The following is a 57,671-nucleotide window of genomic DNA, read 5'->3' as shown; positions in this document are numbered from 1 at the left end:
CGAATATTTTCATCGTCAATACCACCTTCAATTAAAGTTAGTAAATATCCTTGTACAGAGAATAGAGGTGTTTTCAATTCATGAGAAATATTTCCTAAAAATTCACGTCGATAGTTCTCACGCTCATTTAGGAAATCGATTTCTTTGGATTGCACTTCCGTGATATCTGAAATTTTTTGAGATAAACCTTCAAAATCAACTTCTTCGGAAGAGATTTGAGGTAGGTTTTTAGATAATTGAGTAAAATCTTTTCGGCGTTGGTGTCTAATAATTACAAAAAGAAATACATTTAAACCAACTAAAATCATTGTGATTAAAACAATGAAATAAGGAATATTTTCGATAATAAAATTAATATTACCAAACCAAAGGTAGGTGAATCCTGTAAAGCCGATTGCAATAAAAATGGTCGTGAATAAGGCGTAGAGGAAAAGATTATATATCTTAAAGTTAGAAGCCATGCCTTATTTAATCATTAATTTTATAACCTATTCCTTTGATGGTAGAGAATCGATCATTTCCAAATTTTTCGCGCAATTTACGCATATGAACATCAATAGTACGACCACCTACAACGACTTCATTTCCCCATACTTTTTCTAAAATTTCTTCTCGTTTAAACACGCGTTCAGGATTAGAAGCTAACAATGCAATCAATTCAAATTCTTTGCGAGGTAATAAGAATTCTTCATTTTGAAAAGTTACTTTATATGTTTCACGGTTGATTTCAAAATTATTCAATTGGATTAATTCATCAGGAGCAATCTCATGGGTGTTTTTTAACTTTAATAACGCATTTAATTTACTGATTAAGACTTTTGGTTTAATCGGTTTTAGAATATAATCATTTGCTCCCGCTTCGTATCCTGCTAATTGCGAAAAATCTTCCGCTCGTGCTGAAAGAAATACTACTAAAGTATCTTTAAACGAATCCAATTTGCGTAATTCTGTACACATTTCCATCCCATCCATAAGTGGCATCATCACATCCAATAGAATCAAATCCGGTTTAAAAATTTTTGCCATTTTCAATCCTTCAATGCCATTTGATGCAGTTTCAATTTCGAAACCTTCTTTTTTTAAGTTGTAACCAATAAATTCTAAAATATCTGGTTCGTCGTCAACTAAAAGTATTTTGATGTTTTTCATATTATGGTAGGATTAACATTGATTTAATCTGCAGGTAAAATTAAGGTAATATTCTGATGTATTTATTGATCATGAACTTCTTAACATTGATTTAAAGTTACTAAAATTTGATAACAATTCCGTAACGAAACCTTTACAATTAGGAAAAGTGTTTTTATTTGATAGTCAGCAATTTTGTGTCAAACAAACACGAAAAATGAAAAAGAATTTAACAATGCTATTGGCCTTATTAAGTGCTGGTGTATTTGCACAGAGCCATGTCGAAGTAAAAGGAGTTCTTTACAATGAACAGACAAAGGAGCGATTATCGGATACCAAATTTACCATTGATGATATCGGGATTGAAGCTCATACTGATCATGATGGAAATTTTACCATCGAGGTGCCTGAAGATGCATATGAAATTGAACTCTTAGTGGAAGGTTTTCAACGTACGAAGCAAACCATTAGTTCAGAACAAGGTATTCAATTTTATTTGATTCCAGAAAAGATAAAGTCAGAAGATATCGATCTTTCTACTGCTGTAGTTACCGTTCAACGCAATAAAGCGGCCGAAGCAAATCTGTTGAATTTGCAAAAAAAATCCACTCAGATGATAGAAAATATCGGAGAAGTGGAGATGAACCGCAAAGGGATTAGCGATGCAGCAGGTGCTGTGGCAAAAATGTCTGGTGTCGCCAAACAAGAGGGAACAGGAAATGTTTTTGTAAGAGGATTAGGAGACCGTTATAATTCGACATCATTAAATGGTTTACCGATTCCTTCAGAAAACCCAGCAAATAAAAATATCAAGTTGGATCTATTTTCAACAGATATCATCGAATATATCTCGATGTTTAAAACTTACAATAGTAGAATCAATGCTGATTTTGGTGGCGCTAATGTAGATATCACTTCAAAGAAATACGATGGAAAAGGTTTTATACAAATTGGTTTAGGAACTTCTGTTAATTCCAAGGCCATTGATAATAAAGCTTATCAATTACAAGACGGTCCAAATTATTGGGGATTCAAAAAGACTTCTATTCCATCAAATGTTTTAGGAGGTTATCATTTCCAAAATAGTTTAAATCCTGTGTTAAGACCATCAATTGGAGGTTCGATGAATGTAAAAGGAGGAAAAAGTTATCGATTCAATAATGGATCAAAATTCGGATTTTTTGCTTCAGTTTCATTCGATAGTAAGGGAGAACGTTTGGACCAAGGGGTAGCACGAACAGTGGATGCCCATGGAAATGGAATAAAAGATTTTCATCAATTCACAAGCAACCAATATAATACCAATACCACGGGATTAGTTAACCTATTCTATGATATTAATCCGCATCATCAACTTCGAGCAAATAGTATTTTCATCAATCATTCTTCTCAATCGTTCAATGAATACCGCGGTTATGTGCGTGATATCAATGAGAATGAAAATGGTTTGGTTCGTCGTGCTACGTTTGAACGAAATACTTTATTCATCAATCAATTATTGGGTGATCATAAAATCAGCGAACGATCGGAATTCAATTGGGGAATTTCTTTTAATACGATAAAAAGTGAAATGCCCGATCGTATTCAAAATACAATGCGATTTGCCGATGGTCAGTATTTCTTAGCAAGTCAGGATGCTTCATTAAGTCATCGTTATTTCCAAGAATTAATTGAAAATGAATGGGCAGCGAACTTAGCCTACAGCTTAAAATTTGGTGTAGATGGATCGGATTATAAAGCGAAATTATCGGTTGGTTATCAAGGACGTTTGAAGCAACGCGAATTGGAAGCAAATCAATTCAATTTAAAAATCAATCGAGGTGATATCGCTGTAAATCCAAATCAATTGGACGATTTCTTCAATCCAATAAATTATGGTTCTTATTTCTTGATTTCTACTTTCGACAGCTACAATGGAACCTATCGCCCACAAGAATATACAGGAGAACAAAACATTCAGGCAGGATTTGCGGAATTCGAATATCATTTTTCAGATCAATTAATGGCAATTGTTGGTTTACGAGGAGAATACATTCATCAATTGGTGGATTGGCGAACAGCTTTATCCGAAGGTAAAAATGAGTTTGATCAATTTGAAGTCTTACCAAGTTTAGCGGTGCGTTATAAGATGAATGATAAAAATAATCTACGTTTTGCCGCATCTAAAACTTATACGTTACCACAATTTAAGGAACGTGCCATGTTTGTGTATGAAGATGTAACAGAAATTGAACGAGGAAATCCAATGCTATATGCGTCGACGAATTACAATGCTGATTTAAAATGGGAGTGGTTCCCCAAACAAGGTGAAATTTTATCGGTAGCTGCTTTTGGAAAATATATTTTAGATCCGATCAATAAAGTAACCATCGCTTCATCAGCCAACGATCAATCCTATGCCAATACGGGAGATTGGGGATATGCCATCGGAGTTGAGGTCGAAGCAAGGAAAGCAATTATAGATCATAAAGGAGATCATCCAGAACAATTAACCCTTGGGTTGAATGCGGCTTATATGCACACTAAACAAGAATTAAACGATCATAAAGTCTTTGAAGAAACCTATTTCAATGGTGGGCGAATCAACACCAATTTCACATTTGCTGAAGATCGTTTTACAGGTGCTTCCGATTTAGTTTTAAATGCAGATGTTTCTTATTCAAAGAAATGGGAAAAAGGATGCAGCTTATTAGCAACAGTCGCTTACAACTATTTTTCTGACCGATTATATTCACTGGGAACAGAAACGAGAGGAAACCAAGTGGATAAAGGATTTGGAACTTTAGATTTCATTCTAAGAACAATGGTTAATGAAAATATCGGAATCAATTTCGCTGCAAAAAACCTATTGAATCCGGATATCCGTCGTGTTCAAGAAAACTTGAATGGAGCAGTAGATATTTTGAGCTATAAGCGAGGAATGAACTTCAGCTTAGGGATCAACTACAAATTTTAAAATCAAACAACAAACATAAAAAACAATGAAAAAATCAGTATTTAAAGTTTTAGCACTTTTAGCCGTATCATCCGTAACCTTTATAAGCTGTTCTAGTGATGACGATTCAAATGATGGAGGAACAAACCCTTTAGGATTCGTTGCGAATCCAGCCGATTTTAAAGGAGAATTAAAAGCAGGAGATAATGTAACGTTAGATCCATCAAAAGTATATTACTTAACAGGAAAATTACAAGTGAATGATGGAGCCAAATTAACGATACCAGCAGGTACTAAAATTGTAGCAAACGGAGGAACATCATCATTTGTAGCAGTAGCACAAGGAGGACAAATCTTTGTGAATGGAACAGCGACAAATCCCGTAGTGTTTACTTCAGAAAATCGCACACCAGGCGCTTGGGGAGGAGTTGTACTTTGTGGGAAAGCTCCAATCAATAAAGCTACAACTGCATCAGCAGAAGTATCTGAATTAACGTATGGTGGATCGGTTTCTAATGACAATTCAGGAGTGATCCAATATGCACGTATCGAATATGCTGGAGCAGCCTATAATTCTGAAAAAGAATTTAATGGATTGTCTTTATTTGGAGTGGGTTCGGGAACAAAGATTGAATATGTGCAATTGCACGAAGGAGCAGATGATGGAATTGAATTCTTTGGTGGAACAGTGAATACAAAATACATTGTGTCGACAGGAAATGAAGATGATCAATTCGATTGGACTGAAGGATGGAATGGGCAAAATGAGTTTTGGTTTGCAAAAGCGGGGTTAGGACGAGGAAATCGAGGTGTAGAAGCAGATAATAATTCCAATAATCATTCATTAGGACCAATTTCAAATCCAACGATTAAAAATATGACTCTAATCGGTTTAGGTGGCGATTATAATGGGGCAGAAAATCAAGCGTTAAAATTACGTGTTGGGACGAAAGGAAAATTAGAAAATGTTGTGTTGGCGAATTGGGCCAAAGGAATCGATATTGAACACGATGCAACTTTAGCGGGAATTCCTACCGATTTATATGTGAAAAACGTACATTTCATTAATGTAACGACGACAGCGTCGGGAAAAAAATCGGATGGAACTGTTGCAGATGTAACAGCTGCATTTACGATACAAGAAAATAATGGTGCAGGAAATGGAGTAAATGCACCCACTTGGACTCAAGGTTGGACCGTAGGATTATAATCTCAATTATAATAAAGTGCTAAAAGAATAGTACTTCGTGTTTGTAATCGCCTTTTTAGAAAAATTTATTTTAAGAAGGCGATTTTTTTTAAATAAACGTTAAATGAAGTCTTTGATTTAAAATTAGTTATTTAGAAAAAGTCCAAATTGCTTAAAGAGTTGTACATTTGTAGCTGCAAATAGAAATTCATTAATCACAAATGGCATTAACTGAGAAACAAATCGATGCTATTGGAGAACAATTGGTCGATAAGTTCAAAACGATTTTCGATCCTGAAATTCCAGTAGATATTTACGAATTAGGTTTAATCTACGACGCCCATATTAACGAGGAAGGAGAAGTAAAGGTTTTAATGACTTTAACTTCACCAAACTGTCCTGTTGCTGAATCTTTGCCTACAGAGGTAGAGCAGAAAGTAGAAGAAATCGAGGGTGTATCTAAAGCTTATGTTGAAATTACATTTGATCCACCTTGGGAAAGAGATATGATGAGCGAAGAAGCAAAATTTGAATTAGGGATGTTATAATAACATTCCTTTTTTTTGCAATCTAATAAACCTCCCATTTTATAATCTTGATGCAAGAATTGCAATAAATGATAATAATACATCTAAAAATTAATTTGTATTTTAATACAAAATTTTAAAAATCAATCTTTATGACAGCTATTTATATCATTCTAATTTTATCCGCAATTATAATTTATCTGGGAATTTTTACTGTAAAACAACAAACAGCAGCAGTCATCGAGCGTTTTGGAAAATTCCATAGTATTCGTAATTCTGGTTTACAATTTAAAATACCTGTTGTAGATAAAATAGCGGGCAAATTATCGCTTAAAATTCAACAATTGGATGTGGTGGTAGAGACAAAGACCAAAGATGATGTATTTGTTCGCATCAAAGTTTCAGTACAATATCAAGTAATAAAAAATCAAGTATATGATGCTTTTTATGAATTAGATAATCCATATACTCAGATTACATCTTTTGTTTTTGATGTAGTTCGAGCTGAGGTTCCAAAACTGCGATTGGATGATGTGTTTGAGAAGAAAGACGATATTGCAGTTGCTGTTAAAAGTGAATTACAAGAAGCCATGAATTCATATGGTTACGAAATTATAAAAACATTAGTTACGGATATTGATCCTGATGAACAAGTAAAGCATGCTATGAATCGTATTAATGCGTCGGAACGTGAAAAAATTGCTGCACAGTATGAAGGAGATGCCCAACGCATATTAATCGTAGAGAAAGCCAGAGCTGAAGCAGAATCAAAACGTTTGCAAGGACAAGGAATTGCCGATCAGCGTCGAGAAATTGCAAAAGGATTATTAGAATCTGTAGATGTATTAAATGGTGTAGGAATTTCGTCACAAGAAGCCTCAGCATTAATTGTTGTGACACAACATTATGATACGTTACAAGCCATTGGTGAAAAGTCTGGAAGTAAATTGGTTTTATTACCCAATTCTCCAACAGCTGCTTCTGAAATGCTAAATACCATGGTAACGTCATTTACTGCGGCACATGAATTAAATGATCCCAATCATAAATCCTAAAAAAAACCTCAACCAATTGGTTGAGGTTTTTTGCTTTTAAATATTCACAAAATGATTTTTCTTGTAGTTTACAACGGCCTGTGTGGATATCTTTTTAAAAGCATCATAGATATATATATTAACAAATCCTGAGTACAATAATGATATTCCAATCCAACTAATTTGTGATGTCTTAACTAATTCTAGTTTCCATACTAACATTCCTCCTAATCCAAATAAGATAAAACTACTGACTAAAGCAATGATGCCTTTGTGTGGTGCATGAGATAAAACATCTAAGCCTAAATTGAAAGAAATTGTTGATCTAAAAATTAATAAAATTCCAATATAAAACGATAAAATTTCCACATAATGTGTTTGTTCTGTTTGAATGATTAGCCCAATAGAAGCAGTGAAAATACCCAAAGCAATATTCCATTTCTTGTTCGAATTTTCCTTTTTCATTTGTAAGGCATATATAATTTCTAATGCTCCAATTCCAAAAAATACAAGGCTAAAGAAATGCAGTAAATCATTTATATCCTCAATAATATCGAGCATCGTAAAAATTCCTGTACATGCAAGAAAAAATGCGGTTAAAAATGGAAAAAATTCAAAGGGTAGAAAATTTTTAGAAAATAAACGTTTTACCATATGATAAGCTTTTGGGTTTCTAGATTATAAGGTATGGAAAATATTTAATATTTACCTAAACCAAATTATTTCAAACTATTGAACATCATATTTTAGATTAGAAATAAGCTGTAATTTTGAGTTTCTAAAATAAAATACACGATGAAAGTAGGTATAGAAACCTTATCAATATATGTTCCAAATATTTATTTATCAATTAGAGAATTAGCCGACAAACGTTCGATTGATCCCGATAAATTAGAGTTAGGTCTTGGCTTAAAGAAGATGGCCATTATGGATGCAGATGAAGATACTGCTACCATGGCTGCTAATGCAATTTTGAAATTAATAACAACAAATAACATTCATCCTTCAACAATTGGCCGCGTTTATATGGGGACTGAAAGTTCGTTGGATGGTGCTAAACCTACTGCGACTTATGCTGTTCAAATGGTTGAACAAGTGCTAGCAGAACAATACGGTGAGCGTGTGTTTAAACATACAGATGTTGTGGACATGACATTTGCTTGTATTGGAGGAGTGGATGCATTGCATAATGCATTAGATTTTGTACGTGTAAATCCAGATCAGAAAGCAATTGTTGTGGCATCAGATTACGCAAAATATGGTCTAGAAACCGGTGGGGAATATACACAAGGTGCAGGAGCTGTAGCTGTATTGATTTCGAATCAACCTAATTTAATTGAAATTGAAAATAAATGGGGTATTGGAATGGAATCTGTTTTTGATTTCTTCAAACCTCGTCAAACTTCGTCAGAAGAATCAATTTTATCAACGCTACATACAACCAAAAAAGAAATTGAAATTTTTTCAGATGAACCTGTTTTTGATGGACATTATTCAAATGAATGTTATAAAGCAAGAGTTCGAGAAGCTTATTTTAATTTCAAAGAAAAATACAATGTGACAGGTAAATTATATGAGAATTGGCGTTATATCGCTTTCCATCTACCATATGCTTTTCAAGGAAAACGAATGTTTAATGATGTATATGCATTAGAAAATGGAGAAGACAATTCAAATGAAAATTTAAAACTTGTTTCAAAATCAGACGGTTACAAATCGCTTGTTTCAGAAAAATTAGAACCTACGCAAAGAGCTTCTTCAGAAATAGGAAACATGTATACCGCTTCTATCTTTACTGCTTTAATTTCTGCATTACAAGTTAGTTTTGATCAGGATGAAGCATTAGCAGGTCAAAAGATAGGATTTATAGGATATGGATCTGGATCCAAATCTAAAGTATTTGAAGGTACTGTGGCTGCTCATTGGAAAGAGGTCATGAAGAATGTGAACTTATTTGAATACTTAAATCAAAGACAAGCCATTAGTTTTGAGCAATACGAAAATCTCCATAATAAAGGGGTAAAACAGCCGATTGCTTCAAGAAAAGGTTTTGCATTAGAACGAATTGAGAAAGAAATGATTAATTTAGAAGGCGCAAGATACTATACCTATAAATCATAAGAGAACATGAAGAAAAAAGCAATCATTTTATTCAACCTTGCATTAATGACAAGTTTAAGTGCTCAGAGCTATAAAAAAAGCTATCCGGAAACGAAGAAAGTTAATCACGTCGATAAATATTTCGATGCGGAAGTTAAAGATCCTTACCGTTGGTTAGAAGATGATTTATCTGCTGAAACAAAGAAATGGGTCATCGAACAAAATAAAGCGACTTATGCTTATTTGAACGAAATTCCATTACGCACGCAGTTAAAAAAATCATTAACTGAAATTTACAATTACGAAAAAGTATCTACTCCATTTGAGGAAGGAGACTATACTTATTATTACAAAAATGATGGTTTACAACAGCATTCTGTATTATACCGTAAATTAGGTGAAGATGGAAAAGAAGAAGTTTTTTTAGATCCAAATACTTTTTCAAAGGATGGTTCAACTTCTTTGTCTGATGTAGAATTTTCGAAAGACGGATCTTTAGTTGCTTACTCCATTTCAGAAGGTGGTTCGGATTGGCGTAAAATCATTGTTTTAAATGCAAAAGATAAAACGGTTGTAGGAGAAACTTTAGTAGATGTGAAATTTTCTGGAATCGCATGGAAAGGAAATGAAGGATTTTATTATTCGTCATATGACAAGCCAACTGGTTCTGAATTGTCTCAAAAAACAGATCAACACAAATTATATTTTCACAAATTAGGGACACCTCAAAAAAAGGATCAATTAATTTTTGGTGGAGGTGAAACAAAACGTCGTTATGTTGGAGCTTATTTAACAGATGACGAAAAATATTTGATTATTTCTGCAGCAAATACTACAACAGGTAATGAATTATATTACCAAGATTTAACGGTAGAAAATGCTCCAATTAAAACCATATTAGGAGATTTTAATTCAACAACAGGTGTGGTTGAAAATGAAGGTGATACCTTCTATCTTTTAACGAATCGTAATGCACCGAATAATAAGTTGGTAAAAGCCAAATTATCCGATATTGCTAACGAATCAAAATGGGAAACGGTTATTCCAGAAACAAAAAATGTATTATCGGTTTCTACTGCAGGAGGATATTTCTTTGCAAAATACATCAAAGATGCAATTTCGGTTGTAGAGCAATACAAATACGATGGAAGTAAAGTTCGTCAGATTGAATTACCAGGTGTGGGAAGTGCATCAGGATTTGGAGGAAAGAAAGATGATAAAGAAATTTTCTTTGGATTCTCAAATTATGTGACTCCTTCAACAAGTTATAAATACAACATCGAAAAAGGTACTTCAGAAGTTTACATTAAACCTAATGTAAAATTCAATTCAGAAGATTTCATTTCAGAACAGGTATTTTATACTTCTAAAGATGGAACAAAAGTACCTATGATTATCACCTATAAAAAAGGGTTAAAGAAAAATGGAAAAAATCCTACAATAGTCTACGGATATGGAGGATTCAATATTTCTTTAACGCCTTCCTTTAGTCCTTCTACTGCAGCATGGTTAGAAAATGGTGGAATTTATGCTGTAGCAAATTTACGTGGTGGAGGTGAATATGGTAAAGAATGGCATGATGGGGGTCGACAATTTAATAAATTAAATGTATTTAATGATTTCATCGCAGCTGCAGAATATTTACAAAACAACAAATATACTTCTCCAGATTTTACCGCTTTATCAGGAGGATCGAATGGAGGATTATTGGTTGGTGCAACCATGACAATCAATCCAAAAATTGCAAAAGTTGCTTTACCGGCAGTTGGAGTTTTAGATATGTTACGCTACCATACCTTTACTGCAGGTGCAGGTTGGGGATATGATTATGGAACAGCAAATGATTCAAAAGAAATGTTTGAGTACTTAAAAGCTTATTCTCCAGTACATAATGTAAAAGAAGGTGTGTGTTATCCTGCTACATTAGTAACAACAGGAGATCATGATGATCGTGTAGTTCCTGCTCACTCGTATAAGTTTGCTGCAGAATTACAAGCAAAACAAAGTTGTGATAATCCTGTACTAATTCGTATTGAGACGAAAGCAGGTCATGGTGCTGGACGTTCGACTGAAGTAATTATTAATGAAACAGTTGATAAATACGCTTTCACATTATGGAATATGGGAATCAAAAAATTAAAATAATTATCAACAAATAAACTCTAAATCCATCTGAATTTCTCGGATGGATTATTTTATTTTTATCAAAATATAATCAGATATGAGTACAAAAACATACGCAGCATTTAACGAAATAGATCCTTTAGGACCACATACTATAGAACGCCGTCATTTACATCCAAAAGACGTTTTTATTGACATTGATTACTGTGGAGTATGTCATAGCGATATCCATACCGCCAAAGGAGATTGGGGAGTTCCTAATTATCCTGTAGTACCAGGGCATGAAATTATCGGTCGTGTGAAAGAAGTAGGATCAGAGGTGACTAAATTTAAAGTTGGAGATTTAGTGGGAGTAGGATGTTTAGTAGAGTCTTGTCAACATTGCCATCCTTGTGAGGAAGGATTAGAGCAATATTGTGAGAATGGTTCAACAGGAACATACAATTCAAAAAACTCAAAATACGGAGGAATTACTTACGGAGGTTATTCGGAGAATATTGTAGTAGAAGAAGGATTCGTGCTACATGTACCAGAAAATATTGATGCCGCAGCTGCTGCACCTTTATTATGTGCTGGTATTACAACATGGTCGCCTTTACGCCACTGGAATGTGAAAGAAGGAGATAAAGTTGGAGTGATTGGACTAGGTGGTTTAGGACACATGGGGGTAAAATTTGCTAAAGCAATGGGAGCACATGTCGTGATGATTACTACATCTGAAGCAAAAGGAGAGGACGCGAAGAAATTAGGAGCCGATAAGGTTTTAATTTCAAAAGATGGAGAACAGATGAAAGCGCATCGTAATTCGTTTGATTTCTTATTGAATACTATTCCTGTCAAACATGATGTAAATCCTTATTTGCAATTGCTAAAATTGGATAAAACCATGTGTATGGTAGGGGCTATAGAACCTTTAGAATCCATCCACGGAGGATTATTAATTATGAAACGTAGAAACCTTGCAGGATCATTAATTGGAGGAATCAAAGAGACTCAAGAAATGTTAGATTTCTGTGGAGAACATAATATTGTTTCTGATGTAGAAATGATTGACATCCAAAATATCAATGAAGCCTACGAACGCATGATGAAATCAGATGTAAAATATCGTTTTGTAATTGATATTAAATCTTTGAAAGAATCATAAAAATGAAATATAAAAAAAGGCATTCCATAGGAAATGCCTTTTTTTTTGGTAATAAAGCTTCTATTATTGAGCAGCTTCTTCAGAAACAGCAGCAGAATCAGTAATTACATTTTCTACTGAATCAGCAGAAACTTCTGGAGTTTCAACAGCTGTTGAATCGATGGCAGCATTTAATGTGTCTACAACTTCTACTTCTTCAACAGGAGATTCAACTTCTTTGTTTCCATTACAAGAAATTGCTGTAAATGATAATGCTACGATTGCTACTAATGCTAAATTTTTCATCTGATTATTTTTTTTAATTATTTTAAAAATGATTCGATTGTTGTTTTAAATCGATGGGTCAAAGTTAGGGTGAGGTGATTATAAATCAAGGAAATATGGTTGTAATCACATTGAAATTAATTTGCTTTTATTTTACAAAACTATAGGATGATCTAAAATGTGAAATAAAGGTCATTTTGATACGATAAATCATTATTTTTGTTTTATTTGTAAAGCATAACATCTGATTTTATAAAAACAGAAATTATTTTACAAACCATTATATATCAACCGTATAATTAATTAAATTGAGCAAGTTTACAGATATAGAAATTTTTGAAATTCTGAAAAAATCGATCGCTGAACGGTTTTTAGAGGAAAATTCTGCTCAATCCACAGATTTATCGAAATGGAAAGGACAAGAAATTGTTGTTTTTCAAGAAGATTTGTTCAATAAAACCAAATCCACGGTGAGTGAAAAATGGTTTTATACCTACTTCAAATCCGATTTTAAAAAATTACCACGTATTGATATGCTAAACTTATTAGCTCAATATTGTGGCTATAAAAGTTGGGCACATTTTTTAAGGCAAAAAGAAATTGAAATATTTGGAAAATCGGATCAAGTAGTGGAACCATTTGTTCTGAATCGTCCAATAGAGCCTGCCGTTGAAGAAGTTGTCAACGAAACCGTTAAAGAAGAACATAAATCTGTTGAGCAAGAAACGAATACTACGCTTTCTGAGAAGGAAACACCAGAAGGAATAAAAGATAAAAGTTCATTAAAGAAGGTAGCCTTAATAACTTCTATAGTAAGTGTGATTTTGTTAGGGGCAATTGGTGTTTATTTGGCTTTTTTTCAAACCAAAAATTATGAATTCTGTTTTGTAGATTCTGATCGTCAAGCATTGGTTAAAAATTCGGTAGAAGTAACCATCCTTCGACAAGGATTTACTCCACTTTATTTAACATCGAAGACAGGATGTATTAATTTTGAATCAGGGAGCGATACAGTACGTATGGTTGTATCTACACCTTATCACAAATTGGATACCTTCCGAGTAAATCTTCATCACTACCGTCAACCTGAGAAAATTCTTTTAGAACCCGATGATTATAAAGTTATGCTTTATTATTATTCGAATTCAGCTAAAGATTTAAAACAACGTATGGCTAAATTAAATCAAATGATTGATGATAATGCATTGATTTATCAGGTCTATGATAATGATTTTTTTGGGGTTGAAATTTTAACCAAACAACAATACATAAATCTTGTTTCCTTACCGACCACTTCGTTGAAGAATTTTTCTTTAATCGAATCTGAAAGTAAAAATGGAAAAATCGTGAAACTTAAATTTAAAATTCAGCAAGATGAAGAAGATAATTAAACTGATGAATTTGTGTTTGTGCGCACTTTTATCGATTTGGATCATATATTCTTGTAAAAATGATACAACATACGATGGAGATTATAATCCTGAAGTGATTAAAGGATATAAGAACGAATCTTCTTCGGTTAATACGAAAATGGATTCGATTGAAGCCGTTAATTTTATTTCGAAACGTAAATTGCGTGAATTCTTCGAGCTTTCTGTTTTAGCTTCTAATAATAATGATAGTGTCGTTCAGCATGCTTTGATAGAACAATTACGCAGTTATTTCTCAGAAGACAATGTTTCGGAAGTAGATACGTTATTAGCCAATTTAAAACGTAATAAAATTCATTTTATATCGGTAGCAAAATTCAATATTATTCCCAATGATAGTATTACTCCAGATACGATAAAAAGTGCAGAATATGCGTTAAACCTTTTCAACAAAGACAAAAAATTAGTAAAAACGGTCGATCGAAAATCTGTTTTTGTTTTAAAACAAGAACCCATCAAATTTAAACGAGAGTTCAAATTTTATTTTAAAACATTAAATGAAGCCAAAGATTCGATTCAGAATGATACGATTTCTTCAGGAGTTACAAGATAATTTAAGGGTATATCGCCTTCATAGGCATCTTCAATAATATCAATAGGTCTAAAGTATGTTAGGCCTATTTTTTTTGTGGTTGGTCGACAACGTGATAAGAATTTATCATAATATCCCCCACCATAGCCTACACGATTTCCACGTTGATCGGCAACAAACATTGGAACAAAAACCACATCGATTTCTTTGGAATCAATTTCAGTATATGCGATGGGCTCAGGAATGTGCAAGGCATTTAATTCCGTCTTAAAATGAGGTTCTACTTTGCAGTTTATCATATCATCACCTATTACTAATGGAGTAACAACAGATTTTCCGAGTGAAAATAACCAATTGATTAGCGGATAGGTATTAATTTCATTGTTTTTTTCAATCGGTAAGAAAATGTGAAAGTTTTGATCTGAAGTAAAATCGAAATGCTTGATATGATGAAAAATTTGTTCACTTTTAGACGCTACATCTTCCGGCGTGTATTCTTTTCGTTTTGCTCTATACCATTTTCTTGCTTCCGCTTTTAACATGTTTCTTCGATTTATTCTAAGATATGAAATATATTCATAAAAAAAGCCATCAATTACTGATGGCTTTTTTATAGTGATGATATAACTAAAAATTAAATTTCTTTTACTGTAATGATGTTCACAGGACAAGCTTTTGCTGCGCGTTCGCAGTTATCTGCAATCCCGTGATCAGGATCTTTCAGGGTATGAAATCCTTTCTTATCCGTTGATTTTAATAACACCGATTTTCCATCTTTTTTAGACATACGAAAACGTTCTGGTGCTAATTCATAACAATAGTTACATCCAATACATTTATCGCGTTGTAGAGTAATTATGACCATTCTTCAAGCTAAATTTTAGTGAGAGTACGCACCTTCTTCCACAGCGTTTTGTTGTGTTCCAGGTTCTTCTACTTTTACTAATTTGTATAATTTATCTGAAGGACGGATACGGAAATCCATTGGGATTGTAATACTATCACCTTTTTTAGCGATTTCAGATTTTACATCTTCTACCATCATTTCAGTAACCACCATTTCTTTGGCACCTGTTGTGGGACCAGTAACTAAAATTGTATCCCCAATTTTTAAATCATAAGCGTCGATTACGAATTGACCAATGTTCGCTTTTGGGAAGAAGTGAACCCCTTTTCCGATGTACACTTTCTTTTGAGTGGCCATTGATCCTGGAACTGCAGACCATTCCCCTAATTTTTGACCTAAATAATATCCAGACCAGAAACCACGGTTATATACAGTTTGTAATAATCCCATCCAGTAATCTACTTTCTCTTTTGTGTAAGTTCCGTCAGCGATTGCGTCGATTGCCTCACGATAACAACGAATAACGGTAGCCACATACTCAGGAGCACGACCACGACCCTCGATTTTTAATACTTTGATTCCTGCATTTACCACTTGGTCTAAGAAATCCATTGTACATAAATCTTTAGGCGACATCATGTATTCGTTATCTAATTCGATTTCGAATCCAGTTTCCTGATCGATTACTGTATATTTTTTACGACAGTTTTGTTTACAAGCTCCACGATTTGCTGAAGAGTTGTGCGAGTGTAAGCTTAAGTAACATTTTCCAGAAACAGCCATACATAATGCACCGTGTCCAAAAATTTCGATTTCTACTAAGTTACCACTTGGTCCACGAACGTCATCTTTAACGATTAATTCGCAAATCTTTTCTACTTGTTTTAAACTCAACTCACGAGATAATACCATGGTATCAGCAAACATTGCATAGAATTTTACTGTTTCGATATTTGTCACGTTAATTTGAGTCGAAATGTGAACTTCCATTCCAATTTGTCTTGCATAGGCAATCACTGATTGATCCATAGCAATAACAGCTGTAATGTTAGCTTCTTTCGCTTTATCTAATAACACTTTGATCAACGATAAATCGTGATCATAAATGATTGTATTTAATGTAAGGTAAGAACGTACACCTTTCGCTTCACAACGCTCTACAATTTCTGGTAAATCACCCATTGTAAAGTTGATTGATGCTCTCGCACGCATATTCAGCTGATCAACACCGAAGTACACAGAATCAGCACCATTATCTAATGCAGCTTGTAACGATTCGAAGTTCCCAGCGGGAGCCATCAATTCTATTTTTCCATCTTTGGTCATACGAAAATTCTGATTTTAAGGTGCAAAGGTATAAAATTTTAAAGGAATTTTATAATGAATTAAAATTGAGAATGTTAATTTAAATCTAAGGTTTTGAATAATTTAATTCATTCGAAGTGATGGATTTATATCCATTCAAAAGCTAACTTGGCTTAAAAACATATCAAAATCGAACAAATTTTACCTTAATTTTGTAGCATGCAAATAGAAAGTCTTCAAAATCCTAAAATTAAAAACTTGCTGAAATTGCAAGAGAAATCGAGAGAACGTAAAAATCAAGGGTTATTTATTGTTGAGGGAACTCAAGAAAATGAATTAGCCATAAAAGGTGGATATGAAGCGGTTGAAATTTATATTTGTGAAGACATTTATGATTCTTCAATCAAATTTGGAAACCCAAGACGTTTTGAAATTACGCGTGCAATCTTTGAAAAGTTAGCTTATCGTAAATCAACAGGTGGAATAATTGGTGTGTATAAAACGAAAGCTTCAAAATTAGAAGATTTAAACTTACCAGAAAATCCATTGGTTGTTGTACTAGAAGCCGTAGAAAAACCAGGAAATCTTGGTGCAGTTTTAAGAACAGGTGATGGAGCAAAAGTAGATGCGGTGATTGTCTGTGATGAAACGGTGGATTTCTTTAATCCGAATGTCATACGTTCTTCCGTAGGGACGTTGTTTACCAATCAAATTGCATCGGCATCTAAAGAAGAAGTTTTAGCCTATTTAGAGGAACGAAATATTCAAGTTGTATCGACGTTTTTACGCGATGAAACAATCAGTTTATACGAAGCAGATTTCACATCAGGATCTGCGATTATATTAGGAACTGAAGCAACAGGTTTATCTGATTTTTGGGCGGATCATTCAGCGGCTTTAATCAAAATTCCAATGTTAGGATTTGTGGATTCATTAAATGTGAGTAATGCTGCGGCAATTTGTGTCTACGAAGCCGTAAGACAAAGAAGTAAATAATATTTATATTGTAATAAAAAAAGCCTCAAGATTTTCTTGAGGCTTTTCTTTTATGATTTAAAACGCTTAAATATTTTTTTATAAAAAGGAGTGTTTTCTGTATAATTATAACCGTAACCATAGCCATAACCGTAGCCATAACCGTAACGGTAACCATAACCGCGATTCATATCTAAATCGTTAACCACCATGCTCATGTTTTTAAGAATTTTCTCTTGATACATTTGCTTTGGAATATCCATTACATTTTTATCTGTATAATTCGCACGAGAGATATATAAAGTAACATCTGCATCATCTGCAATTAATACGGTGTCTGTTACAAGATTAATTGGAGCCGTATCTACAATTACATAATCATAATGCTGTCGCGCATATTCAATAATTTTAGAGAAACGACCATTCATCAATAACTCTGCTGGATTGGGTGGAATATCTCCTGAATTGATGAAATCAAATGCATAATTAGAAATATTTTTATGGATAATTTCTTCAACCAAAACATTATCATCTGCTAAGAAATTGGTAACACCAGGAGTTCTACGAGGAATAGAATCGATATTAAGGTATTCCATAATTTTTGGATTACGAATATCGGCACCAATCAATAATACGCGATCATTTGAGAATGTCATAATTTGACTCAAGTTTGTTGCGATATAGGTTTTTCCTTCTCCAGAAATTGAGGATGTCACATAAATGATTTTACCAGTATCTCTTTGACTTTTGGTCATGAAATTAATATTGGTTCTTAACATTCGGAATGATTCTGCAGTCACCGAGTTATCATTATTCTTTACAATTTTAATGCGGCTGTTAGGAATTTGACCGACAATTGGAGCTCCTACTAATTTTTCTAAATCTTCTTTGGTATGGATTTTATTATTCAATAATTGACGTAAAAAGACAAAACCAAAAGGTACTGCTAAACCTAAAGCCAATGCACCAAGATAAATCATCTTAGAGTTTGGAGATACCAAACCAGTACCAATGGCACTATCTACTATTTTGATGTGCTCTGGACTAGCTGCTGCTTTAATTTCAGATTCTTCACGCTTTTGTAATAAGAACAAATAAAGTGCTTCAACAATTTGTTGCTGTCTTGAAATATCTTTGAATACACGTTCTTGAGATGGAATCTTTGATAAGCGCGTATTAATTCCTGATTTCTGAGTTTGTAATGAATTTATAGATGTTTGAACATTATTACGATACAATTTAAAACTTGATCGCAAATTGATTTTCAAATCATTAATTTGTTTTTGAATTGTCTTTACATCATCATGTTGTTCAGTTACGTTTTTTAGCTTTTCTTCTTTTGCGAGTACTAAATTATTGTATTGGTTGATGGTGTTGGTTATTGTACCATCAGTTAATCCAATATTTGTAGGTAATAAATTATCTCTGTTGTTTTGTAACGCACTATTCATAAAATCAACCAACGACAACTGATTGTGATAATCTAAAATCGCCTTTTCGGTTTGTGTCGCATTATTTAAATATAATCCAGATTCAGCTTCAAGATTGGTGATATTATTTGAAGATTTATAGGATTCTAAACTACGATCGACTCCCTGTAATTCTGCTGTTACAATTCCTAGACGTTCGTTGATAAATTTAGAAGTGGCATTCACGATTTTTACATCGTCATTAACTAAATCGTTATTGAACTCCTTGACAAGCTCGTCGATAAAAACATTTGCCCTTTTGGTAATATTATCAACCAACGAAATATTTAAAATTCGAGATCCATCCCCTAAAGCGGAAATTTGTACTCGACTTTTATAAGAATTGACTGTCGCTAAAAATGGAGCAAATTTGATGACTAATTCTGTTCCACGTTCAAATTTTAAATCCTTACCATCGTTGGCAACCAAAATAAAATCTCCGTAAGGATTCTGAATCTTTTGACCAAAATGATAAGATTTATTGGTTTCTACATTGGTGAATTGAGTTTGTGAATCAATACGGATATGATATGATCCGGATAAATTATCTTTGGTTGCTGTATCCGGTTGGATAAAAATAACTTTAACAGGAGAATCTTCTCTAAAAACTTCTATTTCTTTGATGCGTCCGACACGCGTATAAGTAATATTTAATTTATTGTTCTCGACTACTTTCGAAATAATTCTTCTTGATTTGATAATTTCAATCAGATCCGATAAATCAGAATCGGCTTCTTTACCTGTTATACGGCTATCTAATGCAGCAAGTTCTATATTTTTTGCATTCTTATCATTTACCAGAACTTTGGCAGATGATGAATACATATTTATTGCATAACGTAAGTAGGTGTGAGCTATACCTAGGGCGATAAGTGCACCAATGACAAATAGGTACCAAAATTTTAGATAAGGAAAAATTATCTCCCTCAGATCAAAAGACGAATTGGGGTCGTTCCCAAAATCAATCTCTTTATGCTTCTCCATTTTATAAACGTGTTATAATTGTTGTTATTGATAATACTAACCCAATAATCGATGCGGCAATTGTAATTGTACGTGTGCTCGATGCATTTTGTATAGCCGATTTATTTGGTTCAACATATACAACGTCATTTTGAGCAAGATAATACACTGGAGAATTAAAAATAGTACTTGAGGTTAAATCTACGCGATGAGATTCAACTTGACCTTCAGTATTACGAATAACCATAATGTTGTTACGCACACCATTAATTTTTAAATCACCTGCTAAACCAATGGCATCAATAATAGAAACTTTTTCAGAAGTTAATGTTTTTGTACCCGGGCTATTCACTTCCCCTAAAATGGTAATTTTAAAATCAACGAATGATACAGTGACTGTAGCATTTCGGATATAGATAGCGACTTTATCTTGAATGAGTTTTTGAGCTTCTACTCGGGTTAGACCTTTTACATTTACTTTTCCTAAGATAGGTAATTCAATTTCTCCATTTTCATCTACTAAATAGGTTTTCCCTTCGATATCATTAGAAGATGAACTTTGTTGATTGAAAGGGGCAGTAGTTGCAGGATCTGCTGCATAAACACTTACTCTTAATTTATCGTTTTTTTGAATTCTTGGAGTAACTTCTTCTACGATTGTACTAATTTTTTCAGCATCGTTAAAGTATACGACATCTTCTCTTTTCGCACAAGATGTGATGATTAGTGCAGAAAAACAACACAAAAATAGATGTAAGGATTTTAATTTCATTTTTATTTATCTAATAATTCAAAGGTAGAATTTTGTGAAATAAATTCAGGAACAATCTTTTTAATTTTTAAGACCAAAGCGTTATTATCTTTATTTTGTTCTGACGCTGTTGCAAATTGACATAATTCTGTAATTTTATCGTAAGTATGCTCGCAGCTGGAGTAATCAACTTTTGCAATCATAATCTTTTCATGATGGGTCTTAATCGTATTTTCATTATTGGCTAATAGTTCCTCATAAATTTTTTCTCCAGGGCGAAGTCCAATAATTTTTATGTCGATCTCTTCTGGGTAACGATATCCACTTAATCGAATCATTCGTTTGGCTAAATCAAAAATTTTCATCGACTCTCCCATGTCAAATACAAAGATTTCTCCACCATTACCCATTGTTCCTGCTTCTAAAACCAATTGACAAGCTTCGGGAATCGTCATGAAATAACGTGTGATTTCGGGATGCGTAACCGTTAACGGACCACCTTCATTCATTTGTCGTTTGAATAAAGGAATTACGGATCCATTCGATCCCAATACATTTCCAAATCGTGTGACAATATAATTTGTGTCAGATAAAGCATTCAGGCAATTCACATAGATTTCTGCGCATCGTTTGGTTGCTCCCATCACATTGGTCGGATTTACTGCTTTATCCGTTGATATCATTACAAATTTTTCCACCTTAAATTCATTCGCCAAGTCCGCCATTATCTTCGTTCCTTTGATGTTGGTGTTTACCGCTTCATAAGGATACTTTTCCATTAAAGGAACATGCTTATAGGCAGCAGCATGATAAATATAATCAGGCGAATAAGTATTGAAAATGTACCGCATACGGTTTTCATCCCTTACATTTCCGATAATAAATTCAATTTGATCAAGAAATTCCGATTTCATGTTTTGTTGAACATCATACAAGGCAGACTCAGCAATATCAATCAGAATTAGTTTTTTAAATTTTTTGCGTGCGACTTGACGAGCAATTTCACTTCCAATCGATCCTGCAGCTCCAGTGACTAAAATAATTTTGCCTTCTAACTCTTGATCTACAATAGGATTGTTTAACTGAATTGTGTCACGACCCAATAAATCGTCAATGTTAAGGTCTTTAATTTGTTTAGAGGAATAGTTATTATTTAACCAATCTTGTACAGCAGGTACAATTTTTACTTTTATTGGATATTTTGTTAACTCTTCTGAAATTCTTAAAAGTTCATTCTTTTTTATGTTCTGAATGGAGATAATCACTTCCTTAATGTCGTTCTGTTGGATAAATTCCTCGGATAGCGTTGAAGAATGACGAACCATTACACCATTGATTTTTTTTCCTGCTTTTTTATAATTGTCATCAATAAAACAGACCACTGAACAATCTGAACTGTGATCGGCCATTAATGTATTTAGTGTAATGACTCCTGAATCTCCTGCACCATAAATTAATACGTTTTTAGATTTTTTGCTATTTACTAAATAATGCGCATATAATGATTTATATGTTGTTCTTGCAAAAACCATGATGACGGTGGCTACAAAAGAATGAATAAATAAAACAGAATAAGATAAACGGTAGCGCTTTAAGACAATATCTTCAAAATCGAGTGTATTTCGAGCAATAATAGACAAAGTTAAAATTAAAAAAAATGCAAAAAGATTCGATAAAAATACATTTTGAGCATCTTTTAGTCCCGTTTGACGAATGACTCCTTTGTAAGTTCCAAAAATGATATAAAAAATTAAATATACTATTATTACTAGAGGGATTTTGTATAAAATATGAGTAAAATCAAAAGTTCCAGTGAAACTATTAATAATAAAACTACTGATAAAATATGAGAACCCAACGATACTTAAATCAATAAGTAAGATAACCCATCGGGGTAGGTTTTTAAGTAAATTGTCTTTTGTATTATCCATGTGTAAATAGCGTGCGAAAATTTTATAATAGCCGGTTGGATAGAATCAAAAATATATCATAATAATTCTATAAAACTATCTTAAATCTTTTAGGTGTTTACAAATATCTTAAAATATTTTAGACATTAAATCGTATTCATAATTATTCTTTTTCATTCTATAAAAAATAAATATTTATCGATTGGTAATTCAATAAGTACTAACCGTTAATAAAATTGCCAATTTTGAATTTTTTAACTTTACAATTCTTTGAAAAAATTGTAATTTTGCACAAAATTCCCCAAACAAACAATGGAACAATCAGCATTTCTTTTCTCAACACGTGGTTCACATGATTTGGCCACAAAAATCGCAGAACATTACGGTCAAGAATTAGGTAATTTAAAAATCGTACAATTTAGCGATGGAGAATTCACGCCGGCATTCGAACAACCAATTCGTGGGGCCCGCGTTTTCTTAATCGGATCTACGCATCAACCAACAGATAATTTAATGGAGTTATTATTAATGTGTGATGCAGCTAAACGTGCTTCAGCTAAATCAATCACCGTGGTTATTCCTTACTTTGGTTTTGCCCGTCAAGATCGTAAAGATGCTCCACGTGTACCAATCGGTGCTAAATTAGTAGCGAAAATGTTAATGTCAGCTGGTGCAACTCGTGTAATGACAATGGATTTACACGCAGATCAAATTCAAGGATTCTTCGAAATTCCTGTAGATCATTTATTTGCTTCAACCATCTTTGTTGATTACATCAATGGCTTAGGTTTAGATAATTTATGTATTGCTTCTCCAGATATGGGAGGTGCTAAACGTGCGAATACGTACGCAAAACACTTAAATGCAGATATCGTGATTTGTCATAAAGAGCGTAAAGTGGCTAACCAAGTAGAGAACATGATGTTGATTGGAGAAGTAGAAGGTAAAAATGTCATTTTAGTGGATGATATGATTGATACTGCTGGTACGTTAGCAAAAGCTGCCGAGTTAATCATGTCAAAAGGTGCAAAATCTGTACGTGCAATTGCAACTCACGGAATCCTTTCTGGACCTGCATTTGAGCGTTTACAAGACTCAATGTTAACAGAAATTGCTGTAACTGATAGTATTCCATTAAAAAAGACTGGTGTAGATAAAATAAAAGTGTTATCTTGCGCTCCGCTTTTTGCTGATGTTATGCATTTAGTTCATGACAATAAATCAATTAGCCAACGCTTTGTAATCTAATCAATTACAAGCTTATAAAGAATTTTAATTTTTATATTTATATATTATGAAATCTATTTTAATCCAAGGTGTTAAAAGAGAAAACGTAGGTAAAGTTGCTACGCGTGCCTTACGTAATGCTGAACAAGTACCTTGTGTAATCTATGGTGGAACTGAACCAATTCACTTTGCTGCTGACGAAAAAGCATTCAAAGGATTAGTTTATACTCCAGAAGCTCACACAGTTACTATCGAGTTAGCTGATGGGTCTAAATTTGAGGCTATCTTACAAGATATCCAATTCCACCCAGTAACAGATCGTATCATCCACGCTGATTTCTACCAATTAGACGAGAACAAACCAGTTACTATGGAAGTTCCAGTTCGTTTAGTAGGACGTGCTCGTGGTTTAGTTGCCGGAGGGGTTTTACGTTTCAACATGCGTAAAGTTAAAGTTCGTGCTATTCCAGCTAACTTACCAGACGAAATCGAAATCGACATTACTCCAATGAGAATTGGACACAAAATGTACATCGAGTCTTTAAAGAACGAAAAATACTCTTTCGCTCACCCAGACAACGCTGTAGTAGTAGCGATCCGTACTTCTCGTAACGCTGTTAAAGATGCGGACGTTGATGAAGATGAAGAATAATCAATATCTTTTTTAATATAAAAACCACTCCATTGGAGTGGTTTTTTTTGGGGTTATTTTTTAATCAGATAAATTTGTCCGAAATAAAATAATTTCTATATTTGCCCTATAATTAAAAGATTAAGAAGTAAGAATGTTTTCAAAAGCGTGTGAGTACGGGATTAAGGCGAGTATCTATATCGCTCGTGAATCAATCGGTGGAAACCGCGTGAATTTGAAACAAATTGCAGATTCAATCAATTCACCAGAAGCCTATACAGCGAAAATTTTACAACAATTAGTAAAACATGGAGTCATCCATTCTGTAAAGGGTAAAATGGGAGGATTTGAAGTTGATCCAAGCTTATTGTCAGAAATTAAATTGGTTCATATCATTAAAGCCATTGATGGTGATGGATTATACCATAGCTGTGTATTGGGATTGAATGAATGCGATGCAAAAAGACCATGTGCCTTACACAAACGAATTTTTATGATTAGAAAAGATTTACAACGCATGTTGGAAGTGACATCAATGAATGATTTAATTGATGACATTGATAATGGGTTAGCCTTTTTAAAGCATTAAAAAAAATTGAAATTAAATAAGACAAAAATATCCGAATATAAATTAGCTATAAGAATATGAAACGAATTGCCGAAAATCAATCAACCGCACCTATCAGTTTGACAACTCATCACGCGATGTCTATTTACGAAGCATGTTCCAAACATCATAAAACGTTATTTTTCTGTTGGAATATTCGTACGGGAATTGATCGAGGAGTAGAATTAAGTCGTATTGTTGCTTATGTAAAGTGGTATGGGGAGTTTATTCTTTTTCCTAAATTGGAAATTGAGGAGCAATTTATTTTCACGATTCTGAATGAAGACCATTATTTGGTTAAACGTGCTTTAAAAGAACATCGTCGCATTCGTCGCCTTTTTAAATTTGGTACAAACCCAATGAAAAATTTAATTTATATCGAAGAAGAATTGGATTTGCATATCCGATTTGAAGAAAAAAATATATTAACTGAAGTAGAGCATTTAGCAACACCAAAACAGTTAAAAGAGATTAATGATAAAATGAATCAATTGCTTACAAATGCCAATTGGCATGATCAATTTTGGGTGTAGGATTGAGCATATATTACATAAATTTTTTAGATGATTTTTGATTAATAAGAATTCTATTTGCAGTGTGAATTTTTATTTGTGGTAAAAAGAAAGCCTCACCATTGGGTGAGGCTTTCTTTTATGAATTATAATGGTTTCTTAATTTTTACTTCATATATGTGATCCCATTTTTTACCTGTCACTAACATAGTGTCACCTTTAAATGCAATCCCATTTAAAACATCCGCTTGTGGATTGGTTTGTTTTGTTTTTAATTCACTTAAATCAATTTTAGCTTTTACTTGACCTGTTTCTGGCGCTATAACTAAAATAATTCCTGATTCATACACGTTGGCGTAAATCAAACCGTCATGATATTCCAATTCATTTAATTTTAAATAAATATTTTCACTGTCTACCGCTTGGATGGTACGAACGTAATTTAGATCTTTATCAAAGAATTGAATACGTTGTGTTCCTTCAGAAATGGCTAATTGGTCACCAACTGTAGTGATTCCCCAACCTTCCATCACTGTTCCTGGTAAATTGAATTGCTCTAATTGTTTAAAGTTTTGATCGTATTTAAATCCTACACGATCTTGCCAAGTTAATTGATAGATCACACCATTTAATTCTGTAATTCCTTCACCAAAAACATCCTCAACGATTTTATATTCGTTTTCGGCCTTGGCTTCACCCAATTTATATTTAGCTAAATACGTTTCGTTACGTAAACCTGTTCCTTCATAGATGTATCCATCTTTGTAGTAAAATCCTTGTGTAAAATATTTATTATCGTGTGGATAGGTATTAACGACTTCGTAAGTCCAGGTAGAAGCAGGTTCATTACCTAAGACCATAAACGTAAACTCTCTTGAATTTAAGACTTCGGTCCCTTTTAAAAATTCAATAAAAATAGAATGATTTCCTAAGCCCACGATATCTTTACTAATCGTCGCTCCATTCGGAACTTCTTTACCATCAATCGTCAAGCGAACGTTGTCCACACCTTCTAAAGCTGAGAAATCAATGGATAATTTATCTCCAAATTTCATTCGCTTTTGTTCGATAGCAGATACTAATTCAGTAATTGCATTGTTATTTGCACTGGCATCATCTTTACAAGAAAATGTAACCATCGTAGAGGCTATAGCAGCCAATAAAAATATCTTTTTCATAGAAATAATTTCTAATTCTGTCTGTTTATTAATCAGTATACAAATATATTATTTTGATCGACTTGGATTAGCTTTTACAAAAGCATCCCAACCCGAATAGGATTTTTGTTTGGCAACACCTGTTCCAGAATTCAAATAATGGCAAACGGCAGCTGCTAAACCATCTGTCGAATCTAAACGTTTGGGTAATTCTTTTAATCCCACCAAATGTTGTAACATTCCAGCGACTTGCTCTTTGGAAGCGTTTCCATTTCCTGTGATAGCCATTTTAATTTTTCGAGGTGCATATTCAGTAATTGGAATTTCGCGAGATAAACAAGCAGCAATACAAACGCCTTGTGCACGTCCAAGTTTCAACATCGATTGTGCATTTTGTCCTAGGAAAGGAGCTTCAATGGCTAATTCATCCGGATGATATTGATCGATTAATGCAATTGTTTTTTCAAAAATCTTCTTCAATTTCATTTCGTGATTGGGTAACTTGTGTAATAATAATTCGTCTAAAGTAATTAACGAAATTTTATTTCCTACAACTTTTATCAATCCAAATCCCATTACGGTTGTTCCCGGGTCAACGCCTAAAATGATTCTTTCCATTACGACAAAATTACAATAAATTATGCCGAATTTCGTCTTGCATGAATGTTTCCAAAGAGCGAATGGGTTAACAATTGTTCGTACTTCTCTTTTTAAGGGACCTTCATGATATTATTTTATTCAATGTATATTATTGAATCTTTAACAGGGGCAAAACAATTTTTTCACTCATTATCATTGATGCTATAGTTATTGGTTCATCTTTCATTAAGATTTTATCTCCCAAAATTTCCAGAGTTATCATTTTTGAAAATTGGAATTCTTCAAATAAGATGTTCTAAAACTCCCTTTCTTTACATAAAGCAAACCTATCAACAGATTATTATAAATCTGAAAGTTAATTTCTACCATTTGATGGAATTTACCTATATCGGAGGTGGTTTACGCCATAACTTCAACTTCTTAGTTTAAAGTTACTAATTTTAACAGACGCAAATAAAAAAGGTTAGAATAAATTCTAACCTTAAGTGTATTAAAAATGATGTTGATTTAATTCTAAAATCGGATCGATATACTCACGCGTATTGGCTAAGCGAGGAACTTTATTTTGTCCTCCGATTTTACCTCTTCGCTTCATCCATTCAAAAAATAAACCTTTCTTGGCTTGATGAACGACAGGAGGATTTAAAGTAATATTCTTATAACGTTTGGCTTCGTAATCCGAATTAATTTCTTGTAATTTTAAGTCTAACACTTCAACAAATTTTTGGAAATCATTCGGTTCTCTACTAAATTCAATGATCCATTCGTGTGCTCCTTTTTCATTTTCAGTCATAAAAATTGGTCCTGCAGAATATTCCTCAACAATTGCTCCAGTAGCATCACATGCTGCTTTTAATCCCGTTTCAGCATTATCAATAATTAATTCCTCACCAAAGGCATTGATGTAATGTTTCGTACGTCCTGAAACTACAATTCTGTGCGGATTTGTCGATGTGAATCGTACTGTATCACCAATAATATAGCGCCAAAGTCCACCATTTGTCGTAATGACCATGGCATAATTTTTACCAACTTCTACTTGAGAAATGTTTAAATAAGTAGGATGTTCAGATCCGAATTCTTCCATTGGAATAAATTCGTAAAAAATCCCGTTATCCAAAAGCAATAATAGATCTTTAAAATCTTTTTGATCTTGTATTCCAAAAAAGCCTTCAGAAGCATTATAGATTTCAAAGTAATTTAGATTTCCCTTTGTAATTCCTTTATAATTTTCGGCATATGGCGTAAAACTAATTCCTCCATGAAAGAACACTTCCAAATTCGGCCATAATTCGTCAATATAATTTTTACCCGTTTTTTCTAGCACATGATTTAACATGACCAACATCCACGATGGAACTCCTGTCAAACATCCAACATCTTCATGGATAACTGCATTTGAAATAGCTTCCATTTTCGCTTCCCATTCTGTCATCAACGAGATTTCCTTGTTTGGAATATTCTTCATTTCGGCATAGAAGGGTAAATTATCAATTAGAATGGCTGATAAATCTCCAAATCGCGTATCATATTGTTGATACAATTCACTGCTTCCACCAATTCTTAGATTTTTGTGAAGAAATATATTGGTTTCAGGTACTGCATTTAAGTATAATGCAAACATGGTTTTACCTGCGGCATAATGACAATCTTCTAACGACTCTTGGGAAATTGGAATAAATTTACTTTTAGCATTCGTGGTTCCGGATGATTTAGCAAACCATTTAATTTTACCTGGCCAAGTCACATCTTTTTCACCTTTACGAGCTAACTCGATGTAGGGCTCAAAATCTTCATAAAAAACCGACGGGACACGTTCCTGAAATTTCTGAATTGTTTTTACCTCATCAAAACCAAACTCTTTTCCGTAGATCGTAGATTTTGATTTATTGATGTTGTGAAATAAAACTCTTTCCTGTGTTCCTAAAGGATTTTTGATGCTATCTTCAATAGCCTTCATACGACTACGCATCATAATCTCCATTATCTTATTCACTAATCCCATTCGTCAAAAATTTGTAGATTTACTCACAAATTTAATTAAACTTTGAATAGATATGCAGTTTGAGGGACAAATTCGTAAAATGATTACTGAAAACGGGAATCCAGTAAAGTATTACTGGGATTTCAACCATGATTTTGTGACGATGAATCGCCTTTTAGGGAAGCGAATTAAAATCAATTTTGATCATTACGATTGTTTAGGATGTAGAGAAGATAAAGAAATTTATCAAATGGGTTACTGTAAGAATTGCTTCTTTACTTTACCTCAAGCTAATCCTAGTATTATTAGTCCTGAAAAATCAACTGCACATTTAGGAATTGAACAACGCGATTTGGAATGGGAAAAGAAATTTGAATTACAACCTCATGTCGTTTATTTAGCCAATTCTTCTGGTATTAAAGTAGGGGTAACTCGCGAAACGCAGATTCCAACGCGTTGGATTGATCAAGGGGCTTCAGAAGCTATTATTATTGCACGTACGACCAATCGTTTTGAGGCAGGAATGATTGAGGTATCGTTAAAAGATGTAATGGCCGATAAAACCAATTGGCAACGCATGTTAAAAAATGATGTTCCTGACATTAACCTGTATGAACAATTCGAAATTGTAAAACAACACGTAAATCCAGAGTTTCAACAATTTTTAGTAGATGAACCAGAAGTTTATCAATTAGATTATCCCGTTTTAGAATATCCAGCCAAAGTAAAATCTACAAATCTGAAAAAAACGCCTGAAATTGAAGGTGTATTGAAAGGCATCAAAGGTCAATACTTAATTTTTGATGATAATTCGGTTTTCAATGTTCGTGGACACGAAGGTTTCTATGTGAAAGTTGAGATTTAATATTTAAAAATGATAAAATATAAAAGCGTATCAGTAATGATGCGCTTTTTTTAATGTGGTGAATTTTAGTTAAATAAATTATGAAATATTTAAAATTTTGTTAACTTAGTTCTAATCAAAAACACAAAAAAATTACACTTATGAGTATAAATAAGGTTTTCTTAGGTATTGCAGTTGTTTCTGCAATTGGACTAACTTCTTGTGGAGGGAAGAAAAAAGGAGAATTACAAAAATATCAAATTGAGCGTCCTGCATTAGACGTGTTTAAATATCGTGAAACAGTACAGGATTCTTTACCATTCGTTTTAGAAGGGTTAACGGAAGCCCAAATAAAAGAACCGCAAGCAAAATTTGGTAAAATCGATATCTTCAATTTAAAAGATGTTAAAGAAGAAGATGATAATGGACAAGTGGTGTATGTATCAACTTACGATGTGGAATATGAAACAGGTGTAGGTACAGAAACATTCAAAATTAAATCGATCAAGAAAAAACCGAAAGTTGTAGGATATTCTTATGATATTAAAGAAAAAGCAGCAACTGTAGATACAGTGAAAGTTGATTCTGTAAAATAAAACCTAAAAGGAAGTCTTCGGATTTCCTTTTTTCTTTAACAAACTTCTATAATTCAAGGTTTTTAGAAAAAAGAGAGAATCGTTATCTTTGTTCTACTTTGGAACAAAAAACAATTCATAACGTCCTGAGCTTATACGATTCTTCAGAATTCGTACAGAAGCTTATTTCTACTTTTAAAGGAAATCCAACCGAAAAAGTCAACATCAAAGGTTATCTAGGTTCTGGATTAAGTATTCTAACGGCACAATTGCATCAGCGTTTCGCACGTCCAATCATTGTTTTAGTGGATGATAAAGAAGAAGCGGCGTATTATTTAAATGACTTAGAATCAATTTTTTCGAAAGAGGAAGTTCTTTTCTTCCCAAGTTCATATCGTCGTCCTTACGAAATCGAAGAAGTACAAAATGCCAATGTCGTGATTCGTACAGAGGTTTTAAATGCCCTATCAGCCAAGAAACCAAGAATTATCGTGACCTATAGCGATGCATTGTTGGAAAAAGTGGTGACGAAATCGGCCTTAACGTCGAATACGTTAAAAGTAAAAGTTGGGACTGAATTAGGGATTGAATTCATCACCGATATGCTGTTCGAATACAATTTCAATAAAGTGGATTTTGTGTCTGAACCAGGTGAATTCTCGATTCGTGGGGGAATTATTGACGTGTTCTCTTTTGCGGGTGAACATCCGTATCGTATTTCGTTGTTTGGTGATGAGGTAGAAACGATTCGTACATTTGATATTGATACGCAATTATCCATCGAAACAACCAAAGAAATCAGTATTATTCCGAATTTAGAGAATAAGGCGATAGATGAAAAACGAGAAAGTTTCTTGCAATACATTCCAAAGGATACACTTTTTGTCACAAAGAATATCGAAGTCATATCAAATCAAATCAAGAAGAATTTCGAGAAAGCGGAAGAGATTTTTGTTAATTTAAATTCAGAAATTAAGCGTGCTGAACCAAAGGATTTATTCTTGGATCAAAATGGATTTCTGCATCAATTGGTAAATTTTGGATTGATTGAAATTTCGAACAAATCCTATTTCGAAACAGTTGAAATATTCGAATCACCTTTCAAACCACAACCTTCATTCAATAAACAATTTGAATTATTGATTGAAAACCTAAACGAATACAAAGACAAAGGTTATCGTAATGCATTGTTATGTTCGAATGAAACGCAAATCAAACGTTTCGAGGAAATCTTTGAAGATATCGGGAAAGATGTGGCCTATATTCCAGTTTTAGGTTCGCTTTATCAAGGATTTGTGGACGAAGAATTACAGATTACGTGCTATACGGATCACCAAATCTTCGAACGTTACTACAAATACAATGTACGTTCTTCATTTGCGAAAAAGGAATCGATTACTTTAAAAGAAATCAATACACTTCAAGTCGGAGATTTCGTGACCCACATTGATTATGGTGTGGGGAAATTTGCTGGATTAGTTACGGTGGATAACAATGGAACAAAACAAGAATCGATAAAATTGATTTATCAGAACAACGATATCTTGTATGTCAATATCCATTCATTACATAAGATTGCGAAGTTTCGAGGGAAAGATGGTGCTGAACCAAAAATCTCTAAATTAGGTTCGCCTGCTTGGAAAAATCTAAAGAATAAAACCAAAGCGAAAGTCAAAGAAATTGCTTTCGATTTAATCAAGTTATATGCGAAACGTCGTACACGAAAAGGTTTTGCATTTTCTCCAGATACTTATTTACAAACCGAATTAGAAGCTTCGTTTATTTACGAGGATACGCCAGATCAATTCAAGGCGACTCAAGATGTAAAAGCTGACATGGAATCAGACCGTCCAATGGATCGTTTGGTTTGCGGTGATGTGGGATTTGGTAAAACAGAGGTCGCGATTCGTGCCGCTTTAAAAGCTGCTGTAGATGGTAAGCAAGTTGCAGTTTTAGTGCCAACAACGATATTAGCTTTTCAACATTTTAAAACCTTTTCTGAACGTTTGAAAGATTTGCCGGTAAAAGTGGCTTATCTAAATCGTTTTGTAACGGGTAAAAAAAAGAAAGAAACCTTAGATGGATTAAAGTCAGGTCAAGTCGATATTATCATTGGGACACACCAATTGGTGAATTCGAAATTGGAATATAAAGATCTTGGTTTATTAATCATCGATGAAGAACATAAATTCGGTGTAGCCGTAAAGGATAAGTTAAAGACGTTGCGTGAAAATATCGATACATTAACATTAACAGCAACACCAATTCCGCGTACGCTACAATTCTCATTGATGGCGGCACGTGATTTATCAGTCATTAAAACGCCTCCACCTAACCGTCAACCAGTCGAAACGCAATTGGTGGGGTTTAATGAGGAAGTTTTCCGTGATGCGATCATGTACGAGATGCAACGTGGAGGTCAAGTTTATATCATTCATAACCGTGTACAATCCTTAAAAGATATTGCAGGAATGGTGCAACGTTTGGTGCCAGATGCTCGTGTAGCAACGGGTCACGGTCAAATGGAAGGAAAAGAATTAGAAGCTGTACTTTTAGATTTTATCGATGGGCGTTACGATGTGTTTGTATCCACAACAATCATCGAATCGGGATTAGATGTACCCAATGCCAATACGATTTTAATCAACGATGCCCAAAATTTCGGTTTAGCTGATTTACACCAAATGCGTGGTCGTGTGGGGCGTAGTAACCGTAAAGCTTTTTGTTATTTGGTAGCACCTCCAATTTCTGTTTTAACAGAAGAAGCGCGTAAACGTTTACAAGCGATCGAGCAGTTTTCAGATTTAGGTTCAGGATTCAATATTGCGATGAAAGATTTAGAGATTCGTGGTGCTGGAAACCTTTTAGGAGGAGAACAAACTGGATTTATGATGGATATTGGTTTTGAAACGTATCAAAAGATTTTAAACGAAGCAATTGAAGAATTAAAAGATACGGATTTCAAAGATTTATTCGAAGAAGAACGCAATAGTCAAATCACTGAATATGTGAAAGAAGTACAGATTGATACGGACTTACAAGTGCAACTTCCCGATGATTATATCGAAAGTTCAGAAGAGCGTTTAATCCTATACAAAGACTTAGCAGAAATTGAAGATTATCCAACGTTGGAAAAATTCAGAGTTAATTTAATTGACCGTTTTGGTGAATTACCAAAAGAAGCTGAAAATCTATTGTTATCAATTGAATTGAAATGGGTTTCTAAAAAATTAGGTTTTGAAAAAGTGGTATTGAAAAAAGGAGTAATGCTTGGGTATTTCATTTCTAAGCCACAATCCGAATTTTATCAATCAGAGGAATTTAGAATTGTTTTAAATAACGTTCAAGCTAACCCTCAAAACATTAGTTTTAAAGAAAAACCACCAAAGAACGGGGAGGAATTCCCATCTTTATATTTAAGGTTTGAAAACGTGAAAAATGTCAAACAAGCCCTTGAATACTTGAATAAATTAACGATAAGTTAAAAAAATGTTTAAATAATTTAAAGATAAATAATTGCCCAAGAGGATAAGCTGAATTGCTTATCCTCTTTTTTTATTCTTATACTTCATTGTCTGTATAAGATAAAGATACATTGTAATTATTAAATCAAGAATTATAACAAATTGATACAAAATGTCTTAATGCTTTAAATTCTCGTAATTATTATTATTTTTAGCGCTCAAAACCACAAAAAAATAGTTCTATTATGGAAACATCATATAATTATCTTCCAATTTTAATCTTATTCATCTGCGCTTTTGCATTTGTGGCGATTACAATTGTTGCGACTCATTTTTTAGGTCCATCGCGTAAGACGGACGAGAAGTTAGAGAACTTTGAATCAGGAATCGAGAAACAAGGAAATGCCCGTCAACCTTTTGCCATTAAATACTTCTTGGTTGCGATTTTATTCGTGTTATTCGATGTTGAGGTAATTTTCTTCTATCCGTATGCAGCCAACTTCAAAGAATTAGGTTGGGAAGGATTTGCAGCAGTTGTTACGTTCGTCGGGTTATTCTTCGTGATGTACGCGTATGCACGTAAAAAAGGTGCATTAAACTGGGAAAAATAATCTTCTGTTTTACTTCTAAAAAAATCACATAATGATACATAATAAAAGACCTGTAACGCATAATACAAACGTAAAGGTTGTAGATGCGCCAGAAGGACATATGGGCGAAGGATTTATGGCGATGCAATTATCAAAAGTAGTTGGATTGGCACGTAAAAATTCAATTTGGCCATTGCCTTTTGCGACAAGTTGTTGTGGAATTGAGTTTATGGCAACAATGGGTTCGACATACGATTTAGCACGTTTTGGATCAGAGCGTTTAGCGTTCACGCCTCGTCAATGTGACTTGTTGATGGTGATGGGAACAATCTCTAAGAAAATGGCGCCTGTATTAAAGCAAGTATATATCCAAATGGCTGAACCTCGTTGGGTTATCGCTGTTGGAGCTTGTGCAAGTTCAGGAGGCGTTTTTGATACGTATTCTGTTTTACAAGGAATCGATGAGGTAATTCCGGTGGATGTGTATGTCCCAGGTTGTCCACCTCGTCCAGAAGCCATTTTAGATGGGGTAATGCGTATACAAGAGTTGGTAGAAACCGAAAGTGTTCGCCGTCGTAGTAGCCCAGAATATCAAGAATTATTAGCAAGTTACGGAATCAAATAAGAACGTCAAACGAGATGGAAAATAGTTTTATTAAAGACCGTTTGGTTCACAAATTCCAAGAACATATTTACGGTTGGGAAGAACAGCACGGAATGTTAATCATTCATGCTGATAAAGAATACAATCTAAAGATTATTCAATATTTGGTGGATGATGAGCAATTAGGATTTAAGTTTTTAACAGACTTAACGGCGATTCATTATCCAAACCATACAGACGAAGAGTTAGTGGTAACATACTTATTATATAATATGTATAAGAATAAGTATGTGCGTTTAAAATTTGCTTTACCGATTACAGAGCCAAAAATTTTTACGGCGACTAAAATCTTCGAAACAGCCAATTGGTTAGAAAGAGAATGTTATGATTTCTTCGGTGTCGACTTTGTCGGTCATCCGAATTTAATCCGAATTATGAACGTGGATGAAATGGATTATCATCCTTTACGTAAAGAATATCCATTAGAAGATCAAACGCGTCGTGATAAAGACGATGAAATGTTCGGTCGAGGTGGTGATTTCAATTTTGGACATTTTAACGTTAAATCTTAATGAACAATGGCGAAAGATAAAGTAGTAAAAGAAAAAGGAGGTACAATCGAACTTCCAGATGGTTCATTAGAGAAAAGCACAATTACGCTGAACCTTGGACCTACACACCCTTCAACACATGGGGTTTTCCAAAATATATTAGAAATTGACGGGGAGATTATCAAATCAGCTGTACCAACAGTAGGTTACATTCACCGTGCATTCGAGAAGATTGCAGAACGTCGTCCATTGTATCAAATTACACCTTTAACAGACCGATTAAACTATTGTTCGGCGCCACTAAACAATTTAGGTTGGCACCTAACCGTAGAGAAATTCGTTGGAATCGAAATACCTAAACGTGTTTCTTATATGCGTGTGATTTTAATGGAATTAGCACGTATTGCCGACCATATCGTTTGTAACTCGATTATGGGTGTAGATTCAGGAGCTTTTACAGGGTTCCTTTATATGATGAAATACCGTGAGTTGATTTACGAAATCTACGAAGAAATTGGAGGTTCTCGTTTAACAACGAACATTGGTCGTATTGGAGGTTTCGAGCGTGATTTCTCTGAAGTTGCGTGGCAAAAAATCAACCGTTTCGTCAAAGAATATCCAGATGTTTTACGCGAATTCGAATCGTTATTTGTGCGTAACCGAATCTTTATGGATCGTACAATTGGCGTCGGAGGAATTTCTGCAGAACGTGCCTTAAACTACGGATTTACAGGTCCAAATTTACGTGCAGCTGGTGTAGATTACGATGTGCGTGTCGCAAAACCATATTGTCGTTACGAAGAATTTGAATTTGAAATTCCAGTCGGAACAACAGGTGATTGTTACGATCGTTTCTTAGTGCGTAACCAAGAAATGTGGCAATCGTTAAGCATCATCGAACAAGCATTAGAAAAAATTAACGCATTAGAAGGGGAGGAAGCTACAAAGCACCACGCCGATGCGCCAGAATATTATTTACCACAGAAGAAGGACGTTTACACAAAAATGGAAGCTTTAATCTATCACTTCAAAATTATTATGGGAGAGGTAGAAATGCCAGTAGGCGAAATTTACCATTCCATCGAAGCTGCGAATGGTGAGTTAGGATTCTATTTAGTATCAGACGGAGGTCGTTCACCTTATCGTTTACATTTCCGCCGTCCTTGTTTCATTTATTATCAAGCTTATCCCGAATTAATTACTGGATCAATGATTTCAGATGCCATCATCACGATGAGTAGTTTGAATTTGATTGCGGGTGAGTTAGATGCGTAACTAAAACTACAAAGAAAATGAGTATTCAGTTTTCAGAGAAAACACAACGAAAAGTCGAGGAAATCATCGCGCGTTATCCAGAAGGAAAACAAAAAAGTGCGTTGATTCCAATTTTACACGTTGCACAAGAAGAGTTTGGAGGTTGGTTAGATACGCCTCATTTAGATTATGTCGCTCAAGTCTTAAATATTTTACCGGTAGAGGTGTATGAGGTAGCATCGTTTTATACGATGTTCAACTTAAAGCCTGTAGGAAAGTATGTGTTAGAGGTTTGTCAAACAGGACCTTGTATGTTACGTGGTTCAGACAAAATCATCGAACACATCAAGACCAAATTAAATATCAAAGAAGGTGAAACTTCAGCGGATGGGTTATTTACTTTAAAACCAGCTGAGTGTTTAGGCGCTTGTGGCTATGCACCAATGATGCAATTGGGTAAAACGTATCGTGAGAATTTAACGATAGAGAAGGTCGACGAATTATTAGAAGAATTGAAAAAATTAGCCTAATGGGACAAAAGTTATTATTGAAAAATATTGATGTTCCAGGGATTCGATATTTTAAAACTTACTTCGAAAATGGAGGGTATGCCAATGCAGCAAAAGCCTTAAAAATGACACCAGACGAAATCTTAGAAGAAGTAAAAACTTCAGGATTGCGTGGTCGTGGTGGTGCAGGTTTCCCAACAGGAATGAAGTGGAGTTTCCTTGCGAAACCAGAAGGTGTTCCAAGACACTTGGTGGTAAATGCCGACGAATCTGAGCCTGGAACGTTTAAAGACCGTTTCTTGATGGAATATATTCCTCATTTATTAATTGAAGGAGTTTTGATTTCATCATATTGTTTAGGTTCAAATACTTCTTACATCTACATCCGTGGAGAATATGCTTGGGTAGCTGAAATTTTAGAAGAAGCTATCGCTGAAGCAAGAGAAGCGGGATGGTTAGGGCAAAACATCCAGGGTTCTGGTTTTGATTTAGAAATCTATGTACAACGTGGAGGTGGAGCTTACATCTGTGGTGAAGAAACGGCTTTATTAGAATCTCTTGAAGGTAAACGTGGAAACCCAAGATTAAAACCACCTTTCCCAGCGGTAAAAGGATTATGGGGAAGACCAACAGTGGTTAATAATGTTGAAACGATTTCAGCTGTTGTGCCAATCATCGAAATTGGTGGAAAAGCGTATTCAGAAAGAGGAGTTGGACGTTCAACAGGAACAAAATTAATTTCTGCGTGTGGAAACATTAATAAACCAGGTGTTTATGAAATTGATTTTGATTTATCGGTGGAAGAATTCATTTACTCAGAAGAATATTGTGGTGGAATTGCCAATGGAAAACGTTTAAAAGCTTGTATTCCTGGAGGTAGTTCAGTTCCAATTGTTCCAGCGAATTTATTGTTAACAACATCAGACGGATCACCTCGTTTAATGAACTACGAAAGTTTATCAGAAGGTGGATTTCAAACCGGAACAATGTTAGGTTCGGGAGGATTTATCGTCTTAGATGAAGATCAAGATATCGTTTATCATACCTACACATTAGCACGTTTTTATCGTCACGAATCGTGTGGTCAATGTTCACCTTGTCGTGAAGGAACAGGTTGGATGGAGAAAATCCTGAAGCGCATTCACGAAGGACAAGGAAAAATGTCCGACATCGAATTGTTATGGGATGTTCAACGTAAAATCGAAGGAAATACGATTTGTCCATTAGGGGATGCAGCGGCTTGGCCAGTTGCAGCCGCAATTCGTCACTTCCGTGATGAATTCGAATGGCACATCAACAATCCAGAAGAATGTTTAGTTCGTAATTATGGTTTAGCAGATTATGCCAAACCGAGAGAAATAATTCAAACCACAAATTAATACGAAGATGGCAGAAGAAACACCATTATTTAAAGTAACCATTGATAACCAGACGGTAGAAGTGCCTGCTGGTACAACGATACTTCAGGCCGCTCGTATGATTGGTAAAGAAGTTGCACCGCCTGCAATGTGTTACTACGAAAAGTTAGAAAACACAGGTGGAAATTGTAGAACGTGTTTGGTCGAAGTTTCGAAAGGAAGTGAAGCTGATCCACGTCCGATGCCAAAATTAGTTCCGTCTTGTCGTACAACAGTGATGGATGGAATGGTTGTCGGGAACAAAACTTCTGAACGAGTTGTAGAAGCACGTAAAGGTATCGTTGAATTATTGTTAATCAATCACCCGTTAGATTGTCCGGTTTGTGACCAAGCAGGTGAGTGTAAATTACAAGATTTAGGATACGAACACGGAGCGGAAGCAACACGTTACGAATTTGATCGTCGTACGTTCCCAAAAGAAGATTTAGGGCCGAACATCGAGTTGAATATGAACCGTTGTATCCTTTGTTACCGTTGCGTAAAAACAGCGGATCAAATTACAGGTTGTCGTGAGCACGGAGTAATGTACAGAGGAGATCACGCCGAAATTTCAACACATATCCATAAGTCATTAGACAACGAATTCATTGGAAATATCATTGATGTTTGTCCAGTTGGGGCATTAACAGATAAGACGTTCCGTTTCAAAAATCGTGTGTGGTTCTTAAAACCGGTAGATGCACATCGCGATTGTCCAACATGTTCGGGTAAAGCGCAGATTTGGTTCCGTGGAAATGAAGTTTTCCGTGTAACAGCGCGCAAAAACCAATGGAACGAGGTGGAAGATTGGATTTGTAATACGTGTCGTTTCGAGAAGAAAGACATCAACGATTGGACATTAGAAAAACCAGCGGAAGTATCGAAAACATCAGTGATTCGACAAGGACATTATACAGCGAATAAGATTCAACCTGAAGAAACTTTCCCGAAAGTCATCAAACGAGATCCAAAAATCTTGTTAGACATTCATCAAGTTTCGGAAGTGAACGAACCTGATCGTGATATTTCGAAAATTCAAGGTCCAGCAACAAGCTTAGATTATAAAAAAGACTAAATCATACGTAAATTAAATTAACACAAATGACGGAAGAACAAATTGCTTTTGTTTTAGAAAAGTTAGCTTTAGTTGGCGTAATGATTGGATTTTCGCTAGCAGTTGCTGCTTATTCTACGTGGGCAGAACGTAAAGTTGCTGCTTTCTTACAGGATCGTATTGGTCCGAACCGTGCCGGTATTTTTGGGTTATTGCAACCATTAGCCGACGGATTAAAATTATTCTCGAAAGAGGAAATCACACCAAAAGATGCCAATAAATTCTTATTCATCTTAGGGCCAGCTTTGGCAATGATTGTGGCTTGTATGACAGGTGCAGTTATTCCTTGGTCAACAGCTTTTGAGATTGGTGATCGTCTTGTGGTTCCACAAATTGCAGACATCAATATCGGATTCCTATACATCTTAGGTGTATTAAGTTTAGGCGTGTATGGAATTATGATTGGAGCATGGGCATCGAACAACAAATACTCGTTAATGGGAGGATTACGTGCGGCGTCACAAATCATTTCGTACGAGTTACCAATGGGATTAACGTTAATCACGATTTTGATGATGACAGGATCATTGAAATTAAGTGATATCGTTGCTCAACAGCAAGACAACTTTTGGTTCATCATCTTACAACCATTAGGATTCTTAATTTTCTTGGTTTGTTCATTTGCCGAAACAAATCGTACACCATTCGATTTACCGGAAGCTGAGAACGAATTAATCGGAGGTTATCACTCTGAATACTCTTCGATGAAAATGGGATTCTTCTTATTTGCGGAGTACATCAATATGTTCATCAGTTCAACCATTATCGCAACGATTTACTTTGGTGGATACGATATTCCTTTTGTAAATGATGTGGCGTTAGGCGAAAAAATTGGTGCAAACTGGTTAGCAATCTTACATTTTGCTTCATTATTTGGTAAAGCTTGTTTCTTTATCTTCTTCTATATGTGGGTAAGATGGACGATTCCTCGTTTCCGTTACGATCAGTTAATGGATTTAGGATGGAAGAAGTTATTGCCATTAGCATTAATCAATATGTTGATTACAGGATTAGTTATTTTATTAATGAACAATTAATCATCAAAACCTCAAGAAAATGGAAAGAATTACAAATAGAGCGAAACAAGTAGAACGTAAACCAATGAACTTTTGGGAAAGCATCTACTTAATCGCAATTTTTAAAGGATTGATGATTACAATTAAGCACTTTTTTATGAAGAAGGCGACAATCAACTATCCAGAAGAGAAAAGACCGTTTAGTCCTGTGTTTAGAGGATTACACGTTTTAAATAGAGATGAAGAAGGACGTGAAAACTGTACAGCGTGTGGACTTTGTGCCTTAGCTTGTCCAGCGGAAGCGATTACGATGGAAGCGGCTGAACGTTTACCAGGTGAAGAGAACAAATACCGTGAGGAAAAGTACGCAGCAAAATACGAAATCAATATGTTGAGATGTATTTTCTGTGGATTCTGCGAAGAAGCTTGTCCGAAAGATGCGGTGTATTTATCACAAACGGTAGCGCCTGCAAGTTTTAATCGTAAGAACTTCATCTATACGAAAGAAGATTTATTAATTCCTCATCCAAAAGCAACGAAATAATGGAAATAACAGAAATTTTATTTTACGTTTTATCGGGCTTAACGGTGTTGAGTGCGTTATTAATGGTGTTCAGTAAAAGTGCTGTACATTCTATTTTATACTTAATCATTACTTTTTTCTGCATCAGCGGACATTATATTTTATTGAATGCGCAATTCCTTGCCATCGTTAATATCATTGTGTATGCCGGTGCGATTATGGTTCTGTTCTTATTCGTGGTGATGTTAATGAACTTGAATCACGAAAAGAAAACGTTTGGGAAAGCAACCAAATTATTAGCCGCAAGTTTAACGTGTATTTTATTTGTGGCGTTAACGGTGGGCATTTTAACAGGTCAACCGACAGCTGCTAATCAAGGTGTGCAATTATTCGAGGGAGAAATTGGTCTAATCAATAACCTTGGGCAATTGTTATACTCGGAGTATGTTTTACCATTCGAATTAAGTAGTATCCTTTTTATTTCAGCGATGATTGGAGCAGTCATCTTGTCGAAAAAAGACGATGAATTAGTGAATTAATAATTAAAAAACGAAGTACAAAATGTTACCAATTAGTTATTATATAATATTATCATTAGTTCTTTTCGCGATAGGAATGACAGGTGTGGCGATTCGTCGTAACGCGATTATCATTTTTATGTGTATCGAATTAATGTTAAACTCAGTGAATTTATTGTTAGTGGCATTCTCTAAAATGCACTATATGAAAAATCCTGAGTTACAAAACGGAACAGATGCACAACTTTTAGTATTCTTTATTATGGTTGTTGCCGCTGCTGAGGTTGCTGTTGGTTTATCGGTGATTATCTTATTGTTCCGTAAACTTTATAGTGTAGATATTAATGTTTTAAAACGTTTAAAAGGATAATAGAATGGAAAGTTATTTATGGTTAATCCCGTTAATTCCATTCATTGGATTTTTAATTAACGGTTTAGGACGAAAAGTTTTATCTAACGCTTTAGTTGGATTTATCGGAAGCGCTGCAGTGTTAACAAGTTTTATCTTGTCTGTTGTCGTTTTTATGAATGTACCTTCTGGCGCAGATGCAGCACCAATTATTGTAAAGTATTTTGATATCATCAATTTACCAACGATCAAAGTGCCATTTGCTTTTCAGATTGATGCATTAACAAGTTTATTCTTATTGATTATTACTGGAGTTGGATTTTTAATCCACCTTTACAGTACAGCGTATATGAGTGAAGACAAAGGATTCGGGAAATTCTTTGCTTACTTAAACTTGTTCATCTTCTTTATGTTGTTATTAGTAATGGGGAATAACTTCTTCATAATGTTTATCGGATGGGAAGGTGTAGGTTTATGTTCATTTTTATTGATTGGATTCTGGTACACAAATCCAGATTATGTAAAAGCAGCGAAGAAAGCCTTCATTATGAACCGTATTGGTGATGTTGGATTCTTATTAGCGATGTTTTGGATTTTTAACCAATTCGGAACATTAGAATACGAAGTTGTTTTTGCGCAATTAGGTGAAAATTCTAAAGCCATTGCTTCAGGAACAATCGTAGGAATTACATTATTATTGTTCTTAGCAGCAACAGGAAAATCAGCACAGTTACCATTATTCACATGGTTACCAGATGCGATGGCTGGACCAACTCCAGTTTCTGCGTTAATTCACGCGGCAACGATGGTGACAGCAGGTATCTTTATGATTACGCGTTGTAATGAATTATTTGCTTTAGCTCCATTTACATTAGAAATTATTCAATATGTCGGAATGGCAACAGCCTTAATCACTGCTTCTATTGCGATGCAACAAAACGACATCAAGAAAGTGTTGGCTTATTCAACAGTTTCTCAGTTAGGATTAATGTTCGCAGCTATTGGTTCTGGTGCTTATATCGCAGCCGTTTTCCACGTAATGACACACGCCTTCTTCAAAGCGTTATTATTCTTAGGTGCAGGTTCTGTGATTCACGGAATGCATCACGAACAAGATATGACGAAGATGGGTGGACTGAAAAAATACATGCCAATCACTCACATTACGATGTTAATTGGATGTTTAGCGATTGCAGGTATTCCAGGTTTATCAGGATTCTTCTCGAAAGACGAAATGTTATTAGGAATGTTTATTTCTAACCCTGTGATTTACGGTTTAGGATTTATCGTTTCGGTAATGACAGCATTCTATATGTTCCGTTTATATGCCATGACATTCTTAGGTGAGTTAAGAAACAAAGATGCTCATCCACACGAAAGTCCAGCACCAATGACAATTCCATTAATAATCTTAGCAGTTTTATCTGTATTCGCTGGTTACATCGGAATTCCAGCTTTGTTTATGCAAGATGGACACAAATTACAATCCTTTTTAAGTGGAGTGGTAAACTTTGGTGAAGTACATCACGTGGCACATTCAACTGAATGGATCATGATGATTGCATTATTTGTATGTGTGATCGCAGCAATTTTATTTGCCGTGAAAAAATTCAGCAGCAATGTTGAGGAAGGTGAAGCGACAGGTTTGGCGAAATTCTTTGCGAACAAATGGTATATCGATGAGGTATACGATAGCGCAATTGTTAAGCCAATCACTGAAATCGGTGATGTTTTAAAGAAATATGTAGAGAAAGCAGGATTAGTTGCTTTAGTGGGTGGAGTTGGAACATTTTCAGCTCGTGCTTCGCAACGTGTTCGTGCGCTACAAAACGGAAATGTAGGTTTCTATATCTTGATGATTATCGTTGGGGTAACATTAGGTATCGGAATATTTTTCATTGATTATTTTATAAAATAGACAGAAATGCTTTTACCTTTATTTATCATATTACCATTCATCGTAGGTGTTTTTATGCTCCTAATGAATGGACAAAAACCACAAAAGTGGTTAGGAGCATTAGTGAGCGGTGCATTGGTAGCTTTATTCTTTTACTTGTCTTGTAACGGAAAAGAAATGGCGTATCAAACCGATTGGTTTTCGTTTAATAATGTAAAAACATACATCGCCTTAGACGGAACAGGTTTAGGAGGATTGATGCTATTATTATCGAATCTGGTTTACGCAGCTTTATTCATTTACATTGGTTCATCAGATCAAAAATATTCAAACAGTTTTTACGGATTATTATTAATAGCATTAGCTGGATTGAATGGTGTATTCTTAGCAAACGATTTAATTTTATTCTATTTCTTCTGGGAAATCGTCTTGATTCCAATCTATTTCTTAATCGGAATTTGGGGAAAAGGTGCAGATAAGATTAAAGCGAATATGACATTTTTCCTTTACACGGTTTTAGGTTCAATGTTTATGTTAGCGGGAATCATCTATATCGGATTTAACTTAAAACCAGTTTCATTTTTAATTACAGATGTGCAGCAAGTAACAACGCCGTATTTCTCAACGAATACATTCTTAGCGTTATTATTCTTAATTGCTTTTGTGATTAAAATTCCAATTTTCCCATTCCACACGTGGCAACCAACAGCGTACAAAACTTCGCCAACTCCGGTGACAGTTGTATTAAGTGCGTTAATGGCAAAAATGGGATTATTCGCAGTGGTGCATTGGTTCTTAGGATTATTTCCTTCGATTTCTGAGTTGTTTAACTACTTCTTATATGTAGCAATTTTCGGATTAGTGTATGCGTCTTTAATCGCTTTAAGTTCAAAGAACATCAAGAAGATTATCGCCTACAGTTCGATTGCACACTTAGCGTTGATTTTTGTGGCTTTATTTACACAAAATGAAATCGGAACACAAGGGGCTTACTTCCAAATGTTCTCTCACGGTTTAGTGGTTTTAGGACTTTGGTTAATAGTAGATGTGTTAGAGCGTCAATATAATGTTAAAGACATCAATTCGATCAAAGGTTTAGCAACAGCAAATCCAACATTAGCGATTTTATTGATGATTTTTGGTTTAGCGAATGTGGCTTTACCGTTAACAAGTTCGTTTATTGGTGAGTTTATGATGTTGAATTCGTTATTTAGTTATCAACCAATCTTAGCGGTATTTGCGTGTTTAGGAGTTATCCTTTCAGCCGTTTACACGCTGAGATTAGCCGGAGCAATTATGTTCGGTGAAGTAACGAATATCGACTTGAACGACCGTACAAAAGATACGTCTGGAGTAATCATGGTTTTAGCGGTTGTAGCTATCATCGTGATTTTCTTAGGAGTTTATCCAACGCCAATCTTTGAAATCATCGCACGTTAAACATTTTTGAATTAAACAGTATGAATACGATTATAATCTCAGCACTTTCAGGAATCATTTTAATGTTTAGTGGTTTCTACATCAAAAACAGTCGTGCGTTAACTTTTATTTCAGCTTTAATGTTTATCGCAATCATTATTGGTGGAGTATTCGAATTGAATGGATGCAAGATGTTGGATGGTAGATTCCCAAATATGATTGGAGAGTCGCTTTACGGAGTATCATTTATCATAGGATTAGCTGCGTTGGCAGTGTTCTATTTATTAATCAATAAAGACCAATTTGGCAAAGTTGGGAATCACGTTGGCGAATATTTCGCACTGATTTTCTTCTCTTTCACAGGAGTTGCTGTTTTAGGGCAATTCAATAATTTGGTTTTAATGTTCTTAGGGATTGAATTAATGTCGATTCCAATGTACATCATTGCCGGAACAAACAAAGAAAGTTTAAAAAGTACAGAAGCTTCTGTAAAATATTTCTTGATGGGAGCATTCTCAACAGGAATCTTATTATTAGGAATCACATTTTTATACGGAGCAACTGGAACATTTTTAGTGGATAACATCGATAAGTTTGATCAAAACTTTGAAATGATTTATTACTTAGGATGGATTTTTATCATCTTCTCGTTCTGCTTTAAAGTAGGAGCTGCGCCTTTCCATATGTGGACACCAGATGTCTATTCTGGGACGCCAACGGTATTCACCTCTTATATGTCGACAATCGTAAAAGGAGGTTCATTCTTAGGATTTATCTTAGTAATGCAACATTTCCCAGCGAATGCCGAATACAGTGGATACTTAAGAGTTTTATTAGGTGCAATTATCGTCTTGACTTTAGTATTAGGAAATTTTGGAGCAGTAACGCAAAAATCAGTGAAGAAAATGATGGCTTATTCGTCAATTGCTCAAGCTGGTTTTATGTTGTTCGTTTTATTCCAAGTCAATTCAGTTTCTAAAGAAGCGTTATTCTTCTATACCATTGTTTATTCGGTAGCGAATTTCATTATTTTCTACACGATTCAGCAAACAAAAGCAGAGAAATACGAAGACTTAATTGGATTAGGAAAAGCCAATCCTTTCTTAGCTGCTGCAACTTCTGTAGCCCTAATTTCATTAGCAGGAATTCCATTAACGGGAGGTTTCATCGCGAAGTTTATGGCGTTAAGTATTGGTGGTGCAAATGCAGAAAACTTAGTGATTATCGTAATAGCTTTAGTAATGGCGGTATTATCAATGTACTACTATTTTAAAGTGATTATCCATATGTACTTTAAAGAAGGTCATTCCAACATTAAAACGCAAGATGGTTTAACAACTGCTTTATTGGTTGTCGGAATCATTGTTTTAATTGTAATGGGTATTTTCCCAGGAATTTTACCTTCATTTTTAGCAACGCCAATGTGGTAAAATAGAAAACAACTAAATTCTCACCCATAAAGTGAAAAAGCTCGGTTGAATCGAAAGAGGATACCGGGCTTTTTTTGTAAGTTTGAAATACTAAAGTTTATAGAAAAGTTAACATGAGAAAATTTACACTAATTCTGTGCTTATTCTTGGTGCAATTTGTATTTGCACAACGCAAAGGATATTGGCAACAAAAGGTGGATTACAAAATGACGATTGATGTAAAAGACGATTTATATCAATACGATGGAAAAATGAAGTTGAAGTACACAAACAATTCAGGTCAAAGCTTGAATAAAGTGTATTTCCATTTATACTTCAATGCCTTCCAACCACAATCGATGATGGATTACCGTTTAGCAAACATCGCTGATCCAGATAAGCGTATGGTTTCTAACATAGGTACAAAAGAAAATCCTAAAATGCAATCGCGTATCGCGACTTTAGGGCCTGATAATATGGGTTACCAAAAGATTAAATCGTTAACACAAAACGGGAAGGCAACTTCTTACAAAGTGGACGGAACAATCTTAGAAGTAACATTAGCAACACCAATCAAACCAGGAAAATCAACAACGTTTGATATGGTTTGGGAAGCGCAAGTACCAGAACAAATTCGTCGTTCAGGACGTAACTCAAAAGAAGGAGTGGCATATTCAATGACACAATGGTATCCAAAAATGGCTCAATTTGATGAGTTCGGATGGCATTTAGACGAATATGTAGGACGTGAGTTTATCGCTCCATTCGGAAACTTTGATGTAACAATTAACATCGGAAAAGATTATGTGATTGGTTCATCAGGAGTTTTACAAAATCCAAAAGAAGTTAAAGGATACGATGCAAATGCAAAAATCGTTGAGAAAAACGGAAAAGCATCTTGGAACTTTAAAGCCACAAACATTCACGATTTTGCGTGGGCTGCAGATAAAGACTTTGTCGTAGATCAAGGAACTTCAAAAGGTGGTGTAAAAGTATACTTAGTATACAAACCAGGAGAGAAAACTACAAAAGTGTGGAAAGAAGCAATGCCTTATGCCACAGAATTCTTTGACTATTCAGCAAAGAAATTTGGAGCTTATCCATGGCCAACATACACTGTTGTACAAGGTGGCGACGGTGGTATGGAGTATGGAACGGCTACTTTAGTAACAGGTGAAAGAAACTTAGAGTCATTAGTAGGTGTAATATTCCACGAAGCGGCACATTCTTGGTACCAACATTTATTCGGAATCAATGAGACAGTTGATGAATGGTTCGATGAAGGATTTACATCATATGTGGAGAACTTAGCATCATTACAAGTTTTAGAAAAACAACAAACTATTCCATCGAATCCTAATTTAGGAGCTTACAAAGGATATGTAGCGTTAGCATTATCAGGTAAAGAAGAACCTGCAAGTTTATTAGCAGATTATTATAATACAAACTATGCGTATTCATTAGAAGCTTACTACAAAGGTCAAGTTTTAGCGATTCAATTGGGATATATCATTGGACAAGAAAACTTAGATAAAACATTCTTAGAATTCTATAACCAATGGAAATTTAAACACCCAACAGCAAACGACTTCAAGCGTGTAGCAGAAGAAGTTTCGGGCGTGAATTTAAAATGGTACTTCAACTTATTCATCAATACAACACGTAAAATTGATTATGCAGTAGAGAATGTGCAAGGAAACACATTCCAAGTGGTTAATAAATCAGATTTTGCAATGCCTTTAGATGTTTTAGTAGAATACACAGACGGAACAAAAGAGTTATTTTACATTCCATTACGTGAGATGCGTGGGGAAAAACCAGCAGAAAATTTAGTAGAATACCAAGGCGTAAAACGTACCGTTCTAACAGATGCTTTCTGGACAAATCCTGTTTACGAAGTAAAAGCATCGAAAGCAGTAAAAACAATTGTTATTGATCCTACACAGCGTTTAGCAGATGTAGATTACACAAACAACGTATACAAAAACTAATGTTATTAGCAGTTAATATCGGCAATTCGAATATTCGTTTTGCCGTTTTTAAAAACGATTCAGAAGTCATTACGTGGACGATTAATTCGAAACCCGCACGTACAGAATATGAGTTTTTTGCAAAATTCAGTAATATGTACGAACCGTTCGGAATCAATAAAGAAGATATTACAGATATTGTGATTGGTTCGGTTGTGCCACCTTTAACCATGAATGTAAAAATTGCGTTGAGAAAGATTCACGGTTTTAAACCGATGATAGTCGATCGCGATACACCAGGTGGAATTGTTCAGTATTCGAAACAAATGGGAACAGATTTATATGCGAATGCAGTCGCTGCTCATCATTTGGGATATGAAGGAAAGAAAATCGTGATTGATTTCGGAACGGCGTTAACGTTTTTAGCCATTGATGAGGTTGGTGAAGTGACAGGAGTAATTATTGCGCCTGGAATTAATACGGCTTTAAATTCGTTGGTAGGAGAAACAGCTCAATTACCAGAAATCGAATTGAAAGCGCCAGCCACTGTTTTAGGTCGCGATACCGTTACATGTATGCAATCGGGAATGGTCTTCGGTTACCTTTCAATGGTTGAGGGAATGATTGACCGAATCAATAAAGAATTAGGTGCTGAATGTACGGTGATTTCTACCGGAGGTTTAGGTGGAATTTATAAACCATTGACCGAACGAATTCAGTTTGACGATCGTTTACACACGATTAAAGGATTGAAATTATTGTATGATTTGAATAAAGATTCTTTCGAAAAGTAATGAAAAAGATCTTACCAAACTTAACACCTTTAAGATTCTTTCTAGCGCTATTTGTTTTACTTTTTCATTTGCCAGAATTTGCAGAAAATAGAGGTTTTCCATATTATAATAATCACCCTATTTTTTTTAAGGGAAATGAAGCGGTTTATGTATTTTTCACATTAAGCGGTTTTTTAATCATTAGAAATTTGATTAGAGAGAAATTTACTTTTGAAAAAATAAATCTTATTCAATTTTATAAGAAAAGAGCATTAAGGATATTTCCATTATATTATTTAGTTTTATTTATAGGATTGGTATATTATAACTTGATTCTTCAATTTTTTGGATTTGAATTTGAAAGGAAATACAATCTTATAGAAGGAATATTTCAAGGGATATTTTTTCTACCGAATATTTTAGCAAGTGATCAACCAGGTGGAATTTTAGAAGTATTATGGTCAATAGGTATTGAAGAACAATTTTATCTGATTATTGCTCCAATATTTTTCTTAATCAATAGAAAATATATTTTACTTTTTTTAATTGGATTTACATTTATTTATGCTTTAATTTTTCATTTAAAAGTATTACCATTCTTAATCCAATATAGAATGTATTTTTATTTTTTCTCTATGGGTGGAATATTAAGTTTTATTGAATTTAAGAATTTCAATAAATTAGATTATAAAATTCTTGAAATTCTAAATTATACGATATTTATAATCATATTTTTTACGAATATCTTTCAAGAGAACTTAAGTGATTTGGGGTTACATTTATTGTATTCCTTAAATTTTTCTGCTACAATTTATTATCTTTCAAAGAAATCTATTCCTATTTTAGATTCAAAGGTGTTGAATTATTTAGGCTCTATTTCATATGGGATTTATATGTATCATGCAATTATATTTCAGGTTGTTGGTTTTATTTTTTTAAATATAAAGATTAACAATGATTCATTACACATCGTTTTATTTTATAGTTTAGTGATTAGTATGACAATATTAATATCGTCTCTTTCTTATAAATATTTTGAAAGTTACTTTCTCAAATTAAAATAAATAAAAAAGCCACTCAATTGAGTGGCTTTTTTTATTGTAAATCTGAACTGAAAATCACATCTATTGGATCTTCGGGTTCATTTTGTAATATGATAATTTGAGGATAATTCAATCGTAAAATGGATTTATGCAATTGATAAGGCTGAAGATGTTCATGGACTTTTTCAATCTTTTTATTGATCAAAGGAATTTCATATACCGATATTTTTTCTTCCTTGGCATCATCATAATAAAACTTTGGGACACCATTGTAAGATGATAGTTTCTGTTCAATATGATGTTTAATCTCAAAATAATTAGCAGGAACTTTTATCAAGAATAAAGCTTGAAATAACAAACTGAACCAAGCAAAGTACAACAAGTTTTGATCTGATATTATTTTACATTTTCGAATGATGATTAATATAGCAAACCAAAGCAAAAAGAAACTCATCGATAATAAACGTTGTGCTAAAGGTTCAATTCCTTGAAATATAGCGGCAAAAAATGTAAGAAATGCTATAATCAATGATGATGCAATAACAAGTAGTTCAAATGTAAATTGAGCTTTCATTTTTGACTTTAGTTTTTGATAGATGATAATAATGAACGAGAAATCAAATGCCAATAATAAAAGGGATATGACCGTTTTAAGTATGGAATGAAAATCAAATACCTTAATAAAAAACAACGGATTAAATAAATTGATCACCCCTACAAAATCTTTATAGGTATCAATAATAAAATGGTCAGTTTCATCATTAGCTCGTTCACTACCAGCCGTAAATGAACCAAATTGATAATAATTAAATAGCAAAAATAATCCTATTCCAAAACCACTTCCCAAAAGACTTCCTAGCATGGGTACGCGGTATTTTTTGTTGATGCGCCATGTTAGCATCAAAAGAATAAACGTACTAACGCAAAGGAACACATTAGCATAACGAATACTAATTAAAAGTGTACTTAATATACTAGTGTATAATATAAACGATTTTGTATCGATTTTTTGATGCAGCAATTGATGAAAGCAATAAATATAAAAGTAGACCAAAGGTAAAGTGAGATACTCTGATCCTTGATGAATAAAAATCCAAAAAACGGATTTCAATGTCATCACTATGAGTGTTTCGATCACATAAAATTTCTTCCAAATCGAGAACCCTATCATACTTCCAAAACAAATCATTTTCAACAGTAAGGAACTGTAAAAATATTCTCCCGTAATCAATGAAAAGAATTTAATGGCTATGGGAAATCCTAATGGTAATAAATTGGTGGATGGATGAGGTAATTCATCAGCAATCTTTAGATAGGCAGGAAAGTCTCCTACAACTCCACCATAAGCCAATAAAAATGGGATGATTAATAGAGAAAATGCAATGGCGACAAATAAAAATTTAAATTGTAATTTCATGGAATAGACTTGAATTTCTGAAAATTAAATAAAAATTTCAATTTTGATTGTAACCTTTTCCAAAACTTACAGTCTATACTATAAAGCACTATAAATTAACCCACGTGAAACTATTTATAAATTCTAAAAAATCAGCAGAAGAGCTTTTGGTCGAACGGCTAAAAAAATCTGATCAAAAAGCACAACGCGAATTGTACGATCAATGTGCCAAGAAAATGTTAGCCGTTTGTCGCAGTTATATTACCGATGCACATTACGCAGAAGATTGCATGATCAATGGTTTTTGTAAGGTGTTTAATCACGTGATGAAATTTGAAAATAAAGGAAGCTTTGAAGGATGGGTTCGACGAATCATGGTCAACGAATGCTTAACGTTTTTACGATCGAATAAAACATTGATTTATGTGGATGATGCACGGATATCTTCATACGATGATATTGATGATGAATTGGACGAATTAGAATTCACATTTAATGTCGAAGAAGTGCTACAAGAGTTGCCAGAAACGTATCGCTTGGTTTTTAATCTTCATATCCTTGAAGATTATTCGCATCAGGAAATTGCAGAGGCATTAAACATTTCGGTCTCTTCGAGTAAGACACAATTGTTTCGCGCAAAAGCCAAATTAAAAGAAATCATCCTAACCAAAAAAAGAATTCAACATGAAATTTAAACATTACATACAATCAGAAATTAATCAAAAAGAAGTCGAACCATCGCACGATGCCTGGGATCGTATTCAAGCGCGTATGGAGAACCAAGCTCCAACTGTCGTGATTGAAAAATCTTCTAAAAAATGGTGGGCAATTGCTGCTGCTGTTATTGGATTAGCGGTTTGTACGACGGTTTATTTTTCAATGAATAAGGATACGAATGTTTCGCAAATTGTGAATGAAAGTACCGTTCCAGAAATCAAAAATTCATCTGAAACTTCACCTCAAGAACATTCCGCAACGGAAATCTTAAATCAGATTGATGATTTTCAAGATACAGAAATGGTCGAATCAAAATCGAACCCTACTTCATCACCTCATCCGATGAAAGAAGAGAAAGAACAAATGGTTTCGAATCAAAATTCAGAATCAAATATAACTGAACAACCTCAGCAACAATCGATACAAAAACCTGCTTTGGCAACGGGATTAAAGCCAGTACCACAACAAATGGCGACTAATTTGGATACAGTAAAAGTGAAAAAGAAAAAAGGAAATTACGTAGATCCAAGCATGTTGCTTTATTCGATTGAAAACAAAGAAGCGTTAAAAGAAACACAGAAAGAAAAGACACGCGTCGCTGTTATCGACTTAAACAAATAATCAAACCGTACATAAAAAATACTATATATGATAAAGAGAATTATCGTAGCAGGAATGCTGTGCCTTTTCGCTACACCGACTTTTGCTCAAAATATTGCCATCGATTTTAATAAAGGTGGAAATCAAGATAAAGTTAGTCCTAAAGTTCGTGAAAAAATGGACGAATTTCAACTTCAAATTCGCGAAATTGTAAATGAAGAAAAAGCAAAATTAGATGCCGAAATCCAAAAAGTAGAAAAGGATTTAGCAGAAGGTAAACTTTCGAAAACAGAAGCAGACGAAAAGAAAGAAGCATTAGCTATTCAATCTTCAGATTTAATCAACGAAAGAATTCAAGCAGTAAACTTTGATTTAGATGAATTGATTAAAAAACAAGTAGCTTTTGCCATTTTGAATGGAAATGATGCTGATGCAGTTCCAACAAAATCGGAATTAGAAAAAAAGCATCGTGCAACGCATAATATCACAGGTTATATTGGATACGGTTTTATGGGATTTTCTGAAAAACAAAATGAGGAATTGGATAACCGTTTAGGTTTTGCGAATAACTTTGAGCTAGGTCTTTCTTATACAAAGCAATTTAATCGATCTAGTCCTTGGTCGTTGAAATCTGGAATGGTCTTCTCTTGGCGTACGATACGTTTGGACGACGATTACAAATTTGTGAGAGATACTGACGGAAATACAGGATTAATGCATAATGAAACACAATTGGATAAAAGTAAATTAAGAGGTTCATATTTAATTGTTCCGTTAGGTTTACAGTATACCTTTGGAAAATCAGTTACAGTTGACGATTTTACGTATTACAAAGAAAAAGATATTGCAATAACTGCTAATGTGTATGGAGGTGTAAAATTGGCAAACAATAACATTGTAAAAGGAGACAACATAAGTTTTAGAGATAAGAAAGATTATAACTTGAATCCGTTTATTTATGGGGCGCAATTAACATTCAAGATTAATTCAGTGAACATCTACGCGCGTCAAGAGTTCTCGAATTATTTTGATAAAAATACATTCGATGACCGTAAGATGTTCCAAGTCGGAATTAACTTCGGATTCTAAAAAAAAATCATTTTTTAGTGCAAATAAAAAGGCGATGGTAATCCATCGCCTTTTCTATTTTATTCTAATGCATATTTCACTTGAACATTGGCCTCAAAATGTAATTTTTTAAATTCAATATCCATTGGTTTGTATTCTTGTTTCGTTTTTATACTAGCCATACCTCGAACTACTATTCCTTGAACATTTCCGGATAAATTCATTGCAGAATTCTCTCCAATATGAATCGCTTTCCCAACTTTCTGATCAATTGCTTTTGCCATATTATTCGCATTAATTTTACTTTGTTTCATCGCTTTCGCTTTTAAAAAGTTTATTAAATCAGCCTCTTTAGAATATTCAGTTTTTAATAAATTAACATTTGAAATTCCGTTTAATTCTAATTCATATAACACTTTTCCAGCAGTTGGTGCATCAAAAAGTAATAGCGAAAATTGTTTTACTTTTATGATATTCTGACCTTTTAAAAAGTAATTTTTAAAATTACTTCCAGCATCATCCATAAACAGTTGTTTTTCGATATTGATGTTTAGCTTTCGTAACGTTTGTTCTAATTTTTGTTCTTGTTCTTCTAAACTGATTTTGTTTTTAGAATCGGCTTCGTTTAATGTTATGCTCAGATAAATTCGATCTGGAGTAATCAGTGTATCGACTTTGGCTGCTGTTTCGATATAAGGTTGGTCAATAAAATTTTTCTGCGCAAAGCTGTAAATACTTGTTGAAAGTAGAAGTAGAAATGTCAAAATTGATTTCATAATTGTAATTCGATATTTGGGTTAATTTGTTTTAATTCTTGGATAAATTGTTCTCTCTTTTTCGGTGAAATTAAAATGGAATCAAATTTATTATAATTAATTTCAATTCGATCCAGTGAGAGTGCTGGACTGCTGATCCAACTTTTAGATTTTCTAATGGTTTTGATTTTTTCAATAGGTATGGTTTTATGAACGATAAATCCAACCTGAACAACTAATTGTTTTGAATGGGTATTGATTATATAGGTCGTAGTTAAAACTAAATAGGTAATAAACATAAACAACAAGCCAATAAATACTATTCCGATGAATTTAAAATCGGTATAAACAAAATAGAATAAAGAAATCAAGGGGAGATATGCTAATAGAATAAATTCAGTTCCAATTTTAGATTTATAGGTATTAGTCATAGTGAATTAATTTCCTTAAAAATAAAAAAAGCTACCGAATTTCGATAGCTTTTAGAATTTATAATTTGCCTTGTTTTAAGGTTAAAAGTAAATGCTGAATAATAACAACGAATCCAACCGAAACTAAGAATAACATTCCAGCTTCAAAAGCGAGTTTCGGATTAGCGCCTTCAATTTTTAAGAAAATCAAATATGCTAATAATGTTGTTGTCATTTGAATCATTCCGCTTCGTAAACCAACTTTATTGATGGCTGCACGATCCTTGGCTTTAAAACCCCATATCAATTGATGAATGGTTGGAATTAATAAACCAATAAAGGCAATGATAGTATAAGTGATAATCATTACAATTTAATTTGTTTTTGCATTTGTTCCACCACTTCATAAGTCGCAGGACAAATCAACGTATTTTTAATGGTTAGATGATTGATTTGATAAAACTTCTTACGATCCGTATGCGGATATTCACGACAAGCTTTTGGTCGATCTTCGTACACCAAACAATAATTATCCGAATCCAAGAATGGACAAGGTGTTTGTTGTAAGACATAATCGTTATCTTCATCAATGCGTAGATATTTCTCGATAAATTGGCTTGGTTTCAAACGAAACACATGCGCCAAACGTTCAATATCTTTATTGGTAAATAGAGGTCCAGTTGTTTTGCAACAGTTGGCACACGAAAGACAATCGATACGATCGAAAACTTCTTCGTGGATATCCTCCATTTGTTGGTCTAAATTTTTAGGTGGTTTTTTCTTCAGCTTTGCTAAAAACGCTTTGTGTTCTTTTTGTTTTTCGCGGGCTTTTTTGAAATATTCTTCTAAATTCAACCTAATCCTTTTTAATTTCTTGTTCTGCTTTGATGCCTCTTAATTTTCCGAACTCTTCAATCACAGTATGATGAGTAACCGTTTTATCTTTAAAGAAGTTCACAAAGTATTGTTTTTCTTCGTCTGTTGCTTCCAATTGGTTTAAGATGTTCATCAAGTGCATTTTCATGTGTCCTTTTTGGATTCCAGTTGTCACTAACGAACGTAAAGCCGCAAAGTTTTGCGCTAAACCAGCGACAGCAACGATTCCCATCAATTCACAAGCTGAAGGTTTTCCTAAAATTCCTAACGCTAATTTTACGATTGGATGTAAAGATGTTAATCCACCAATTGTTCCTAAAGCGGTTGGTAAATCAATCCAAAAACGGAAAATTCCATCTTTTACTTCACAATGTGTTAAGGAAGAATATTGACCATCTTTTGCTGCATACGTATGCGCACAAGCTTCTACCGCACGGAAATCATTTCCTGTTGCGATAACCACTGCATCAATTCCGTTCATGATTCCTTTGTTATGCGTTGTCGCACGGTAAGGTTCAATTTCTGCAATGCGAACGGCACGAGAGAATTTTTCTACGAATTCTTCAGCCGAAACATTTCCTTCCGCTAATTGTTCAACAGGACAAGAAACTTCAGCTCGTACAATACAATCTGGTGTGTAGTTCGATAAAATACACATGACGATTTGCACTGACTCTTTTTC

Annotated in this window: 56 protein-coding genes (2 of these 56 cut by a window edge); 37 read left to right on the top strand and 19 right to left on the bottom strand. The window is 34.1% G+C overall.

Annotated elements, in window-relative coordinates; translation table 11 throughout:
- Together AC1QSP_RS09440 and AC1QSP_RS09435 are read right to left on the bottom strand one after the other, a co-directional pair.
- Positions 1-461, bottom strand: the beginning of a protein-coding gene (locus tag AC1QSP_RS09440) for a sensor histidine kinase (RefSeq protein ID WP_484078481.1). 571 nt of this gene lie to the left of the window's left edge; the window shows 461 of its 1,032 coding nt (coding positions 1-461); its start codon is at positions 459-461; its stop codon lies off the left edge, out of view.
- Positions 462-468: 7 nt separating this feature from the next.
- A complete protein-coding gene (locus AC1QSP_RS09435) occupies positions 469-1,149 on the bottom strand; it encodes a response regulator transcription factor (RefSeq protein ID WP_484078480.1) in 681 nt (226 codons plus the stop codon).
- A gap of 196 nt (positions 1,150-1,345) precedes the next feature.
- Between AC1QSP_RS09435 and AC1QSP_RS09430 the strand changes: the two genes are divergently transcribed.
- From AC1QSP_RS09430 to AC1QSP_RS09415, 4 genes are all read left to right on the top strand, one after another.
- The gene (locus AC1QSP_RS09430; protein WP_484078479.1) at positions 1,346-4,084 is read left to right on the top strand and encodes a TonB-dependent receptor domain-containing protein; all 2,739 of its coding nucleotides are present in this window, start codon (positions 1,346-1,348) and stop codon (positions 4,082-4,084) included.
- Positions 4,085-4,109: 25 nt separating this feature from the next.
- The gene (locus AC1QSP_RS09425) at positions 4,110-5,273 is read left to right on the top strand and encodes a hypothetical protein (RefSeq protein WP_484078478.1); all 1,164 of its coding nucleotides are present in this window, start codon (positions 4,110-4,112) and stop codon (positions 5,271-5,273) included.
- A 200-nt stretch (positions 5,274-5,473) separates the two neighbouring features.
- The gene (locus AC1QSP_RS09420) at positions 5,474-5,800 is read left to right on the top strand and encodes an SUF system Fe-S cluster assembly protein (RefSeq protein WP_322971535.1); all 327 of its coding nucleotides are present in this window, start codon (positions 5,474-5,476) and stop codon (positions 5,798-5,800) included.
- 131 nt (positions 5,801-5,931) lie between these two features.
- On the top strand, positions 5,932-6,834 hold the full coding sequence (locus AC1QSP_RS09415) for an SPFH domain-containing protein (RefSeq protein WP_322971536.1): 903 nt from the start codon (positions 5,932-5,934) through the stop codon (positions 6,832-6,834).
- Positions 6,835-6,870: 36 nt separating this feature from the next.
- Here AC1QSP_RS09415 and AC1QSP_RS09410 read toward each other — a convergent pair whose 3' ends face one another.
- Positions 6,871-7,467 carry a hypothetical protein gene (locus tag AC1QSP_RS09410; RefSeq protein WP_484078477.1) on the bottom strand — a complete coding sequence of 199 codons (597 nt, stop codon included), beginning with the start codon at positions 7,465-7,467 and terminating at the stop codon, positions 6,871-6,873.
- A gap of 141 nt (positions 7,468-7,608) precedes the next feature.
- Here AC1QSP_RS09410 and AC1QSP_RS09405 point away from each other — a divergent pair, with 141 nt between their 5' ends.
- The 3 genes from AC1QSP_RS09405 to AC1QSP_RS09395 all read left to right on the top strand — a co-directional run bounded on the left by AC1QSP_RS09405 (position 7,609) and on the right by AC1QSP_RS09395 (position 12,184).
- Complete coding sequence (locus AC1QSP_RS09405) at positions 7,609-8,934, top strand: hydroxymethylglutaryl-CoA synthase family protein (protein WP_484078476.1); 1,326 nt, start codon at positions 7,609-7,611, stop codon at positions 8,932-8,934.
- Between the two features lie 6 nt (positions 8,935-8,940).
- A complete protein-coding gene (locus AC1QSP_RS09400) occupies positions 8,941-11,058 on the top strand; it encodes a prolyl oligopeptidase family serine peptidase (protein ID WP_484078475.1) in 2,118 nt (705 codons plus the stop codon).
- A 76-nt stretch (positions 11,059-11,134) separates the two neighbouring features.
- Entirely contained in the window at positions 11,135-12,184 is a 1,050-nt protein-coding gene (locus AC1QSP_RS09395; RefSeq protein WP_484078474.1) for an NAD(P)-dependent alcohol dehydrogenase, read from the top strand.
- A 63-nt stretch (positions 12,185-12,247) separates the two neighbouring features.
- On the opposite strand, the gene AC1QSP_RS09390 is transcribed toward AC1QSP_RS09395, so the two are convergent.
- On the bottom strand, positions 12,248-12,469 hold the full coding sequence (locus AC1QSP_RS09390; RefSeq protein WP_484078473.1) for a hypothetical protein: 222 nt from the start codon (positions 12,467-12,469) through the stop codon (positions 12,248-12,250).
- Positions 12,470-12,756: 287 nt separating this feature from the next.
- On the opposite strand from AC1QSP_RS09390, the gene AC1QSP_RS09385 reads away from it, so the two are divergent.
- Both AC1QSP_RS09385 and AC1QSP_RS09380 read left to right on the top strand, forming a co-directional pair.
- Positions 12,757-13,839: a hypothetical protein gene (locus AC1QSP_RS09385; RefSeq protein WP_484078472.1), complete on the top strand. Its 1,083-nt coding sequence runs from the start codon at positions 12,757-12,759 to the stop codon at positions 13,837-13,839.
- Positions 13,823-14,431 (top strand): hypothetical protein, encoded by a 609-nt coding sequence (locus AC1QSP_RS09380; protein ID WP_322971543.1) that lies wholly within the window; start codon positions 13,823-13,825, stop codon positions 14,429-14,431. The genes AC1QSP_RS09385 and AC1QSP_RS09380 overlap by 17 nt, the downstream gene beginning before the upstream one ends.
- Here AC1QSP_RS09380 and AC1QSP_RS09375 read toward each other — a convergent pair.
- From AC1QSP_RS09375 to AC1QSP_RS09365, 3 genes are all read right to left on the bottom strand, one after another.
- Positions 14,395-14,952, bottom strand: coding sequence for a 5-formyltetrahydrofolate cyclo-ligase (locus AC1QSP_RS09375; protein ID WP_484078471.1), 558 nt, complete (start codon positions 14,950-14,952; stop codon positions 14,395-14,397). The genes AC1QSP_RS09380 and AC1QSP_RS09375 overlap by 37 nt on opposite strands.
- A 92-nt stretch (positions 14,953-15,044) precedes the next feature.
- A complete protein-coding gene (locus tag AC1QSP_RS09370) occupies positions 15,045-15,275 on the bottom strand; it encodes a ferredoxin (protein WP_484078470.1) in 231 nt (76 codons plus the stop codon).
- Between the two features lie 15 nt (positions 15,276-15,290).
- Entirely contained in the window at positions 15,291-16,583 is a 1,293-nt protein-coding gene (locus AC1QSP_RS09365; protein WP_322971546.1) for a peptidase U32 family protein, read from the bottom strand.
- Between the two features lie 198 nt (positions 16,584-16,781).
- Here AC1QSP_RS09365 and AC1QSP_RS09360 point away from each other — a divergent pair, with 198 nt between their 5' ends.
- Positions 16,782-17,558 carry a TrmH family RNA methyltransferase gene (locus AC1QSP_RS09360; RefSeq protein ID WP_484078469.1) on the top strand — a complete coding sequence of 259 codons (777 nt, stop codon included), beginning with the start codon at positions 16,782-16,784 and terminating at the stop codon, positions 17,556-17,558.
- 50 nt (positions 17,559-17,608) lie between these two features.
- Here AC1QSP_RS09360 and AC1QSP_RS09355 read toward each other — a convergent pair whose 3' ends face one another.
- From AC1QSP_RS09355 to AC1QSP_RS09345, 3 genes are read right to left on the bottom strand one after another with little or no spacing between them, the layout of a single operon-like run.
- On the bottom strand, positions 17,609-19,990 hold the full coding sequence (locus tag AC1QSP_RS09355; protein WP_484078468.1) for a GumC family protein: 2,382 nt from the start codon (positions 19,988-19,990) through the stop codon (positions 17,609-17,611).
- A gap of 1 nt (position 19,991) precedes the next feature.
- Positions 19,992-20,741 carry a polysaccharide biosynthesis/export family protein gene (locus AC1QSP_RS09350; protein WP_484078467.1) on the bottom strand — a complete coding sequence of 250 codons (750 nt, stop codon included), beginning with the start codon at positions 20,739-20,741 and terminating at the stop codon, positions 19,992-19,994.
- A gap of 2 nt (positions 20,742-20,743) precedes the next feature.
- Positions 20,744-22,651, bottom strand: a complete 1,908-nt coding sequence (locus AC1QSP_RS09345; protein ID WP_484078466.1) for a polysaccharide biosynthesis protein — start codon at positions 22,649-22,651, stop codon at positions 20,744-20,746.
- A 291-nt stretch (positions 22,652-22,942) separates the two neighbouring features.
- Between AC1QSP_RS09345 and AC1QSP_RS09340 the strand changes: the two genes are divergently transcribed.
- The 4 genes from AC1QSP_RS09340 to AC1QSP_RS09325 all read left to right on the top strand — a co-directional run bounded on the left by AC1QSP_RS09340 (position 22,943) and on the right by AC1QSP_RS09325 (position 25,628).
- Positions 22,943-23,878: a ribose-phosphate pyrophosphokinase gene (locus tag AC1QSP_RS09340; protein WP_484078465.1), complete on the top strand. Its 936-nt coding sequence runs from the start codon at positions 22,943-22,945 to the stop codon at positions 23,876-23,878.
- Between the two features lie 46 nt (positions 23,879-23,924).
- On the top strand, positions 23,925-24,509 hold the full coding sequence (locus AC1QSP_RS09335; RefSeq protein WP_484078464.1) for a 50S ribosomal protein L25/general stress protein Ctc: 585 nt from the start codon (positions 23,925-23,927) through the stop codon (positions 24,507-24,509).
- 133 nt (positions 24,510-24,642) lie between these two features.
- Positions 24,643-25,077: an RrF2 family transcriptional regulator gene (locus tag AC1QSP_RS09330; RefSeq protein ID WP_484078463.1), complete on the top strand. Its 435-nt coding sequence runs from the start codon at positions 24,643-24,645 to the stop codon at positions 25,075-25,077.
- A 56-nt stretch (positions 25,078-25,133) separates the two neighbouring features.
- Positions 25,134-25,628: a hemerythrin domain-containing protein gene (locus AC1QSP_RS09325; RefSeq protein WP_484078462.1), complete on the top strand. Its 495-nt coding sequence runs from the start codon at positions 25,134-25,136 to the stop codon at positions 25,626-25,628.
- A gap of 125 nt (positions 25,629-25,753) precedes the next feature.
- Here the strand turns inward: AC1QSP_RS09325 and AC1QSP_RS09320 are convergent, their stop codons facing one another.
- The 3 genes from AC1QSP_RS09320 to AC1QSP_RS09310 all read right to left on the bottom strand — a co-directional run bounded on the left by AC1QSP_RS09320 (position 25,754) and on the right by AC1QSP_RS09310 (position 29,369).
- Complete coding sequence (locus AC1QSP_RS09320) at positions 25,754-26,785, bottom strand: glutaminyl-peptide cyclotransferase (RefSeq protein WP_484078461.1); 1,032 nt, start codon at positions 26,783-26,785, stop codon at positions 25,754-25,756.
- Positions 26,786-26,833: 48 nt separating this feature from the next.
- Positions 26,834-27,382, bottom strand: coding sequence for a crossover junction endodeoxyribonuclease RuvC (gene ruvC, locus AC1QSP_RS09315; protein ID WP_322971556.1), 549 nt, complete (start codon positions 27,380-27,382; stop codon positions 26,834-26,836).
- Between the two features lie 472 nt (positions 27,383-27,854).
- Positions 27,855-29,369 (bottom strand): GH3 auxin-responsive promoter family protein, encoded by a 1,515-nt coding sequence (locus AC1QSP_RS09310; protein ID WP_484078460.1) that lies wholly within the window; start codon positions 29,367-29,369, stop codon positions 27,855-27,857.
- Positions 29,370-29,421: 52 nt separating this feature from the next.
- Here AC1QSP_RS09310 and AC1QSP_RS09305 point away from each other — a divergent pair, with 52 nt between their 5' ends.
- From AC1QSP_RS09305 to AC1QSP_RS09210, 20 genes are all read left to right on the top strand, one after another.
- On the top strand, positions 29,422-30,213 hold the full coding sequence (locus tag AC1QSP_RS09305; RefSeq protein ID WP_484078459.1) for a DUF2797 domain-containing protein: 792 nt from the start codon (positions 29,422-29,424) through the stop codon (positions 30,211-30,213).
- 140 nt (positions 30,214-30,353) lie between these two features.
- Positions 30,354-30,788: a hypothetical protein gene (locus tag AC1QSP_RS09300; protein ID WP_484078458.1), complete on the top strand. Its 435-nt coding sequence runs from the start codon at positions 30,354-30,356 to the stop codon at positions 30,786-30,788.
- Between the two features lie 98 nt (positions 30,789-30,886).
- A complete protein-coding gene (gene mfd, locus AC1QSP_RS09295; RefSeq protein ID WP_484078457.1) occupies positions 30,887-34,252 on the top strand; it encodes a transcription-repair coupling factor in 3,366 nt (1,121 codons plus the stop codon).
- Between the two features lie 224 nt (positions 34,253-34,476).
- Complete coding sequence (locus tag AC1QSP_RS09290) at positions 34,477-34,842, top strand: NADH-quinone oxidoreductase subunit A (protein ID WP_230477577.1); 366 nt, start codon at positions 34,477-34,479, stop codon at positions 34,840-34,842.
- A gap of 31 nt (positions 34,843-34,873) precedes the next feature.
- Complete coding sequence (locus tag AC1QSP_RS09285; RefSeq protein ID WP_322971561.1) at positions 34,874-35,446, top strand: NADH-quinone oxidoreductase subunit B; 573 nt, start codon at positions 34,874-34,876, stop codon at positions 35,444-35,446.
- 14 nt (positions 35,447-35,460) lie between these two features.
- The gene (locus tag AC1QSP_RS09280; protein WP_484078456.1) at positions 35,461-35,997 is read left to right on the top strand and encodes an NADH-quinone oxidoreductase subunit C; all 537 of its coding nucleotides are present in this window, start codon (positions 35,461-35,463) and stop codon (positions 35,995-35,997) included.
- A 6-nt stretch (positions 35,998-36,003) separates the two neighbouring features.
- Positions 36,004-37,251, top strand: coding sequence for an NADH-quinone oxidoreductase subunit D (locus AC1QSP_RS09275; RefSeq protein ID WP_484078455.1), 1,248 nt, complete (start codon positions 36,004-36,006; stop codon positions 37,249-37,251).
- Between the two features lie 17 nt (positions 37,252-37,268).
- A complete protein-coding gene (locus AC1QSP_RS09270; RefSeq protein ID WP_322971564.1) occupies positions 37,269-37,760 on the top strand; it encodes an NADH-quinone oxidoreductase subunit NuoE family protein in 492 nt (163 codons plus the stop codon).
- Positions 37,760-39,118, top strand: a complete 1,359-nt coding sequence (gene nuoF, locus AC1QSP_RS09265) for an NADH-quinone oxidoreductase subunit NuoF (protein WP_484078454.1) — start codon at positions 37,760-37,762, stop codon at positions 39,116-39,118. The genes AC1QSP_RS09270 and nuoF overlap by 1 nt, the downstream gene beginning before the upstream one ends.
- 7 nt (positions 39,119-39,125) lie before the next feature.
- Complete coding sequence (locus AC1QSP_RS09260; RefSeq protein ID WP_484078453.1) at positions 39,126-40,211, top strand: NADH-quinone oxidoreductase subunit G; 1,086 nt, start codon at positions 39,126-39,128, stop codon at positions 40,209-40,211.
- A gap of 26 nt (positions 40,212-40,237) precedes the next feature.
- Positions 40,238-41,287 (top strand): NADH-quinone oxidoreductase subunit NuoH, encoded by a 1,050-nt coding sequence (nuoH, locus tag AC1QSP_RS09255; protein ID WP_484078452.1) that lies wholly within the window; start codon positions 40,238-40,240, stop codon positions 41,285-41,287.
- A gap of 19 nt (positions 41,288-41,306) precedes the next feature.
- A complete protein-coding gene (gene nuoI, locus AC1QSP_RS09250) occupies positions 41,307-41,810 on the top strand; it encodes an NADH-quinone oxidoreductase subunit NuoI (protein WP_484078451.1) in 504 nt (167 codons plus the stop codon).
- Positions 41,810-42,328, top strand: coding sequence for an NADH-quinone oxidoreductase subunit J family protein (locus AC1QSP_RS09245; RefSeq protein ID WP_484078450.1), 519 nt, complete (start codon positions 41,810-41,812; stop codon positions 42,326-42,328). The genes nuoI and AC1QSP_RS09245 overlap by 1 nt, the downstream gene beginning before the upstream one ends.
- A gap of 22 nt (positions 42,329-42,350) precedes the next feature.
- A complete protein-coding gene (nuoK, locus tag AC1QSP_RS09240) occupies positions 42,351-42,677 on the top strand; it encodes an NADH-quinone oxidoreductase subunit NuoK (RefSeq protein WP_484078449.1) in 327 nt (108 codons plus the stop codon).
- Positions 42,678-42,681: 4 nt separating this feature from the next.
- Positions 42,682-44,574 (top strand): NADH-quinone oxidoreductase subunit L, encoded by a 1,893-nt coding sequence (nuoL, locus tag AC1QSP_RS09235; protein WP_484078448.1) that lies wholly within the window; start codon positions 42,682-42,684, stop codon positions 44,572-44,574.
- Between the two features lie 6 nt (positions 44,575-44,580).
- Positions 44,581-45,993, top strand: coding sequence for a complex I subunit 4 family protein (locus AC1QSP_RS09230; protein ID WP_484078447.1), 1,413 nt, complete (start codon positions 44,581-44,583; stop codon positions 45,991-45,993).
- Between the two features lie 20 nt (positions 45,994-46,013).
- Positions 46,014-47,402, top strand: a complete 1,389-nt coding sequence (locus AC1QSP_RS09225; RefSeq protein WP_484078446.1) for an NADH-quinone oxidoreductase subunit N — start codon at positions 46,014-46,016, stop codon at positions 47,400-47,402.
- 113 nt (positions 47,403-47,515) lie between these two features.
- Positions 47,516-49,372, top strand: coding sequence for a M1 family metallopeptidase (locus AC1QSP_RS09220; protein ID WP_484078445.1), 1,857 nt, complete (start codon positions 47,516-47,518; stop codon positions 49,370-49,372).
- Positions 49,372-50,145 (top strand): type III pantothenate kinase, encoded by a 774-nt coding sequence (locus AC1QSP_RS09215; protein ID WP_484078444.1) that lies wholly within the window; start codon positions 49,372-49,374, stop codon positions 50,143-50,145. Before AC1QSP_RS09220 ends, AC1QSP_RS09215 begins: the two co-directional genes overlap by 1 nt.
- Positions 50,145-51,188 (top strand): acyltransferase family protein, encoded by a 1,044-nt coding sequence (locus tag AC1QSP_RS09210; RefSeq protein WP_484078443.1) that lies wholly within the window; start codon positions 50,145-50,147, stop codon positions 51,186-51,188. The genes AC1QSP_RS09215 and AC1QSP_RS09210 overlap by 1 nt, the downstream gene beginning before the upstream one ends.
- A 31-nt stretch (positions 51,189-51,219) precedes the next feature.
- On the opposite strand, the gene AC1QSP_RS09205 is transcribed toward AC1QSP_RS09210, so the two are convergent.
- Positions 51,220-52,584, bottom strand: a complete 1,365-nt coding sequence (locus AC1QSP_RS09205; protein ID WP_484078442.1) for a hypothetical protein — start codon at positions 52,582-52,584, stop codon at positions 51,220-51,222.
- Positions 52,585-52,688: 104 nt separating this feature from the next.
- Here AC1QSP_RS09205 and AC1QSP_RS09200 point away from each other — a divergent pair, with 104 nt between their 5' ends.
- Genes AC1QSP_RS09200 through AC1QSP_RS09190 form a run of 3 tightly spaced genes read left to right on the top strand, consistent with a single transcriptional unit; the run spans position 52,689 to position 54,969 of the window.
- Positions 52,689-53,258 (top strand): RNA polymerase sigma factor, encoded by a 570-nt coding sequence (locus AC1QSP_RS09200; protein WP_484078441.1) that lies wholly within the window; start codon positions 52,689-52,691, stop codon positions 53,256-53,258.
- The gene (locus AC1QSP_RS09195) at positions 53,248-53,901 is read left to right on the top strand and encodes a hypothetical protein (RefSeq protein WP_484078440.1); all 654 of its coding nucleotides are present in this window, start codon (positions 53,248-53,250) and stop codon (positions 53,899-53,901) included. Before AC1QSP_RS09200 ends, AC1QSP_RS09195 begins: the two co-directional genes overlap by 11 nt.
- A gap of 27 nt (positions 53,902-53,928) precedes the next feature.
- Positions 53,929-54,969 (top strand): TonB-dependent receptor, encoded by a 1,041-nt coding sequence (locus AC1QSP_RS09190; protein ID WP_484078439.1) that lies wholly within the window; start codon positions 53,929-53,931, stop codon positions 54,967-54,969.
- A 59-nt stretch (positions 54,970-55,028) separates the two neighbouring features.
- Here AC1QSP_RS09190 and AC1QSP_RS09185 read toward each other — a convergent pair whose 3' ends face one another.
- The 5 genes in view from AC1QSP_RS09185 to AC1QSP_RS09165 are tightly spaced (at most 58 nt apart) and all read right to left on the bottom strand, a layout consistent with a single transcriptional unit that may run on beyond the window.
- The gene (locus tag AC1QSP_RS09185; protein ID WP_484078438.1) at positions 55,029-55,724 is read right to left on the bottom strand and encodes an SIMPL domain-containing protein; all 696 of its coding nucleotides are present in this window, start codon (positions 55,722-55,724) and stop codon (positions 55,029-55,031) included.
- Positions 55,721-56,134: a PH domain-containing protein gene (locus AC1QSP_RS09180; RefSeq protein ID WP_484078437.1), complete on the bottom strand. Its 414-nt coding sequence runs from the start codon at positions 56,132-56,134 to the stop codon at positions 55,721-55,723. Before AC1QSP_RS09180 ends, AC1QSP_RS09185 begins: the two co-directional genes overlap by 4 nt.
- Before the next feature lie 58 nt (positions 56,135-56,192).
- Positions 56,193-56,480 carry a hypothetical protein gene (locus AC1QSP_RS09175; RefSeq protein ID WP_484078436.1) on the bottom strand — a complete coding sequence of 96 codons (288 nt, stop codon included), beginning with the start codon at positions 56,478-56,480 and terminating at the stop codon, positions 56,193-56,195.
- Positions 56,480-56,968, bottom strand: coding sequence for a YkgJ family cysteine cluster protein (locus AC1QSP_RS09170; RefSeq protein WP_322971583.1), 489 nt, complete (start codon positions 56,966-56,968; stop codon positions 56,480-56,482). Before AC1QSP_RS09170 ends, AC1QSP_RS09175 begins: the two co-directional genes overlap by 1 nt.
- A 1-nt stretch (position 56,969) precedes the next feature.
- Positions 56,970-57,671 carry the 3' portion of a hydroxymethylglutaryl-CoA reductase, degradative gene (locus AC1QSP_RS09165; RefSeq protein WP_484078435.1) on the bottom strand. It continues 651 nt past the right edge of the window, so only the last 702 of its 1,353 coding nucleotides appear in the window; its start codon lies beyond the right edge, outside the window; its stop codon occupies positions 56,970-56,972.

It is taken from the genome of Faecalibacter sp. (genome assembly GCF_057177045.1).
This window is presented reverse-complemented; position numbering and strand designations above follow the sequence as displayed.

Coding starts and splice junctions, on each gene's coding strand:
- AC1QSP_RS09280 (WP_484078456.1), top strand. CDS start 35,461: ATGGAAAATAGTTTTATTAAAGACCGTTTGGTTCACAAATTCCAAGAA.
- AC1QSP_RS09395 (WP_484078474.1), top strand. CDS start 11,135: ATGAGTACAAAAACATACGCAGCATTTAACGAAATAGATCCTTTAGGA.
- AC1QSP_RS09430 (WP_484078479.1), top strand. CDS start 1,346: ATGAAAAAGAATTTAACAATGCTATTGGCCTTATTAAGTGCTGGTGTA.
- nuoL (WP_484078448.1), top strand. CDS start 42,682: ATGGAAAGTTATTTATGGTTAATCCCGTTAATTCCATTCATTGGATTT.
- AC1QSP_RS09355 (WP_484078468.1), bottom strand. CDS start 19,990: ATGGAGAAGCATAAAGAGATTGATTTTGGGAACGACCCCAATTCGTCT.
- AC1QSP_RS09275 (WP_484078455.1), top strand. CDS start 36,004: ATGGCGAAAGATAAAGTAGTAAAAGAAAAAGGAGGTACAATCGAACTT.
- AC1QSP_RS09210 (WP_484078443.1), top strand. CDS start 50,145: ATGAAAAAGATCTTACCAAACTTAACACCTTTAAGATTCTTTCTAGCG.
- AC1QSP_RS09175 (WP_484078436.1), bottom strand. CDS start 56,480: ATGATTATCACTTATACTATCATTGCCTTTATTGGTTTATTAATTCCA.
- AC1QSP_RS09270 (WP_322971564.1), top strand. CDS start 37,269: ATGAGTATTCAGTTTTCAGAGAAAACACAACGAAAAGTCGAGGAAATC.
- AC1QSP_RS09205 (WP_484078442.1), bottom strand. CDS start 52,584: ATGAAATTACAATTTAAATTTTTATTTGTCGCCATTGCATTTTCTCTA.
- AC1QSP_RS09185 (WP_484078438.1), bottom strand. CDS start 55,724: ATGAAATCAATTTTGACATTTCTACTTCTACTTTCAACAAGTATTTAC.
- nuoH (WP_484078452.1), top strand. CDS start 40,238: ATGACGGAAGAACAAATTGCTTTTGTTTTAGAAAAGTTAGCTTTAGTT.
- ruvC (WP_322971556.1), bottom strand. CDS start 27,382: ATGGAAAGAATCATTTTAGGCGTTGACCCGGGAACAACCGTAATGGGA.
- AC1QSP_RS09405 (WP_484078476.1), top strand. CDS start 7,609: ATGAAAGTAGGTATAGAAACCTTATCAATATATGTTCCAAATATTTAT.
- AC1QSP_RS09320 (WP_484078461.1), bottom strand. CDS start 26,785: ATGAAAAAGATATTTTTATTGGCTGCTATAGCCTCTACGATGGTTACA.
- AC1QSP_RS09300 (WP_484078458.1), top strand. CDS start 30,354: ATGAGTATAAATAAGGTTTTCTTAGGTATTGCAGTTGTTTCTGCAATT.
- AC1QSP_RS09425 (WP_484078478.1), top strand. CDS start 4,110: ATGAAAAAATCAGTATTTAAAGTTTTAGCACTTTTAGCCGTATCATCC.
- AC1QSP_RS09180 (WP_484078437.1), bottom strand. CDS start 56,134: ATGACTAATACCTATAAATCTAAAATTGGAACTGAATTTATTCTATTA.
- AC1QSP_RS09220 (WP_484078445.1), top strand. CDS start 47,516: ATGAGAAAATTTACACTAATTCTGTGCTTATTCTTGGTGCAATTTGTA.
- AC1QSP_RS09360 (WP_484078469.1), top strand. CDS start 16,782: ATGCAAATAGAAAGTCTTCAAAATCCTAAAATTAAAAACTTGCTGAAA.
- AC1QSP_RS09390 (WP_484078473.1), bottom strand. CDS start 12,469: ATGAAAAATTTAGCATTAGTAGCAATCGTAGCATTATCATTTACAGCA.
- AC1QSP_RS09305 (WP_484078459.1), top strand. CDS start 29,422: ATGCAGTTTGAGGGACAAATTCGTAAAATGATTACTGAAAACGGGAAT.
- AC1QSP_RS09230 (WP_484078447.1), top strand. CDS start 44,581: ATGCTTTTACCTTTATTTATCATATTACCATTCATCGTAGGTGTTTTT.
- AC1QSP_RS09435 (WP_484078480.1), bottom strand. CDS start 1,149: ATGAAAAACATCAAAATACTTTTAGTTGACGACGAACCAGATATTTTA.
- AC1QSP_RS09380 (WP_322971543.1), top strand. CDS start 13,823: ATGAAGAAGATAATTAAACTGATGAATTTGTGTTTGTGCGCACTTTTA.
- AC1QSP_RS09335 (WP_484078464.1), top strand. CDS start 23,925: ATGAAATCTATTTTAATCCAAGGTGTTAAAAGAGAAAACGTAGGTAAA.
- AC1QSP_RS09370 (WP_484078470.1), bottom strand. CDS start 15,275: ATGGTCATAATTACTCTACAACGCGATAAATGTATTGGATGTAACTAT.
- AC1QSP_RS09215 (WP_484078444.1), top strand. CDS start 49,372: ATGTTATTAGCAGTTAATATCGGCAATTCGAATATTCGTTTTGCCGTT.
- AC1QSP_RS09375 (WP_484078471.1), bottom strand. CDS start 14,952: ATGTTAAAAGCGGAAGCAAGAAAATGGTATAGAGCAAAACGAAAAGAA.
- AC1QSP_RS09345 (WP_484078466.1), bottom strand. CDS start 22,651: ATGGATAATACAAAAGACAATTTACTTAAAAACCTACCCCGATGGGTT.
- AC1QSP_RS09310 (WP_484078460.1), bottom strand. CDS start 29,369: ATGGGATTAGTGAATAAGATAATGGAGATTATGATGCGTAGTCGTATG.
- AC1QSP_RS09415 (WP_322971536.1), top strand. CDS start 5,932: ATGACAGCTATTTATATCATTCTAATTTTATCCGCAATTATAATTTAT.
- AC1QSP_RS09420 (WP_322971535.1), top strand. CDS start 5,474: ATGGCATTAACTGAGAAACAAATCGATGCTATTGGAGAACAATTGGTC.
- AC1QSP_RS09340 (WP_484078465.1), top strand. CDS start 22,943: ATGGAACAATCAGCATTTCTTTTCTCAACACGTGGTTCACATGATTTG.
- AC1QSP_RS09325 (WP_484078462.1), top strand. CDS start 25,134: ATGAAACGAATTGCCGAAAATCAATCAACCGCACCTATCAGTTTGACA.
- nuoK (WP_484078449.1), top strand. CDS start 42,351: ATGTTACCAATTAGTTATTATATAATATTATCATTAGTTCTTTTCGCG.
- AC1QSP_RS09290 (WP_230477577.1), top strand. CDS start 34,477: ATGGAAACATCATATAATTATCTTCCAATTTTAATCTTATTCATCTGC.
- nuoF (WP_484078454.1), top strand. CDS start 37,760: ATGGGACAAAAGTTATTATTGAAAAATATTGATGTTCCAGGGATTCGA.
- AC1QSP_RS09195 (WP_484078440.1), top strand. CDS start 53,248: ATGAAATTTAAACATTACATACAATCAGAAATTAATCAAAAAGAAGTC.
- AC1QSP_RS09190 (WP_484078439.1), top strand. CDS start 53,929: ATGATAAAGAGAATTATCGTAGCAGGAATGCTGTGCCTTTTCGCTACA.
- AC1QSP_RS09330 (WP_484078463.1), top strand. CDS start 24,643: ATGTTTTCAAAAGCGTGTGAGTACGGGATTAAGGCGAGTATCTATATC.
- nuoI (WP_484078451.1), top strand. CDS start 41,307: ATGGAAAGAATTACAAATAGAGCGAAACAAGTAGAACGTAAACCAATG.
- AC1QSP_RS09365 (WP_322971546.1), bottom strand. CDS start 16,583: ATGACCAAAGATGGAAAAATAGAATTGATGGCTCCCGCTGGGAACTTC.
- AC1QSP_RS09400 (WP_484078475.1), top strand. CDS start 8,941: ATGAAGAAAAAAGCAATCATTTTATTCAACCTTGCATTAATGACAAGT.
- AC1QSP_RS09225 (WP_484078446.1), top strand. CDS start 46,014: ATGAATACGATTATAATCTCAGCACTTTCAGGAATCATTTTAATGTTT.
- AC1QSP_RS09410 (WP_484078477.1), bottom strand. CDS start 7,467: ATGGTAAAACGTTTATTTTCTAAAAATTTTCTACCCTTTGAATTTTTT.
- AC1QSP_RS09260 (WP_484078453.1), top strand. CDS start 39,126: ATGGCAGAAGAAACACCATTATTTAAAGTAACCATTGATAACCAGACG.
- AC1QSP_RS09285 (WP_322971561.1), top strand. CDS start 34,874: ATGATACATAATAAAAGACCTGTAACGCATAATACAAACGTAAAGGTT.
- AC1QSP_RS09350 (WP_484078467.1), bottom strand. CDS start 20,741: ATGAAATTAAAATCCTTACATCTATTTTTGTGTTGTTTTTCTGCACTA.
- AC1QSP_RS09245 (WP_484078450.1), top strand. CDS start 41,810: ATGGAAATAACAGAAATTTTATTTTACGTTTTATCGGGCTTAACGGTG.